Source organism: Candidatus Nitrospira neuquenensis, assembly GCF_979578155.1.
Genome location: NZ_CEFZDU010000004.1, coordinates 56,857 through 114,527, shown reverse-complemented (window position 1 = coordinate 114,527; position 57,671 = coordinate 56,857). Strand labels below are relative to the sequence as shown.

The window sequence follows — 57,671 nt, the reverse complement described above, 5'->3', positions numbered from 1 at the left end:
CCGTCCGTCGATCACGCAGACGCGCATCCTCAGGTCAACGCTCGCCCGGTGGTCGTCATCGTCAGCTTGCCGTGCTTGACGCCCTTGACGCTGACCAGGGCGTCCGACACCCTGCGAATCTCGCTCCCCCGTCCCCTGAGCACCAGGACCTCCAGGCAATGGTCGTGATCCAGGTGGACGTGCATGCCGGAGAGGATGAGCTTCTGGTGCCGGTGTTGGAGGTCGGTCAGCTTGCGGGTCAGGTCCCGGACATGGTGGTCGTAGACGAAGGTGATCGTGCCGACCGTCTCCCGATTCTCGTCCCACTCCTGGCCGACGAGGTTGTCCCGGATCAGATCCCGCAACGCCTCGGACCGGGTGGCGTACCGTTTGCGGGCAATATGGCGATCGAACGCCTCCAGCAAGTGGTGATCCAGCGACACGCCGAACCGCACCAGTTTCTTCACGCCATCCCCCGATCGTGTTACAAAAATATAAAACGTGGCACGCACTATACCAACGCGGGCGGCGACTGTAAAGCGCAAAGACGCGCGAGGTGCGGCGGGGGGCCGGGCAGGATGCCGCGGGGGCGCGCCCTCAGGCGGGACGGCTCATCGGCCTTCGACCGGAAGGTACACGACGGCGCCCTGGCGGTTCAGCAGCAGGAGGACGTCGTCCCCCGGCTTGATCGGCGCGACGACCCGCTGATAGGCCTCCAGGGTCGGCACGGGCTGGCGGTTCACCTCCAAGACGAGGTCGCCGGGCGCCAGCCCCGCCTCCTCGGCCGGGCTGCCTTCCTCCACCTCGGTCACGACGACGCCCTCGCCCTCGCCCACGCCGTACTGACGGGCCAGGAGGGGCGTCACCTCGTCGACCAGGAGCCCGGTGAGGGGATGGCGGGCCAGGACCCCGGGACCGGCCGGCGCCGGCCGGCGCGCCCGCTCCCGCGGCGCCTCCTGGACGACCAGCTCGAGCGACAACGGCTTGCCGTCGCGGAGCAGCTCCAGCCGATGCCGGCTGCCGATCGGCGCCCCGCCGATCAGGTTACGGAGGCGGCCGCCGCCCACGATCTCCTGCCCGTCGTACCGCACGACGACGTCCCCGCGGCGGAGCCCCGCCTGCTCGGCCGACCCGCCGGGCAGGAGGTCGGTGACGATGGCGCCCCTGGCGTGGGGCATCTTGAAGAACTTCCGCAGGGCCGGCGTCATGTCCTGGGTCGAGGCGCCGAGGAACCCCCGGACCACCCGGCCGGTCTTGAGGAGGCTCTGCATGACGGCCCTGGCCATGTTGCTCGGGATGGCGAAGCCGACGCCGACGTTGCCACCGGTCGGACTCGCGATGGCCGTGTTGATCCCCACCAGCTCGCCCCGGACGTTGACCAGCGCCCCGCCGGAATTCCCCGGGTTGATCGGCGCGTCGGTCTGGATGAAGTCCTCCACGTCGGCCACCCCCACGTCCGCGCGGCCGACCGCGCTCACGATGCCGAAGGTGACCGTCTGGTTGAGGCCGAGCGGATTGCCGACGGCCAGGACGAAGTCGCCGACCGCGAGGCGGCTGGAGTCGCCCCAGGGAACGGTCGGCAACCCGCGCGCATCCAGCTTGACGACCGCCACGTCGGTCTTGGGGTCCGTGGCGACCACACGCCCCTTGAACTGGCGACGATCGGCGAGGAGCACCTCGACGTCGGCCGCGTCGGACACCACGTGGTTGTTGGTGATGATGTAGCCGTCCGAGGAGACGATGACCCCGGACCCCTGGCCGTACTGCCGGCGCGGAGGCTCGGGGAACAGCCCGAAGGGCAGCCCTTCGTCGGTCAGGGCCAGGTCCCGGAGGACGACGGTGGAGGAGATATTCACGACCGCGGGACTCACCCGGGCGGCGGTGCTCCGGACGAGGGCTTGCAGGTCGGCCGCCGCCGGCACCGCGTCGGCCGGGAGGCCGACGGCCCCCAACAGAGTCGCGACTAGGGACAGGAGCCCGGAACGGAACACCACCGCACCAGCCATCGGCTCCTCCTTCAGGTCCATCCTCGCAGGTCTACCCTCGCCCAGGCGCCGGAACAGGGACCGCGGCGTCTCGAGGCACACTCCTCGCTTTTCCCCTGCGAGGAAACCGCCAACATGTGGGGGGCTATTTTACCCAACACTTGGCTCGGATTGTCACACCCCCTGACCTGGGCTAGGGTGGCCCCATTACTGCAGGGGTCCGGCCCGGTTGTCCCCATCATGGCCGGCAGGAGGTTGTCCCCTTCCCGTTGCTTAAGTTCCCGAAATCCCTGGAGGCCAGCCGATCAATGGGAACCGGCCACCGGGTGTCGGGACGAACCTCGGCCACGACAGCCGGCTCCGGTCCATCTGGTTAGCATGAATCGCTCTCTCCATGTGGCAGCGGTGTGGATCCTAGCCGGCCTGGTGTTCGCCGGGCTGGGCGGCTGCGGTTCCGCCGAGATGCGGCGGGGCGACCGGTTCGCCGCAGAGGGGAACTGGGACGCCGCGGTGGCGGCCTACCGCCAGGCCCTTCGCAAATCGCCCTTCGACGAGGGGCTGCAGAAGCGGCTGACCGAGGCCAAGGCGCACGCCGCCGAGCAGCATTATAGCCGTGGCCGACAGCTCCTGAAGGACAACCTCGTCCACGAGGCGCTCAAGGAGTTCCAGCAGGCGGCGGGGCTCGATCCCGCCATGGGCGAACACCACGAAGCGGTCGGAGACGCCATGCGGCTGAAGGAGGCCCGGGACCACCTGCAGGCGGCGGACAAGCTGCGCAGCCTGGGCCACTACGACGAGGCCCTCGAAACCTACGAGCGGGCCGTCCACCTGGATCCCACCCTCACCCCGGCCTTGGAGGCCATCAGCGCCCTCACCGAGCAGCAGCGCGACGAGAAGCTCCTGGGCGGGAGCGGCCAACCGATCACGCTCCGCTTCCAGAACTCCCGCCTGAAAGAGGTGTTCGAGATCCTCTCGCGCGCCGGCGGCGTCAACCTCGTGCTCGACAAGGACGTCCGGGACGATCCCGTCACGATCTTCCTCAAGGACACGCCCTTCGAGGAGGCGCTGCAGCTCCTGCTGACGACCAACAACCTCTTCTCCAAGCAGATCGCCCCGGACACGCTGCTCATCGCGCCCAACAATCGGCAAAAGCAGGACCAGTACCAGGACCTGATGATCCGCACGTTCTACCTGTCGAACGTGAAGGCCAAGGACATGCTGACCCTCCTGCGGACCATGCTGGAAACCAAACGCATCTCGATCAACGAGCCGGTGAACGCGATCGTGATGCGCGACCGCCCGGAGAAGCTCCAGATGGCCGAGCGGATCATCCTGGCCAACGACCGTCGGGACCCCGAGGTCCTGCTGGACGTGGAGGTCCTCGAGGTGAACCGGAGCAAGCTCCTGCAGTGGGGCATCACTTACGGCAAGCAGGCGACGGGAACCCTGCTCTCCGGCAATGAGGCGTCGGGCTCCTTCACGTTGACCCAGCTCAAGCACCTGGCCGCCCTGGGCACCAACAGCTGGATCTTCACGATCCCCAACTCCGTGACCCTCGACCTCCTGAAGACCGAGGCCGAGGCGAAGACCTTGGCCTCCCCGAAGCTTCGCGTGCTGAACAACAAGAAGGCGGAGATCAACATCGGCGACAAGCAGCCGATCCTGCTGTCCACCTCGAACGTGCTGCCCGGCACCGCGGTCACGGGCGCCACCCCCACGACCTCCACCGTCACGTCGATCGAGTTCAAGGACGTGGGCGTGAAGCTCAAGGTGGAGCCCACGATTCACCTGACCAACGAAGTGACGCTCAACGTCAAGATCGAGGTGACGCGGGTGGGCGAACAGGTGGAACTCCAGGCCAGCCCCAGGATCGCCCAGTTCAAGTTCGGCACGCGCACGGCGGAAACCATCCTCAACGTCAAGGACGACGAGTCCGTCGTCCTGGCCGGGCTGATCCAGGACGAGGACCGCAAGCAGCGTTCGACGGTCCCCATCCTGGGAGACATCCCGTTCCTGGGCGACCTGCTCTCCTCGTGGAAGAACGAGACCACCACGACGGAGGTGATCCTGACGATCACCCCCCACATCATCCGCAGCCTGACCATGCCGGACATCACGACCCAGGCCTTCTGGTCGGGCACGGAGGGCAATTACACGACCGAACCCCTGTTCTCGCCCCTGGCCCGGAAGACGAGCACCAAGTCGCGGGCCCGCCCGGCCGACCTGCCCGCCGGCCCCGCGCCGCCGGGACCTCAGGGCGGGGGAAGCCTCGGGGCCGCCCCGCCTCTCTCCGGCTCGACCGACGCGGCGGGGACGGCCCCGGCGCTCGAGGCGGGCCCGCTGGAGTCCGGCGAGGGGGGGAGCGATCAGGTCGCCGGCGGCGCGACCCGTCTGGCGCTGCGTCCCGGCGAGATCTCCGCGCCGGCCGGACAGGAGGTCCAGATCGAACTGTCGGTGGACAACCTCGCCGCCTTGACCGATTCGGCCCTGACGCTGTTGTACAACCCCAATCTGCTCCTGTTCCGAGGCGCCAAGGAGGGCGAGCTGCTGACGCGGGGAGGGGCCCGGGGATCGGTCAGCGCCGCCGGCAATCCGGCAGGAGGAATCGTCACGCTCCGCCTGCAACGCCAGGGTGAGCCGGTAAGCGGCCAGGGCATCCTGGCCACTCTGCAATTCCAGGCCAAGGCGGCCGGGATCGGTGTGCTCGAAATCCAGGACGCGTCCATCACCGGACCCGACGCGAAGCCGATGCCGATCCGGGCCGGACGGGCCGTGGTCCGGGTGCGCTGATGCCGACGAGGGGGACGACGCCTGTCGCGTCCATCCCGACCGCCCAGGCCGGGGTGACGATCTTGGAGATGCTGATCACGCTCTCCCTGCTCTTCATCCTGGCCGCGGTGTCCATGCCCGTGGCCAAGATGGCGACCAAACGGAGCCAGGAGCTGGAGCTGCGGCAGAAGCTGCGGGAGATGCGGCTCGCCATCGACCAGTTCCGCCAGGACTGGGCCCGGGACGGCGACACCCTGCTCGGCGCGATGTGCAAGGACAACAAGCTGAGCTGCAAACAGAACACTGGGCTCACCGGCTATCCCAAGAAGCTCACGACGTTGCTGGGGATCGAGCTGACGAGCGAGGAGGCGGCCGTCAAGGAGAAGAAGGCGAGCGCCATTCCGATCAAGCGGTACCTCCGCCGCCTCCCCATCGATCCGATGACGGGCAGGGCCGAATGGGGGCTCCGGTGCTACGCGGACCCTCCGGACACGGACAAGTGGTGCGAGGAGGACGTCTACGACGTGTACTCGATGAGCCCGGACCTGGCGATCGACAACACCCGGTATCGCGACTGGTGAACGACCATGCGCACGATCGCCGCGGAGCGCGGCTTCTCGATGATCGAGATGCTGGTGGTGCTCTCCGTCGCCGGCATCCTGCTGACCCTCGCCCAGCCCTCGTGGAGCGGGGCGATCCTCAAGGCCAAGGAGGCGGCCCTCAAGCAGAATCTGTTCACGCTCCGCGACGCGATCGATCAGTACAAGGCCGACCGGGGCTCCTATCCCTCGACGCTGGCGGACCTGGTGTCCGCGGGATACCTGCGGCGGATCCCGCTGGACCCCCTCACCAAATCCGACACAACCTGGCAGGAGATGCGCGATGATCAATCCGGCGGCATTGTGGACGTGCGCAGCGGGTCCGACCTGGTGGCGCGCAACGGCACCCCCTACAACCAATGGTGACGCCCCATCCGGCGGCGCCCGACGCCTGACCGGCCTGGCGCTCGGGCTGGGCGTGGCGCTCCTCGCGACCGGTTGCGCCGGCGGCGGGTTGACGAGCACACCCTCGGAGATCGAGATCGCCCGACAGCGCCTGAATACCATGCTGCGCGAAGTCCGTGCCCAGGAAGCCGCCATACGCGAGGAGATGGCGAAAACGCGGATCGCCGCCGCCAAACAGGAAGCGGACCTCAAGACACTGAGGGCCCAGATCGCGGAGCTTCGGCAGGCGCTGGAATCGAGGCAGGCCGAACTCAAGGCCGTGCGGACGGAACGGGATCGCCTGCAGCAGGTCAAGGTCGAGCACGACGCGCAACTCGCCGAGCTCGGCCGGCTCCGGCTGACCGCGACGGAGGCCGCGGCGGCCCAGGCCAGGGTCCGCGACCTCGAGGCCGCCTTGGCGACCCGCACCGCCGAGATGGAGCAGCTCCGCAAGGAGCTGGGGGTGCGCCAGGCCCGCACCCCGGGGAAGTCAACCCAGGCCGCCAAGGCCAAGAAGCCGACGCCGGAGCCGGCGCCGCCCGCCGCCGTTCCTAAAGCCCCGCCCAAGACGGCCACCCTGCCGCCGTCCCCACCGGCCGAGGTCGCGAGCGCCCCCGTCGAGCCTCCCCTCCAGATCGCCAATGTCCAGTCCGTCCGAACGGGGGTCGCCCGCGTGACGGTGCAGGCGGGCGACACCCTCTGGGGCCTCGCGCACCAGCACGGCCTGTCGGTCGACGCCCTGAAGCAGGCGAACGGCCTCGCCGGCGACGTGATCGTCCCGGGGCAGGAGCTGCTCATTCCGGCCGCCCCTGCGGATCGGTAACCGCCGCGGCGACGGGGCACCGTCCGAATCACTCGATGGCGCGCTTCCATTACAGGGCCGCGAGAGCAGACGGGAGGGTGGTCGAAGCCTGGGCGGAGGCGGACGACGAGCGGACGGTTCGCGCCAGGCTCGAAGGAGAAGGGTGGCTGCTGCTCAGCCTCGGCGGCCATCGGGGCGGGGGCGGCGGCCTGACCCTCGGTCGGTCTCCCGGCCTGCCGTGGAAACGGCGCCGCCTCTCCCTGCGGGAGTTCCTGGTCTTCAACCAAGAGTTCCTCGCTCTCGTCAAGGCCGGCCTGCCCATCCTGAAGACCTGCGAGCTGCTCGCCGAGCGAGCCGGCTCGCCCGACTTCCGCGCCGCGCTCCAGGGTCTCCGGACCGCGATCCGGGGCGGCGCCTCCATCTCCGAGGCGATGGCCCAGCATCCCAGTTACTTTCCGGAGGTCTACCGGGCCTCTCTCCACGCCGGCGAGCAGACCGGCAACCTCGTCGACGTGCTCCAGCGCTACATCGGCTACCTGAAGCTCCTCATCAGCGTCCGTGAGAAAGTCACGAAGGCCCTGTCGTACCCGGCCTTCCTGGTGGTCGTGGGGGTCGGCGTCGTGGGATTCCTCATGGCCTACGTCATGCCCACGTTCGCGGAGATCTACCAGCAGGGCCAGAGTGCGCTGCCGCTGCCGACCCAGTTGCTGCTGAGCACCGTGTCCGCGGTCCAGGAGGCCTTGCCGGCCCTGATGCTCGGCACCGGCGCCTTGGTGGTCCTGGTCAACCGATGGATCAAGACGGCGGTCGGCCGGGCTTGGGCGGACCGCTTCACGCTCCGCCTGCCGATCCTCGGGGACATCCTGCTCAAGAATCAGATCATCCGGCTGGCCCGGACGCTGGGCACCATGCTGGCGGGCGGCATCCCGCTGCTCTCGGCCCTCCAAATCACGCGCGGCGCCCTGACCAACACCGTCCTGGCGGACGCGCTCGGCCGGGCCATCGACCGGCTCCGCGACGGGGCGAGCCTCGCGGATGCGCTGCGGAGCGAGCGGTTCCTTCCGCCCCTGTCCCTGGAGATGCTGGAGGTGGGCGAGACGACCGGATCGCTCGAAACCATGCTGCAGGACATCGCCGAATTCCACGAGGGCGAAATGGACCTGCGCTTGAGCCAGATCACCACCTGGATCGAGCCCGTGCTGCTGCTGGTCATGGGCATCCTGGTGGGCGGGGTCGTGATCATCATGTATCTGCCCGTCTTCGAGCTGGCGGGCACCGTGTAGGAGGATTCCGTGCCCGCACCCGTGCAACTGACCCCGCTCGATGAGATCCTCGTCCAGCGCGGCCTGTTGACACCCGCGGAGGCCCAGGCCTGCGCGCGGCGGGCGCGCGAGCGCGGCCGGCCGCTCCGGAGCCTCCTGTGGGAGGAAGGTCTCGTCCCCGACCTCCCGCTCGCGGAGGCCCTGGCCGAGCAATACGGCCTGCCGTTCACCACGCTGAGCGACTACGCCTTCGAACCGGAACGCGTCCCCGGCGTCACCGTGGACGCGATGCGCCGCTACCTCTTCCTGCCCCTCAGCGAGCAGGACGGTCTCCTCACGATCGCGGTCGCCGACCCCCAGGACCTCCGCACCCTCGACGAGATCGAGCGCCTCCTGCACCGTCCCGTGCGCCTTGCCGTCGCGCCGCGGGCCGCCCTCCAGGCGGCCCTGGCCCAGGACGAGGGCGCGCGGCACGTCCTCACGCAGATTCAGGCCGAGTTCCGGCCCATCCTCGTCCGCGAGGACGAGCACGGTGACGAGGTCCTGTCCGTCGACAAGATCGCCAAGGACCAGAGCCCCGTCGTCAAGCTGGTGGACACGATCATCCTGCGGGCTCTGCAGCAGCGCGCGAGCGACATCCATCTGGAGGCGACCGAGCGGGCGGTCATCGTCAAGTACCGCATCGACGGCGTCCTCTATGCCGCGATGGACCCCCTGGACGCGAAGTTCCACGCACCGTTGATCTCCCGCCTCAAGGTCATGTCCGAGCTCGACATCGCGGAGCGGCGCATCCCCCAGGACGGGCGTTTCAAGCTGCGCCTCGAGGCGCGCACGGTGGACTTCCGCGTGTCCATTCTCCCCAGCGCCGCCGGGGAGTCGGTCGTGATCCGGATCCTGGACAAGGAGTACATCGCCGCCGGCGTGCAGGGCCTGCGCCTCGACCGGCTCGGCTACAACGCCGAGGACCTCCGCCGGTTCCGCCGGGCCATCACCGAGCCCTACGGCATGGTTCTGGTCACCGGCCCGACCGGCAGCGGCAAGACGACCACGCTCTACGCGGCCATCAACGAGCTCAACTCCCAGGAGGAGAAGATCATCACCATCGAAGACCCCGTCGAGTACCAGTTGCCGGGCATCGTGCAGATTCCGGTGAACGAGAAGAAGGGGCTCACGTTCGCCCGGGGGCTGCGCTCCATCCTCCGGCACGACCCGGACAAGATCATGGTCGGCGAGATCCGGGACGCGGAAACGGCCCAGATCGCCATCCAGTCCGCCCTCACCGGCCACCTGGTGTTCACGACGGTCCACGCCAACAACACCTTCGACGTGATCGGACGGTTCGTGAACATGGGGATCGAGCCCTACAATTTCGTCGCGGCCCTCAACTGCATCCTGGCCCAACGGCTGGTCCGCGGCATCTGCCAGGGCTGCAAGACCGTCGCACCGCAGGATCGCGCGCAGGTCGAGGAGGCCGGGTTGGACTGGGAGCTGATCAAGGAGGTCCCGCTCTACTACGGGAGGGGATGCCCCGCCTGCAACGGGCTCGGCTACCGCGGCCGCCGCGCCATCACGGAGTTCCTCGACCTGAGCGACCGGATCAAGGAAATGATCCTGGAGCGCCGCCCCTCCTCGGAGATCAGGAAGGCGGCCCTCGCCGAGGGCATGACGACGCTGCGCCAGGCGGCCGTGGAGAAGGTGCTCAACGGCGAAACCACCCTCCGCGAGATCAACCGGGTCACCTTCGTGGAGGCCGCTTGATGTTCTTCCCCGTCCACCGTCCCCGCGTCGGGCTGTCGTTCGGGCTCCGGCAAGCGACGCTCGTGCGGGTTCCTCCGTTCCGGCCACGGCTGCTGTGGCGGCGGACGCCCTTCGCCGCCGGCCGCCGGGACCGGACCGCGTCCCTGCGCGAAGGACTGCTCCGTCTGTCGGACAGCAGGCCGAACGTGGCCGCTCCCCGCGAGATGGCGGACCTGCTCAAGGGCCTGCGGGGCGGCACGACGGGGATGCTGCCGATCGCCCTGAGCCTGCCCGATCCCTGCGCGCGGGTCGCGTTGCTGGAGTTTGAAACCCTGCCGGCCAAGCGCCCCGACCTCGACACCCTCCTCCGCTGGAGGCTCCAGCAGGAATACCACCTGTCCCCCGGTCCCCTGAGGCTCCTCCACCGGGTCTTCCGCCGGCCGGATGGGATCGGCCCCGCCGGCAAACCCTTCCTGGTGCTGGTGGCGGCCGTCCGGGAGGACATCGTCGCGCAATACATCGAGGTCTGTGTCGAGGCCGGCCTCTACCCCGTCCGGGTCGGCCTGGCGAGCCTGCAGGTCTTCGACCTGCACCACCAGCGGTTGCAGCGGGCTCTGCGATCCCGGGCCCCGAGTGATGGGGCCCGGCGGGAGTGGTTCTATGTCTATCGGGCGGATTGGGGTTTCGCCCTCATCGCCTTCACCGGCCCCGTGCCGCAGCTCGTCCGGCTCAAGGCTTGGCTGACCGCCGCGGAGGAGCCCACGGCCGGCGCGCCCCTGCTCCCGGTCGACGAGGAGACGCTGTTCGCCGAGGAGGTCCTGGCCACCCTGCAGGCCTACCTGGACACGTCGCTGCGCGAGCCGGAGGCCGGCCCCCGCCACCTCTTCCTGGCGGGCGACGCGGCGGCAGGCTTCCCGGCCGGTCGCGAGACCGGGTGGCGGCCCCGGGTGGAAGGCCAGGGGGTGGTCGTGACCCGGCTGGACGACCTGGAGCAGGTCCCGGCCACGCTGCCCGACGGCTCGTCGCAGGAGCCGCCCACGGCGACCCGGCTGGCCGCCCTGGCCGGGGTCTGGGAGGCCTGATGCTGCCACACCTTTCGCTGTCCTTCACGACGCCGGGCTGGAGCCTCCTGCGCACGATCCAGCTCGGCCTGTGGCTGCTCGTCCTCGGGGCCGCAGCCTTCTCGTTCTGGGCCTGGACGGACAGCCTGGCCCTGCAGGACGAGGCGCTCCGGCACGAGCAGGCCGCCGAGCGGCTCAGGGCGGACACGAAGACCTTCCTGGCCCGGGCGAGGGAGGCGGGGTTCGCGCTCACGGAGGAACGGGCGAAGACCCTGCCGCGGGAGGTGGCCTTCGCGAACCAGTTGCTGGAGAAGCGCGCGTTCTCGTGGACGCGCTTCCTCAGCGATCTGGAGAGCACGGTGCCGTCCCGGACCTCCATCGCCTCGGTGTCGCTCAGTTTCAGCGGGACGACGATCACCGTGGCGGGGACCGCCCTCACGCTCAAGGACGTGACCGCCTTCGTGGAGGAGCTCGAACGGCATCCGGTCTTCGAGAAGGTGGTGCTGTCGGAGCATCACACGGCCGAGCTGCGGCCGAAGGACTCCAAGGGCCGCCCGGAGTCCTCCGCACCGGGCACGCCCGTCGTGACGTTCACCCTGACGGTGACGTACAACCCGACGTCGTAGTCGCAGAGGTCGTATGCTCACCCTGTCCTCTCCCGCATCGCCCGCCATGCGCCTCGGGGCCCGCAGCCTGACCCCGCTCGCCTTGCTCGCCCTGATGGCCGTGACCGCCGCGGCGGGGGTCGCCGTCTTGCTCTGGCAGCCGGCGCAGGAACGGCTCGCCGCCGCGGACGCCGCCTACGTGACGGCCCGGCAGGAGCAGGGCCGCCAGAAAGCCATCCGGAAAACCCTGGAAGACTTGGCCGCGGTCTGGAAGGAGCTGCCGGCGCGGACGGAGTTCCCCGCCCTGATCCTGGCCGTCTCCGAACTGGCGCAGCACGATCAGGTGGTCATCCCCGGAATGTCCTACACCGTGGAGCCGGTCGAGCATCAGCGGGTCCTGAAGGCCTCCATGACCTTCCGGGTCGCCGGCGCCTATCCGGCCATCAGACGGTTTCTGCATCGGATCGAAACGATGAACTCCTACGTCGTGATCGAGAGCCTGAACGCCTCGCGCGACCGCGAGGGCCACGGGGTCGAGTTCAGCATTCGGGCGGTGACGTTCCTGCGTCCCGAACCGGCGGCGGGGGACAAGGCGGTATGAGCGACCGTCGCCTGCGGGTGCTCCTCGTCTGCTTGTGGGCCGCCTGGGCGACCGTGATCCTGTCGCGCGTCTGGACGGAGCCGGAGGTTCAGCGGATGCCGCTGGCCTACAAGACCGGTACGGCGCCGCCGCCCCAGGCCGCCGGCGCCCCCGCCGTGAAGCGTCCGGCCCGCGTGGAATCGGCCGACAACTCCTTCAAGCCGCCCAAGAACATCTTCACCCCCATCGAGGTCGTCAAGGAGCGCATCCTGGCCGAGCAGGCGAGCAAGCAGGCCCGCCGGAGCGCGCCGCCGCCTCCCCCCGCGCCCCCGCCGGTGGTCGTGGCCTCCGTGCCGCCCCCCTCTCCTGAGGCCATCGCGGCTCAGAAGGCGCGCGAGCAACTCAAGGGCTTCCGGTTCCTCGGTTACTTGGAGCGAGAGGGCGAGCCGATGGCGTTCATCAGCAAGGATCGCGCGATCTTCCTCCTGAAGGCCGGCGAGATGGTGGAAGGCCGGATCCAGGTCAAGGCCGTGGAAGCCTCGTTCGTCAAGCTGCTGCATCTGCCGACGCGCGTCGAAACGACGATTCCCCTCACGCCCGAGGGGGGCACTCGCTCCTGAGCCTTCACCGATCAGATCGAATCCCCCCATTCTTGTAGGCAGTTTCCTTCCACCTGTATGTAGTGGGCCTTTAGGGGCGTTTGTGAACCGTCTCCCGCGGGCCGTGTAGGTGACCGGCCTCGCCTGTGATAAGCTAGCCCCCGACGGCGTGAGGGCCTTCCACGACGGTCCCGTCCTCTCAACCTCCGTCCCCAAGGCCGGGGAGGCAGCAGCGGCTCCTGTCCGGTCGGACAGGAGGCCGCGATCGTGCAGGGTTGAATCGCATGCCGAATGCACCGGGCCTGTCGTTCGACCAACGGTACCTGCCCATCAAGCGGCTCCGTGACGAGCACGGCATCGAGACCGTTCTGGCGAGAGACCTGACGCAGGGGGACGAGGTGATCGTCAAGGCCGCGGCCATCGGGACGCTCACCGCCGCCGCCATCCGTCGGATGGAGCGCGAGGCGCAGCAGCTCCGAGGTCTCGGCCCGGGCGTGTTGGCGCCGATCAGGGAGATCGAGCGGCATAACGGGCGGCTGCATGTGGTCAGCCCCTTCGTGCCCGGCGCCTCTCTGCGCGCGCGCCTGGCGGGCGGTCCCCTCTCGGTGTCCGAGACCCTCGTGGTCGGCCGCTGCATCCTGGACGCCTTGCGCACCGCCCACGCGCTCGGCGTGCTCCACCTCCACGTGAAGCCGGCGGACATCATCGTGGACGACGCGTCGCCCGTCTCAGGGGCGACGCTGATCGACTTCGGCTTGGCCCGGGGTCGGCAGCCGGAGCCCTATCTCCCCTCGGAGTCGATCGAGACGGCGCTGTACCTGTCTCCGGAGCAGGCGGGCGCGCTGGACCACGAAGTGGATCATCGTTCGGACCTCTACTCCGCCGGCGTCGTCCTGTTCGAATGCCTGGCCGGACGGCCTCCGTTCGTCGGACAGACGGTCGGGGAGCTGCTCCGCCAGCACGTGACCGCGCCCGCGCCGTCGCTGCGGGGCCTCGGCCGGGCCCTTCCCCGGGCCCTGGACCAGATCGTGCTGCGCCTGCTTCGGAAGGACCCGCAGGACCGCTACCAGTCCGCCTCGGCGGCGCTCGCGGACCTCGCCGAGCTTGTCCGAGCGTTGGAGCAAGGCGCCCGGGACCCCGACATCGCCGTCGGCGCGCACGATCGGCGACGGACGCTCACCGCCCCCGCCTTCATCGGCAGGACCGACGAGCTCGAGGCGCTGCAGACCGAGTTCGCCCTGGCGCAGGGGGGGCACAGCCGACTGGTCTTCGTCGAGTCGGAATCGGGCGGCGGTAAGACCTGCCTCCTGGAGGAGCTGGCCCTCACGATGGTCCGCCAGGGCGCCAGACTCTTCCGGGGGCAGGGAGTCGCCCTGGCGGCCCAACGACCGTTCCAGGTCCTCGACGACGTCGTGTCCGGCCTGCTGGCCTCCACCCACGTCGAGCCGCAGCTGGGTCCCCGGCTGCACCAGCGGCTCGCGGACAGCGGCGTCAGAGCCGCTGTCTGCACGGCCATGCCGCAGCTGTGCGACCTGCTCCAGCCCGACGGCCGGGCAACGCCGGGACCGGAGGCGTACGGCGAAACCAGAAACCTGGCGGCGCTGATCCGTCTGCTCGAAGCCTTGGGCGAGCCCGGACGTCCGTTGGTGGTCATCCTCGACGACTGCCAATGGGCCGACGAGCAGACCGTCAAGCTCCTGGCCTCCTGGCGTCAGCAGGCCCGCGCGGCGAACGGCGGCCACGTGCTGATCGTCGCCGCCTTCCGCTCCGAGGAAGTGGCCGCAGGACATCCCCTGCGCGCCCTTGAACCCCACCTGCACCTCCGGCTCAGCCCCTTCGACCCGCCGGAGCTTCGACGCCTGATCCAGTCCATGGCCGGACCGGTGCCGGACGAGGCGTATGACCTCGTGGCGCGCCTCTCGGGCGGCAGTCCGTTCATGGCCGTGGCCCTCGTCCGCGGCCTGGTCGAGAGCGGCGCGATGGTGGCCGAGCCGGACTCGACGGAGCTCCGGCCCGGCCGGCCGATCTGGCGGCTCACGCCCCGCGCCCTGTCGGATGCGCAGCCGTCGCGGTTGGCGGCGACGTTCCTGGCTCACCGGCTCGACATGCTGCCGGCCGAGACGCTGGACCTGCTCTCCGTGGGCGCGGTGCTCGGCAAGACCTTCGATCTGCCCCTGGCCACCGCGCTCGCGGGCCAGACCACGGAGGAGGGGGCGCGCGCCGTCGGCATCGCCCGCCAGCGACATCTCGTCTGGATGGACGCGGCGGGCCGGTCTTGCACCTTCCTGCACGACAAGCTGCGCGAGGCGCTCCTGGCCCGCTTGCACGACGCGGAACGCCGCCACCTCCACCACCGTGCCGCGCTCTGCATCGAAGGCGTTTCGCCCGAGCGGGTGTTCGACCTGGCCTTTCACTTCGACGCGGCGGGCGAGTACGGCCGGGCCCTTCCCCACGCCCTGACCGCCGCCGCCGCCGCCCGCGCGCGCCATGCCCTGGAAAACGCGGAGCACTACTATCGGATCGCCGAGCGGGGCGCCCGGTCCGCCGCCCCGCAGACCCGTCGGGAGGTCGCGCAGGGCCTGGGCGATGTGCTCATGCTGCGCGGCCGGTACGAGGAGGCCGCCCGATGGTATCTCGCGGCCCGCCTGCTGGCCGAGACCGACGACGTCCGTGCGCAGCTCGACGGCCGGCTCGGCGAGCTCGCGTTCAAACGCGGGGACATGACGCAGGCCATCGCCGCCATCGAGCAGGCGCTCCGGCTCCTGGGCGCGCGCGTGCCCCGCCGGGCGCTCGCGTTCGGCGCCGGCCTGCTCTGGGAAGTCGGCGTCCAGACCCTGCATAGCCTGTGGCCGACGCTGTTCGTCGGCCGGCGGGCGCTGGAGGGAGCGGACAGGGACCTGCTCGCGATGCGGCTCTATAGTCGGCTGGGCTACGCCTATTGGTTTCAGCGGGGTCGGTTCGCCTGCCTGTGGGCGCACCTGCGGGAGATGAACCTGGCCGAACGGTACCCCCCGACGCCGGAGCTCGCCCAGGCCTACTCCGAGCACGGACCGGCCATGAGCATGGTCCCCTGGTTCCGGCGGGGGATCGTCTACCTGGAGCGATCGCTCTCGCTCCGGCGCGCGTTCGGCGACCCGTGGGGCCAGGGACAGACCCTGCACTTCTACGGCGTGCTGCTCTATGCGGCCTCCCGGTACGCCGAGGCGATCGAGAAATGCCGCGAGTCGGTGCGCCTGCTCGAGCAGACCGGCGACCCCTGGGAAGGGGACGCCGCGCAGTGGCACCTGGCGTTCTGCCTCTACCGCCTGGGCGACCTCCGGGGGGCCGCGGAGCTCAGCCAGCGGCTCTACCAACGGTGCCTCGACCTGGGGAACACCCAGGGCCTCGCCACAAGCCTCGAAATCTGGGCGCTCGCCACCGAGGGGCGCGTGCCCAAGGACATTCTGCAACGGGAACTCCAACGACCGAGGGACGACGTGCAGGCGATCGCCTCGGTGCTGCAGGCCGAGGCGCTCCGGCTCCTGGCGGAGGGCCGGCCGGCCGAGGCGGCGGGGGTCCTCGCCCGCGCCCGGGACCTGGTGCGCCGGGCCGGCCTTCAGAACGAGTACGTCGTGCCGCTCTATGCCTGGCTGGCCACGGCCTATCGCCGGGAGGCGGAACGCGCGCCCCTCTCGAACCCGCGCCGGCGGAAGGCCTGCCTGCATCACGCACGGGCGGCCGTTCGACGGGCGCTGCGCCTCGGCTCGCGCTTCCGCAACAGCCTGCCGCACGCGCTGCGCGAGGCCGGTCTGTTGGCGGCCGCCGGCCAACGCCCGCGACGGGCCCGCCGGCTCCTCGACCGCAGCCTGACGATCGCCAGGGCTCAGGCCGCCCGTTACGAGGAAGCCCAGACCCTCCTGGCGCGGGGCCTGGTCGGCCTGGAGCTGGGCTGGCCGGACACGACCCAGGACCTGGCGCACGCCCACCAGCTTTTCCACGGCCTCGGGGTGGACGCGATGCCCCGCCGGCGGCAGGAAGATGTCGCGCGGAGCGGCCACAGCCGGACGGCCACCCTCTCCCTGGTCGATCGATTCGACGCGGTGCTGGACACCGGCCGCCGACTGGCCTCGGCGCTCACGCGGGAGACCATCTTCGCCGCCGTGCGGGACGCGGCCGTGACCCTGCTGCGAACGGAGCGGAGCGCCGTGATCGAGATCGTGCCCGCGGAGGGCCGCACCGAGATCCGGACGGTGGCCGGCCCGTCGGACGCCGCCCTCAACGAGCGGGTGGCCGGCGAGTTGCTGGCGGGCCAACGGCCGGTGATCCTCGCCCATCAGGACGGCCGCGCCCGCGACGCGGGCCTGGCGCTCCAGGACGATCTGGCGGTGCTGTGCGCGCCCATCGCCGTCCGCGGGCGGGTGATCGGCGGATTCTACGTGACGGCCCGGCGCGTGGAGGGGCTGTTCGGCGAACACGAGGTCCGGCTGGCCGAATACATCAGCACCCTGGCCGGGACCGCCCTGGAAAACGCGGCGGGCTTCGCCGAGCTCCAGCGCACCCACGAGGAGCTCCGCCGGCGCGCCGACGACGCCGCCCTGAACGTCGAGATCAGCGCGGCCGTCCTCCGATCCGGCGACCTGTCCGCGATCCTGCAGCACTGCGCGGACATCCTGCTCCGCCACCTGGACGCCGCCCTGGTCCGGGTGTGGACCTACCGCGAGGGCGACGACGAGCTCGAGCTGCAGGCCAGCACCGGCCCCGTGCCCTGTCCCGACTCAACGCCGGGCCTCTCCCCGATCCACACGCGGGAGATCGACCGCCTCGCCCGCACCCGCCGACCCTACGTGACCAACCATGTCGCGACCGACCCGGTGCTTCGCTCGCGGAGCTGGGCCGAGGCGGAAGGGCTGGTGTCCTTCGCCGCCTACCCCTTGACCGTCGAGGACCGCCCCGTCGGGGTGATGGGCCTGTTCGCGCGCCGCGCCCTGGACGAGGCCACGGTCTGGAAGCTGTCCTTGGTGGCCGAGCCGTTGGCCCAGTGCCTCACCCGGAAACGGGCGGAGCAGGAGATCCGCACCCTCAACGAGCAACTGGAACGCCGCGTCGTGAGCCGGACGCAGGAGCTCGAGGCCGCCAAACACGCGCTGGAGCGAGACCTGCACCAGCGCAAACGGGACGAGCGCCGCCTGGCGGCTCAGTACGCCGTCACGCGGGTGCTCGCGGAATCGCCGACCCTGACCGACGCCGCCCCCAAGATCCTCACGGCCATCTGCCAGAGCCTGGACTGGCTGGTGGGGGTCTTCTGGCAGGTGGACCGGTACGCGGGCGTGATCCGCTGCACGGACCTGTGGTGCCCGCCCGACCGCCGGGCGGCCGAGTTCGAGTCTCTGACCCGCGCCCTGACCTTCCCTCCCGGCGAGGGCCTGCCCGGCCGCATCTGGGCTCAACGGAAGCCGGTCTGGCTGCCGGACGTGCTCTGCGACCCGAACTATCCGCGCGCCCCCGCCGCGGCGAAGGCCGGCCTGCACGCCGCGTTCGGCTTCCCCATCCTCAGCCGCGGCGAGGTCCTCGGCGTGATCGAGTTCTACAGCGACGCCCTGCAAGCGCCCGACGAGGCCCTGTTGCAGATGCTGACGGCGATCGGCAGCCAGGTGGGCCAGTTCATCGAGCGCAAGCTCGCCGAGGAGGCCCTGCGCGAGAGCGAGCAGCGCTACCGGACCGTGGCCGAGACGGCGGCCGAGGCCATCATCACGATCGACGAGTCCAGCACGATCGTATTCGTGAATCGGGCGGCCGAGCAGATCTTCGGCTACGCGACCAAGGAGTTGATCGGCCAGCGGCTCACGCTCCTCATGCCCGAGGGCCTCCGGAGCGTGCATCAGCAGGCGATGGGCCGGTACCTGGCGACGAACCGCCGCCACCTCGCCTGGGAGCGGGTGAACCTGCCCGGCCGGCACAAGAGCGGCCGGGAGATCCCGTTGGAGTTGGCCTTCTGGGAGTTCACGCAGCACGGCAAGCGGTTTTTCAGCAGCATCATCCGTGACATCACCGAGCGGGTGCAGGCCGCCGAGCTGCGCACCCGGCTCCTGGAGCAGGTCATCTCGGCCCAGGAGGAGGAGCGGCGCCGGATCGCCCGCGAGCTGCACGACGAGACCGGACAGGCGCTCATGTCCCTGCTGGTGGGGCTGCATACGATCGAGACGTCGCCGACCTTGTCCGCCGCCCGCGCTCACGCCGGCAAATTCCGACGGGTCGCGGCCCAGGCGCTCGACGAGGTCCGCCGCCTGGCCATCGGCCTGCGCCCCAGCGCGCTGGACGACCTGGGCCTGGCGGCCGCGCTGGAGCGGTACGTCGTCGAGTACACCCAGGCCTACGGCATCACGGTGGACCTGCACGCCCCCGGCCTGGAGCAGGGACGGCTGCCCGCGCCGGTCGAGATCACGCTGTACCGTATCCTCCAGGAAGCCCTGACCAACATCGCCAAGCACGCGAGGGCCAACCTCGTCAGCGTGGTCGTGGAGCGGCAGGACGGCGCGGTGCGGGCGATCATCGAGGACGACGGCTGCGGCTTCGACGTGGACGCGACCCTGCAGATGTCCCGCGCGACGAAGCACCTGGGGCTGCACAGCATGCGGGAGCGCGCCCACCTCGTCAACGGCGCCATCGCCATCGAATCCACGCCCGGCCGCGGCACGACCATTTACGTCACCATCCCGCTGGAGGAAACACGCCATGGGCAAGATCAGGGTCCTGATCGCTGACGATCACGCGGTGCTGCGGGCCGGGCTCCGCATGCTGGTCAACGCGCAGCCAGACATGGAGGTGGTCGACGAGGCCGCGGACGGCGCCATGGCCCACCAGAAGGCGCTCGAAACCTCGCCCGACGTCGTGTTGATGGACATCACCATGCCCGGGCGCAGCGGCATCCAGGCCATCGAGGACATCCGCCGCGACAGTCCCCAGACCAAGGTGCTGATCCTGACGATGCACGACGACCCGGCCTACGTCCGGTCGGTGCTCGCGGCCGGGGGGGCCGGGTACGTCATCAAGAAAGCGCCCGACCTGGACCTCCTCGCCGCCATCCGAGCCGTCCATCGCGGCCGCACCTTCGTGGACCTCACCCTCGCGGACGGCGTCGCGCAGGACGTGCTCGGCAAGAAGTCGGCGAGCGGGAAGGTCCGCGAGGGGCGACCGATGAGCCTGCTGAGCCACCGCGAGCGCGAGGTGCTCTGCCTGGTCGCGCAGGGCTACATGAATCGGCACATCGCCGAACGCCTCCGGCTCAGCGTCAAGAGCGTCGAAACCTACCGCTGGCGCATCGCGGAGAAGCTCGGACTGCGGAGCCGCGCCGACCTCGTCCGCTACGCCCTGGAGGTCGGCCTGCTCGCGCCCGGCACCGCCCCACCCGGCGAAGATCGCTGAGCCCCCGTCCCCCGACAGATTTGCCGGCCGCTTCCCCGGCACGACGGCTCCCCAACTCCCCGTCCGTTCGACGCCTCCAGGCGCGGGGAACGAAACCGCCCAGCCCGACCCTGGCCGAACGGTCAGTGGTTCTCCTGACAGCCACTATAAATAGTAGTCATTCTCCTGACATACGCCCTGCCCGACCATCTGGTACAAGGTTGGGTGTGCTCTACGTAAAGGATCGAAGACTTCAACGAGCCGGCTCCCCTCGGAGAAGCGGCAGGTCGCAGCCCCTCGGGACCGGACAGTTCCCGGCTTCCCTCTCCCGCCCCCGAGAGGGGACCGCTCACCGGCGCCGGGGGCTTGGGCGAGGCCTTCACCTTCCGGAGTAACCCTATCCACGCGAGGTCATCTATGGCACGACATGGTTGGCTCAAACAGTCGGGCATCCTCATCTTCGACCTCAAGTGCCAGTTGCTGTACTCCAACCACGAGGGGAGATTGCTTCATGGGCACAACGGGAACGGCGAGACGCTCCCGCCGGACCAGGACCTCGGCTTCGACATCAAGCGGCTGTCCTTGCGGCTCAAGAAGATGATCGGGGCCTCTCCCGCCGACTTTCGCCCCGAGAAGATCAGGCCCGAAACCTTGACGGTGACGGCCGGCGACGTCAACTATCGGCTCGAGGGCTCCGTCCTGGTCTCGGAATCGCTGAAGGAGCCGTGCATCCTCATCGTCGTCGAGGAAGAGGACCAACGGCCGGCTCCCAAGCTGAACCTGGCCCATTTCCAGACGACGTACAAGCTGACCCGACGGGAAATCCAGATTCTCGAGCTCCTGAGCAAGGGGGCCAGCTACAAGGAGATCGCCTATACCCTGTCCATCTCCGCCCACACCGTCCGCGACCACATCAAGAACATTCGTCTCAAGCTCCACGCGGAGAGCAAGTGCGGAATCATGGCCCGGTTGATCGAGGACGCCGGCATGTACGAAGAGGCTCGGCTGTCTTCGCCCTCGGAGACGGAGAGCGAGGGTGCAATGGCCATCGAGCCGAGGTCCGCCGGCCCGCACGTGAGCCCTTCGCTTCGCGCCCCGGCTGCGGGAGTCGCCCAGGGCGCCACGGTCGGCAAGCCCAAGGAGACCGTGGCGGCGTCGGCAGGCCGCCCCGCGGACAGCCGTGCGCCCCGCGGCGCGTACGCGAGGCCCGGGAGGGTGTAGCCTGCCCGCCGCCTCGGTGAAACACCGTCAAGCCGGGGAGCCGCCCGGCATGAAGGAGAGTTCAGATGAGCGTGGCGGAGATGCATCGGGAGGCCGCCAGAGGTTCAGGCCCCGTTTCCCCCGGCACGATCCTCGTCGTCGACGACAACGAGCTGGTGCGCGGCATGATCGAGTCGATGCTGGGCCACTGGGGATATTCCTGCGTCACGGCGACCGACGGCCTGGCCGCCATCGCAACGGCGGCCCGCCAACCGATCGTCCTCGTGTTGACCGATTACCAGATGCCGAACATGAACGGCCTGGAGCTCCTCGCCAGGTTGAAGGAGTACGCCCCTGCCCTTCCGGTCATCATCCTGTCGAGCGACGATGCTCCGGAGCAGGTCGAGGAGGCGCGCCGACGCGGCGCCTTCGCGTGGGTCGTCAAGCCGGTGGACCCCGCACGCCTGCGGCAGCTCGTTTCGAGCGCGTTACCCGCCTAGCGTGGGGTGTTCGGCATGGGCCTCCCGCCCGGGTGACCCATCAGCCCTAAGGAGTACGTCCATGACGGCGGTCGTCCATCGTGTTCGGCACCGCTTCGGGACGGCGGCGGGAGTCCTCCTGCTCGCCGTGTCCTGCACGAACTCCGAGCAGCCGGCTCCGAGCCGGGTGTCGGAGGCGCTCCCGAAGATCGTGGCCAGCGTCAACGGCACCAACATCGAACGGGATGCCGTCCTCGCCCGTCTCGAGCAGGCGAAGGCCATGCTCGCCCACCAGCGGCATCAAGTCCAGGCCGCGGTCGCGGACGGTGCGGACCGGGCCGGGGCGACGACGACGGCGTCCGCCCCGGTCACGGAAGCGCAGCAGGCCCAGCACGAGGCCGCCCAGGAGAAGGAGCTGCTGCATTCGATCATCAATCAAATGGTCCTTGAGGAGCTCAAGAAGCAGGAAGCCGCCCGCCTGGGGCTCAGCGTTTCTCCTGATCTGCTCGAAGCCAACGCCAAGCGCATCGAAGAGCAGTCCGGGTCACGGGAATCGCTGGAAGAACAACTGCGCCAGGGGCATACGACCCTGGAGCAGTGGCGCACCCAGCTCCATCAGTCCCTGCTGTTCCAGGAGTTGGAAACCCGCCGGCGGGCCAGCGTGCCGGTCAGCGACGAGGAAGTCCGCCAGTATTGGGAGCAGAACCGCGCCACCCTCGCCCAGCTCTGGAATACGGACCGGTTGGAGCAGGTCCGGGACCGCGTCCGCAGCCTGATTCAACAGACACGGTGGCCCACCGAGGAGGCCCGGTGGTACGAGGACCTCGTCCGTTCGGCCAAGATCTGGGTCGATCCCACGGTCCGGCAACAGCTCGCCGGGCCGTCGGACCATGCGCACCCCGGCCAGCCGGCCCCTCCGGCTCAGAAGGGCTGATCCGTGAGTCAGGGCCCGGTCGCCGGTCATCCGCCGGTCCCACACGCCCTTCGACCTGACGGGTCCCCGCCGCGGCGGGCGTCGGGTCCGGCGGAGGTCGCCGCGGAGGACGCACCGACTCCGACGCGGCGGGACGAGTGAGAACGCAGGAGCGAAGATGATCGAAGTCCGAGACCTCACCAAGCGGTATGGGCACGTCACCGCCATCGACGCCATCAGCTTCGCGGTCCGGCCCGGCGAGATCGTGGGCCTCCTCGGCCCCAACGGCGCCGGCAAGACCACGACGATGCGGATTCTGACGGGATGCATGCCGGCGACGAGCGGGTCCGCCGTCGTCGGGGGCTACGACATGGTGTCTCAGGCGACGGAGGCCAAGCGGCAGATCGGCTACCTGCCGGAGTTCGTCCCCCTGTACCCGGACATGACCGTGCCGGAGTACCTGGGCTACCTCGGCGCGCTCCGCGGGTTGCGCGGGAACGCCCTCACGGCCGCGCGCGAGCAAGTCATCGAACGGTGCGGCCTCGGCGAGATGCGCCGGCGGCTGGTCAAGAACCTCTCGAAGGGCTACCAACAGCGGCTCGGCCTGGCCCAATCGCTGATCCATTCGCCGTCCATCCTCATCCTGGACGAGCCGACCGGGGGCCTCGACCCCAGACAGACGGCCGAGATGCGGCGCCTGATCACGCAACTGGCCGGCCGGCACACCATCCTCCTGAGCACCCATATCCTCCCCGAGGCCACGGCGCTCTGCCAGCGGGTCGTGATCCTGCACAGAGGACGCGTCGCCGCCGTCGACGAGCAGGAGAAGCTGGCCGCCCGCCTGCGCAGGTCGGAGAAGCTCGCCGTGCGGCTCCGGCACCCGCCGGCGGACGTTGCCGGCCTCTTCAAGACCATCCCCGGGGTCATCGGCGTCTATTCGGCGGCCGGTTGGGGGCAGGGCAAAGCCGGCGCAGCCGGCGAGTCGCGCTGGATCATCGAATGCGAACTGGGAAAGGACCTCACGGAGGAGATCGCCCGCCTGGCGGTGCAGCGCGCCTGGGGGCTGGCCGAGTTGGCCCCCCTGTCCATGAGCCTTGAGGAGGTCTTCCTGAACTTGACGAACCCTCAGGAGTCGGAGGCGACACGATGAGAACCCTCTGGGTGATCGCGCGGCGCGAAGTGTGGAGCTACCTGACCTCTCCGGTCGCCTACGTCGTGTCGGCCATCTTCCTCTCGATCGTCGGCTTCCTCTTCTACGGCGTCGCCAAGCTGGCCAGCGAGCGCAGCATGCAGTGGCTGCAGTTTCAGGGATCGCTGCCGGCCTTCAACGTCATCCAACTGGTCTTCCGGCCGGTGTTCCAGGACATGGCCCTCGTGCTGGTCTTCGTGGTCCCGCTGCTGACCATGCGCCTGTTCGCCGAGGAACGGCGGCAGCGGACCTACGACCTGCTCTTCAGCGCCCCGATCTCGATCGTCGCGATCGTGGGCGGCAAGTTCGTCGCCGCGGTGCTGATTTACACGGTCCTGCTCATGTTGACACTGATCCTGCCGCTGATCCTGGGACAATTCGCCGTCTTCCCCTGGACGGCGCTGGCCTCGGCCTACCTGGGTCTGTGGCTGCTGGGGCTGGTCTTCATCGGGGTCGGACTCTTCGCCTCGACCCTGACGGAATACCAGATCGTCGCGGCCTTCACGGGAGTCGGCATCCTGCTGGTGCTCTGGGTGATCGGGCTGATCGGCCAGGATGCCGAGATCACCGTCCTGGCCGCCGTCCTGAAGAAACTGTCGGTGTCCATCCATTTCGACGGGTTCGTGCAGGGCCTGATCAGCACCTCCTCGCTCCTCTTCTTCCTCAGTCTGTCGTTCCTGTGGCTCACGATGGCCTATCGAGTCGTGGAGGCAAACCGGTGGAAATGACCAAGGCCCGACGGCACCGCACCCACCCCCCGGGGTGGTTGAGGTTTGGCAAGGCCCTGCGGGGGGCGAACAGCCTCATCATCGTACTCCTGGTGGGCGGCGTCCTCGTCGTCGTCAACGCGCTCGCCGGCTACCGCGAGGTCCGGTGGGATCTCTCGGAAAACCGTCGTTTCACGCTCGCCCCCCAGACCGTCGGCCTGCTGCAGCAGTTGACGCAGGACGTGACGGTTTACGCCTTCGTCCAGAAGGGCAGCGAGGATGAGCGCAAGGCGGCCGAGCTGCTCGACACCTATCGGACCCACTCCCCGCATTTCTCTCCGCGCGTCATCGACCCGGACCAGCATCCGGCTCAGGCCAAGGAGTTCGGCATCAGCCAGTACGGGACCGTCGTGGTGACGACTGCGTCGGGACGCCAGGCGCGCGGCACGGCCGTCACGGAATCGGAGGTCACGCGCGCACTGCTCCGGGCCCTGCGGGAACAGGGGCAGGCCATCTACTTCCTGGAGGGACACGGGGAGCATGAGCTGACCGACAGCCTCAAGCCCGGCTATTCCCAGCTCCGCGCCACGATCGAGCAGGAAGGCTTCCTGCCCAAGTCCCTCCGCATCCTGAGCGGCGAGGCGATCCCGGCCGACGCCGCCGTCGTGGTGATCGCCGGGCCCAAGGTCCCGCTCCAGCCCGCCGAGGTCGCCGCCATCACGCGATACCTGGACCGTGGCGGCCGCGTCGCCCTGCTCGCGGACCCGGGCTCCACGACCGGTCTGGAGCCCCTGTTGGCGGACTGGGGCCTGTCCCTGGGCCCCGGTGTCGTCGTGGACCGGGGGGCCAGAACCTTCGGCGGTTCCTTCACGCTTCCGCTCGTTTCCATCTACACGACGCACGAGATCGTGCGTGAATTGCGTCTGCCCACCCTCTTCGCCGAAGCCAGGCCCGTCCTCGTGGACAATACGAACCAAACCTATGCGGGCATGGCCTTGGCCCAAACCACCAGTCAGAGCTGGGGCGAGCTGAATGTCGGAGCGGCCCCCCCGGAATACGAGGAAGGGCGCGAGGCCCACGGTCCCTTCCCCCTGGCCGTCGCCGCCTACCCGCGCAAAATGCTCGAGGACATCAAGGGCAGCCCGCGGTTGGTGGTGGTGGGGGACTCGGATTTCCTGAGCAACGTCTACTTCAATTTCTCCGGCAATCGCGACCTGTTCCTGAACATGCTCAACTGGCTGGTCCAGGGGCTCGATGCGTTCAGCATCCGGCCGCAGGAGGCGAACGTCAGCCCCATCATCCTCTCGGAACAGCAGGCCAACCTCCTGCTGGCGGTCCCCGTCATCGCGCTGCCCCTCCTCATCACCATCACGGGATGGGGAATCTGGAGGTACCGGCGGACGCGGGTGTGACGAAGGCGGTCCGACGCGATGCGGAACATCCTCTCGCTGGTCGTCCTCACGGTCCTCCTCGTCCTGCTCTGGGGATACTGGGCGCAGATCCGGCCGGTCGCCGAGCGGATGCCGGCCCAGGCCGGACAGGCGGCACCCGCGCGCCCGCTCCTGGCCTTCGAGCCGGACAAGGTCGTCCGGGTGGAATTCCGACGGAGCGCGACGTCGTCGTTCTCGCTCAGGCGGGGAGAGGGGCAGGCCTGGTTCCTCGACCGGCCGTTCGAGGCCAAGTCGGACACCTACCTCGCCGAGCGTGCGCTGACGATCCTCCGGAAGTCCATGGTGACCCAGACGGTCTCCGACCAGCCCGAGTCGCTCCAGCAATACGGCCTGGGCCCCGACACCGCGGCGACCACGGTCGTCCTCGAAGGGGACGGTCCGGCGCGCTGGCTGGAGCTCGGCGACCCTTCGATCCACGGCGCCCTGTCCTACGCGCGCAGCTCGGACTGGCCCGGCGTCGTCCTCGTCTCGAACGAGCACCTCCGCTCGCTGCCCGCCGACGCCGCCGACCTCCTCGACCGCCGCATCTTTCCGCTGGCGCAGGAGCCCCTGCACACCCTCCGAGTGACCCACGGCGGAATCGCCCTGACGCTCGAGGCGGGCGGCACGGGCTGGATGATCGAGTCTCCCCTCCGCGCCCCGGCGGATGGCCGGGTCATGTCCGAATGGCTCAAGCGGTTGGCCGGCTTGACCGCCAGCGGGGTCCAGACCCTCGCCAAGGCCGGAAAACGGTTGAGCACGGCCAAGCCGCTCGGGGCCATCCACATGGCCGCCGGACAGACCGGCGTAGAGACGACGTTCCTCCGCGACGGCCCCGCGATCCTCGTCCGGCGTTCAGACCAGCCGGCGCTCTTGTTCGAGCTGCCCGCAGAGGCCCTGGCGATCCTGTTCCCCGAGCCGTTCTCGATCCGCGACAAGCACGTGGTCCCGGACGACGGGGGGCCGGTCGTCCAGGTGGAGGTCCGGCACGACGGCCGGACCATCCCCTGGTCCAGGACGGCCACTGGTTGGGCCAGGGCAGGGCAGGCCCCCTCCGGCGGCGAATCCGATCGGATGGCGCGATGGCTAACGGAGCTTCATCTCACCGAAGGCCGCGCGGCGGTCCCGGCGCTGGGCCCCTGCCGCGTGGATGCGCGCGCACGCTGGACGGTGGTGCTTCGCGCTCAGGACAGCCGAACCGCCAAGCGGGTGGAACTCGCCCGCACCAACGCCTGTGGGGACGTGGCGACGCTCCCGACCGGCGAATGGGTGCGGCTGCCGCGGGCGGAGTTGCTGGACGAGCTGGCGGCCGTGCATGGACAGGAAGGCGGGAGGAGCTGACCACGGCGGCCGTGCCCGCTGAGAGGAGTCGGCCATGGGCGGTGAGGTCTGCCGGGAGAGACCCTTCGAGGCCGCGGCGACCGTGCCGCGGCCTCGATCCGAGGCGCGAGGGTGGACCGAGGAGTGTGCGGTCTTCTGCCTGTACCTCACGGGACGACCGCCCGATCCCCCGCTGACTGGCCGATACCTCCAGGCCCAGGCCCTTCTCTTCTCCGATGACCAGGACGCCGCCCAGACCGGCCCCGTGACGTTCGCCCGGCGGCATCCCTGGTCGCTGCCCTACTTGGACGCGCTCCTGGCCGTGCTGGATCCGCAGTCGCTCCTCCGCAAGAAGCTGCACGTGATGGTGGCGATCCTGGAAACCACGCCGGACTTCACCGGTCTCTTCTTCCCGGAACGGCAGCCGGGCCTCTTGGCCGGCCTCAAGCTGCTCGGCTACGGATGCGCCAGCATGGGCAAACTGCTGGTCGGCCTGCTGGTCTATCCCCTCGCCGTCCGCGCCCGATGATCAGCGACGCCCTCATCGTCGGCTCGGGCCCCAGCGGCGTCCATGCCGCCTACCCCCTCGTCCTCGGCGGACGGCAGGTCACCCTGCTCGATGTCGGCCACGAAGACCGCACCTATGCGCCCCTGATCCCGAAGGGGCCGTTCGTCGAGATCCGCCAGACCGATCCGCAGCAGTGCCGCTACATGCTCGGCGAGCGCTTCGAGGGCGTGTCCTTCGGCGCCGTCCGGCCCGGGGCGCAATTGACTCCTCCGCGGCAGTACGTGGTGCGAGACACGCAGGAGCTGACGCCGGTCGAGTCCTCGTCGTTTTTTCCGCTCGAAAGCCTGGCCCTCGGCGGGCTCGCCGGCGCCTGGGGGGCCGGCGTGTTCCCCTATACCGAGCGGGACCTCGAGGGATTTCCCTTCACCGCACAGGAGCTGGAGCGTCACTACCACGTCGTGGCCGAGCGCATCGGCGTGAGCGGCGCGCGGGACGACCTCCTCCCCTATTACGGCGAGTGCCCGTCCCTGCTGCCCCCGCTGAACGAGGACTGGAACGCCTCCCTCATCCTGGCCGCCTACCGGCGCCGGCGCGCGACGCTCAACGCCGCGGGGCTGTTCCTGGGGTATCCCCGGTTGGCCGCCCTGAGCCGCGCCCATCGGGGGCGGGGCCCGGATCGGTATCTGGACATGTCCTTCTGGGCCGACTCGGACCGGAGCGTCTACCGCCCCCGCTACAGCCTCGAGGAACTGCAACGCCACCCCAACTTCGCCTACCATCGGCCGGTCCTGGTGTCGGCCTTTCGGGAACAGCGCGGCGTCGTCACGGTGAGCGGCCGCAACCTGGCGACCGGCCGCACGGAGCGGCACCGGGCGCGGAGTCTGGTGCTCACGGCCGGCGTCTTCGGCACGACCAGGATCGTGCTTCGTTCCCTCGGGCGGTACGGCCAGAAGGTGCCGCTCCTCGCCAACCCCTATACGCTGGTCCCGATGATCAACCTGGCCATGCTCGGGAGGGTGCCCGGCCCGGACCGGCACAGCCTGGCCCAACTCTGCCTCGTGCTGGATTCGCCAGACCGGCGCGAGCCGCTGGTCCACGCCCACGTCCACACCTACAGGTCCCTCCTGAACTTCCGGCTGATCCAGGAGATGCCCCTGGCCTACCGCGAGGGGATGCGGGTCGCGAAGCTGCTGGTGCCGGCCCTGGCCATCCTGGCGATCGACCACGAAGACCGCCCCGATCCCGGCAAGTACTGCCGGCTGCACCGCGGAGAGGCCGGGGCGCCGGACCGCCTGGAGCTGGTCTACTCGCCGCCGGAAACCGCGGTGCACCGCCAGCGCCGCCAGGAGCGCCGGTTGCTGCGCCTGTTCCTGAGGATGGGGTGCCTGCCGCTCAAGCCCACGAGGCCGGGCCATGCCGCCAGCGCCCACTACGGCGGCACGTTCCCGATGACGCGGGAGGAGAAAGACCTGACGGTGACGCCCGAGGGGCGATTGCGCGGGACCGAGGCCGTCTATCTGGCCGACGGCTCCGTGTTTCCCTATCTGCCGGCCAAGGCCTTGACTTTCACCATGATGGCGAACGCCAACCGGATCGGCGAGCACCTCGCCGCGGTGCTGCGATGAGCGGGCGGTCCCCCGGACGGGCCGTTCTGATCACGGGAGCGACGGGATTCCTCGGCCGCGCCCTCTGCCGCCACTTCGGCGGGCGCGGCTGGACCGTCCGCGGGCTGGTGAGGGACCCCGACGCCGCGCCCCCGCTCCTCCCCGGCCTCCTTCTCTTCAAGGGCCTACTCCCGGAGGGCGTGGATCCCCGGGCCTTCGAGGGAGTGGACGTCGTGGTCCACGCGGCCTACGCGACGCGCCAGCTTCCACGGGACCAGGCCGAACGGATCAACTACGACGGCACGATAACCGTCTACGAGCTGAGCCGGCGGTACGGGGTGGGACGGTTCGTTTTCATCTCCAGCACGGGGGCGCACGCGGGCGCCGAATCCTTCTACGGGCGGAGCAAGTTCGAGCTGGAGCAGCGCCTGGACCCGTCGCGCGACGCCATCATCCGTCCCGGCCTGATCATCGGACCGGAGCCGGGCGGCACTTTTCACCGCATGGCGGAGCAGGTCCGCCGCCTCGGGGTCGTCCCGATCTTCGACGGCGGACGTCAGATCGTCCAGACCGTCTACATCAACGACGTCTGCCGGGCGATCGAGCTGGTCGTGGAGAAGGGCTTGCCGGGCACCCACGTCGTGGCGGAACCGGAGGGCGTCGCCATGCGCGACCTCTTCGCGAAGATCGCCGCCCGTTTGAACCGGCGCTGCCGGTTCATCCCCCTGCCGATGGAGGGCACCCTCGCGATGCTCCGGGCCCTGGAGCGGTGGCGCATCCCCTTACCCCTCACGTCGGAGAATCTCCTGGGCCTCAAGGCCATGGTCCACATGCCGGCGTCCCGCGACCTCACGACGCTCGGCCTCTCCTTCAGGACGGTGGACGAGAGCCTGACCCTGTGCTTTCCCCCCTGAGCCCGGTGCCGTCCCCTTCGGCGGTATCGGCGGTCGCGTCGAGTTCCGCCAGACGCTCTTGCGCGTACGTCGCCCAGGCCGATTCCGCGAACCGGTCCCGGACCAGCTCCAGCGCGCTCCGCGCCTCCGGTCTGCGGTTGAGCCGCTGCCAGGCGACCCCGATGTGATAGTAGCCCTCCGGCACGAAGGGGCTCGTGGGGTACGCGTGCACCATCGCCTCGAAGGCCCGGATCGTTCCCTCCATGTCCCCCTGCAGGTAGGGCAGGGTGCCCAGGTAGTAGGCGGCCTGCTCGGCCGCGCCCGACGCCGGCGCGCTCGCCATCGCGCGCCGCAGACGATCCGCCGCGGCGGCGAAGTCTCCTCGATCCCTCGCCTGGATGCCCTCGTTCAGCAGCGCGTGCGGCGACGGCTCGATCCGTCCCAGCGCCAGGCCGACGACCAGAAACAGGATCGGGAGGCCGGCCGCGACCGGACCCGCCGCCGTCCCCAACCGGCGCAGGACCGGTCCGGCGAGGCGGGGCGGCATCGTGGGCCGGCGACGCGCACGCCACAGGAGGCCCCCGGCCGCCGCGAACGCCGCCAGGCTGAGCCCGGCGCCCGCCCGCTCCGGCCAGGACGGCCCGTAGGTCAGGCGCACGTGCCTGTGCTGCGGATAGACCAGCATGAAGGCGGGGGCGGTCAGGAAGATCCCGTCCGCGCCCTCGACCCGCCAGTTCCGGTGGTAGGACACCCGGATCAGATGGGGATGTCCGGGGTAGGGCGTGTCGAACTCGATGCCGTCCGCCGTGAGCCTCGTCCGGACCTGGCCGGCGGGCGGCAGGACGATCGGCCGGCGCGGGAGGCTGCCGATCCGATCCGGCGCCACCGACGCAAAGCGGTCGAGTTCGGCCGGCGAGCGGTCGGCCTGGAAGACGATGGGCACGTCAAGCTGGTCGGTCAGGCGGAACCACCGGTAGGCGACGTCCTTCCATCGGGTCGTCTTGACGAAGACCGGCTCGTACCGGACCGGGGTCACGTAGCCCGGCACGTCGGCCTCCCGAATCCGATAGACCTCGTACGGCGGCGCCTCCATGACCTTCTCGACGTTGTCCCGCTTCCGCAGCGCCTCCTTGAGCTGATCGCTGACGGCCACGATGTCCCGCACGTTGAAGAGCCGCAGATGCCGGAAGGCGTCGTCCAGGTTGAACCTGGTGCAGGCCAGGTGCGAGAAGGGACAGGAGGCCTCGCGGGACAGCTCGGCCTGGATGTAGAACACGGCGGGCGCGTTGGGTGACGCCTGGAGATAGAGCCCCTCGAGGGTCGAGCGTCCTGAGTAGAGCGGAAGCGTTTCGAACATCCGAGGCGAGCCGGCGCCGTTGTGGACCATCGCATGCTCGTAGACCACGCGCGGGTCGTCGGCCGTGCCGCGCAGCGCCCTGTTCACCGCCAGGAAAGCCGGCCACAGGGCCTTTTGCTCCGCCCCGGCATAGTTCCAGGCGATCCAGGCCGGAAGCTGCTTCGCTTGGTCCACGCTCCACCAGGCCAGGGCCGCCACGGCCAGCACCGCGGCCGCGCCGCCACCCCGCACGCGCCGAGCCGCCTCCCCCACCCCGATCGCGCCGAGGATCGTCAGGAGCAACTGGCCGAAGGGGAGAAACCGCACGTCCACGACGCCCAGCCGCGGGCCGAGGAAGTAGCCGGCGGCGCTCATCAGGATGCCGTACCAGAGGTACAGCACCGATCGGTCGATGGGGGCGCCGCCGTAGGACCTCCGCAGCAGAAGCCAGAGGCTCCAGGCCAAGGCCGCGGCCGCCGGCGCCCAGAAGTCTCTGGGCAACACTTCCGTCCACTCCTTGATGAACCAGGCCGGTGCGAAGGCGGTGGTGTAGGGCAGGTTGGCAAGCAGGGGCAGGATCCACGCGCCGAGCAGGCAGAAGGCCAGCCCATAGACCGCCAGCAGGTATCGCAAGGCCGCCACCCGGTCTCGGCCGAGTGCCGCCAGCGCCAGGGCGGTCAGCCCGGCGAACAGGAGCGTATAGCCATGGCCCAGCCCGACCAGCGCGAGGAGAGCGGCGTTCCCGACGAGGCCGCGACCGCTCATGACGCCGGCCCAGGCCGCTCCCAGGAAGAAGACGGCCAAGGCCATCCCGAGGCTGAACGCGAATTCCCCGGCCAGCGTGCTCATGATGTTCCCCCCCCACATGGAGTTGCCCTCCTGGAAGCAGAACAGCAGCGTGGCCAGCGCGGCCAGCGCCGGCGAGGGGAACCGCCATCCCATCAACCGCACGAGGGCGTAGGAGGCGGTGGGCAGCAACATCGTGCCCAGCATCGTGACGAGCTTGAACGCCACGGGCAGGGCGACGACCGCGCTCAGGGCGGCCATGAGGAGGAACGAGAGGGGAAAGTAGAACTGGAGGGCGGGAAACCCCGCGTAGTTGCCCGGGGCCCAGCCGGAGATGCGTCCCTGGGGCAGGAGCTGCTCCTTCAGGTACACCAGGGTGGCGTAGTGCGAGGGGATGTCGCCGCCCGAGGGCGTGGTCGGCAACAGGAGCAGGTCGGGCCGAAGTTGCGCGCCCAGAAAGGCCGAGGTGACGCCGAGGATGCAGGCGTCGGCCCAGGATTCCCACGTAGGCCGAGGTGCCGGCCCTGTCCGATCGGCGGGCTCCATCCTCACGACGCGGCGGACCGTCCCAGCGCCGGCCTTCGGCGTCGGCCCGCCGCCGCCCCCTGACGCAGACGACGACCGAGGCGCAGCAGCGCCAGCACGACGAGCGGCAGGACGGCCAGGCCCCCGAGGCCCAGCAGGGCCCCGCGGCGCGACCAGGTCGGAGCCAGGACGCGGATCGTCGCGGAGGCGGCCTGCGAGGCGTGCCGGCCGCCAGCGTCGGTGTCCAGGATCGCGTGGACGACGTACGCGCTGCCCGGCAGAGCGGACTCGCTCTCGACCTTGAACCGGACGGTGTCACGCGCCCCCGGCCCGAGCGACACCCGCGCGACCGCCGGCCGGACCGACACCTCGCGCGGGGCAACCAGCCTGACCCTCACCTCGTGCGCACGACGGTCCACGTTGGCGACCCGGACCTGCACGTCGCCGGACGGCGAGAGGTCGCTCGCCCGGACGCTGGCCACGAGCGGGGACACCGCCCCTTCCCATTTCACAAAGGAGGCGACGGTCGTCGTCGAGAAGGGGTAGCTGTTGGCGTCGGTATAGCCGACCCGTACGACCGCCTGGTAGGTGCCCGGCGGCACGTCGCCCACCGGCAGGTGCACCGTCGTCTCGACCTCCTCCTTGACGGCCATCCGGTGCACCAGGGGAACGGTGACCGCACGCCCCTCGGCCTCCACCGTCGCCTGGAGGGAGAAGGCGTCCTCGTCCCCCTCATTGGTCAGGTTGATGGTCACGACGAGAAACCGCTCCACCATCCGCGTCTGGGGCGTGACGCGCAGACGGATGTAGCTCGCCTCAGCCGCCTGGACGAGCCCGAGCAGGGTCCCCAACAGGCAAAGACCGACCAGGCCGCTACCCCCTCGCACGCCGCACCTCCACGCTCCGAGCGGACCGCCCCCCCTCCGATCCGGCCTTATGGGTAGAGGACAGCCTCGACGCCAACCGGGTCAGGATCGCCTCCGTGATGGGCCCCGCACATTCCCCCACCACCGTCCCCGCATCGTTCACGGCGAAGACCCAGGGCAAGGTGGGGAGATTCCAGTCCCGCGCGATCAGTTCCGCCCGGGGGCCGGTGACGACCTCAAGCGGGACTCCGTCGCTCCACCGACGCACGACGGCCTCACAGAGGCCGGCCTCGCAGGTACTCGCCCGAGCCACCAGAACCAGCGCCGACTTGCCGCGGGCTCCCGCGACCACGGGGATCTGCGCGCCCAGCTTCAAGGTCAGATCGAAGCGGTTCCAGACGGTGCTGCGCTCCATGAGCGACAGGACCCATCTCAACCGCTCCTCCTGGAGCCAGCGGCTTCGCCGCAGGATGCCCGTAATGGCTTCGCGGTGATCTTCCGCCGTCTGGGCGTCGGCCTCCTGCCGGGCCGTGATCCGCATCACCACATACCCGCCCGGCGTGCGGACCGGGCCGATCGCCGCCCCGGGCCGAGCGGCCCAGGCTTCACTCCACACCTCCCGGGGAAGCTGGTCCATCGTGAACCAGCGGGAGGGGGGCTCCCCGACGGCGGGAGCGCCGCCGTCGAGCCTGGCTCGGGCGGCCCGGGCGGCCGGCTCCGCCTCGAAGTCGAACCGGACGCCCTTGATCCGGTCTCGGGCGAAGGCAGCGCGGTTCTCTCTCCAGTAGATTTCGACCTCCGCGTCGTCCACGGGGAGACGCTGCCACTCGGTCATCTCGGTCTTGAGCAGCAGCAGGCCGTTGCGCATGCTCCGCCGCCACTCCTCCAGACTCGTGGCATTGTCCCTGAGCATCGCCTCCAACTCCGCGTCGGACGAGAAGCCGCTTCGCAGCGCGCGGTAGCGCTCATCCAACTCACGTTCGTCGAGCGTCACCCCCCGCCGCTCCCCCTCCTGCAGCACCACGACCGATTCGATCTTCTTAAGGAGGGCCGTGCGGAACTCCGCCTCGGACGGCTCATGGCCGTGATGGTGTCGCGCGCCATCCTTCCCCATGGCGCGCGCCTGTCGGATGCGTCCCAGCAGATCGTCGCGGGTGATGTCGCGGCCGTTGACGACCGCGACCGTTTCCGGATGGACGAGGAAATGGGCCTGGGCCTCGGCCGGCGACGGCGGGAGGAACCGGGGATCGCCGGCGACCTCCGCGCAGGCTTCCCGGAGCCGGAGCCAGCGAGTACGCTCCCGATGCCACCGCTCGGCTCGAATCGCCTCCCTCAAGCGGGCCTGCCAGTCCGAGAATCCCACCTCGACGGCCGGCTTCCGCCGGATCAGTTGCACCACGTGATACCGGCCATCGGCCTGGATCGGCCGGCTGGTTTCGCCCGGCTGGAGCGACGAGAGGACCTGCTCGAGCTCGGGGGCCAGCGCCCCGGGCCCGACCTGTTCCACCGTCGGAAAGGCGGCCGGAGGGCCCTGTTGCCCGTCCGGGGCGAGCAGCGACGCCCTCAACAGGCCGGCCTCCCCTTCGGTCGCGGCGCTGACATGACGAACGGATTGGATGTCTCCCCAGAAGATCCGCCGATTCCGATCCCAGAGGGTCTCGACCTCGCCCGGCTCCACCAGGACCTGCTCGGCCAAGACAGCCTCGGGCGCCAGCTTCGCCTTCCCGGAGGGGTCCATGGCTTCGGCGGCTTGCGAAAGGAGCCTGGCCTCGACCAGGGAGCCGACGGCTTCGCGGATGGCGTCGAGCGTGGGCGCCGGATCGCGAGCCAGGCCGGCGAGGACCTCCTCGCGGGTGAGGGGGAACCCGTCAACCGTGGCAAGAACCGACGGGAGGGGTGGAGCCGGCGCCTTGAGGGTGGCCTCGCCGCGGCCCGCGTTGCCGACCAGGAAGAGCTTCGCAGCCAGGCCGAGAAGCACGGCCAGGCCCAGGACCGGCAGCGCCATTCGCTTCGCTCGACCGACCACGCCCCCCCCTTGGAGTGCCCCGGCCACGATGAGGGCATTCTAGATGGTGCTCCCGGAGCCAACAATCGGCACTTCCATCCCCCTCATTTCTGGTGGGTTCCCAGGCCTCCTGGGATTATGGGAATTGCCGTCCGGGGAGGGCCCTGATAGTCCTTGGCAAGCTGGACAACAGGGAGAGGGGACCGTGACGGCAATTTCCATCATCATCCCCGTCTACAACGAAGAGGTCATCCTCGCGGAGGCGGTCGAGGGGCTGATCCGCGGCCTGGACTCCCTGCGGTTCTCCTTCGAGGTGCTCCTCTGCGAGAACGGGAGCACCGACGGCACGGCCGCCATCGCCAGGGACCTGAGCCGCGCCGATGCCCGGGTCAGAATCCTGCACCTCAGCTACCCCAGCTACGGCCACGCCTTGAGAGCGGGGATCGAGCATGCCCGGTATGACCGCCTCGTCCTGCTCAACCTCGACCTGTGCGACATGGAGTTCCTGGCCCGCGCGAGCGCCCTGCTCGATCAGTTCGAGTGCGTCGTCGGATCGAAAGTGGCGCCCGGGTCGAAGGACGAGCGGCCGCTGGTTCGTCGGCTGATCACCAGGCTGTTCAACGGATTCCTTCGGGTCGCGCTCGGCTTCAAGGGCTCGGACACGCACGGCATCAAGGCGTTTCGCCGCCACCGAGTCCTTCCGCTGGTACGAGCCTGCGCCACGAACGCCGAGCTGTTCGACACCGAACTGGTTCTTCGGGCCCATCGCGCCGGGGTGACGTGGCAGGAAATTCCGGTCACGGTCCGCGAGTGCCGCCCCGCTCGCACCACCGTGCTCGGCCGGGCCGTCAGGACGCTCCCGGAGCTGCTGACGCTCCTGCGGGCCTGCTGGAAGCGACCGGAACCCGCCAAGCCCGACGAGTTGTTCAACGCCTATGACCGGGAGCGCGTGTGCCGGCTCGCTCAGCATTTCTCGGTCGAGGAAATCGTCGAGCTGACGCTCATACCCCGCTCGCACGTCCTCTACTACCTGACGCCGAAGCCGCAGCCCGAGGAACGCTGGACGGTCTTGGGCCTCGCGAAGTAATGCGGAGCATCCCCTCCGTGCATCTGTTCTCTCGAAGGATCCCGTGGGCCGCGTTCGCCGGCGGCGTCCCGCCGGTTGCGGTGTTCGCCGCCGTGCTCGGGGTGGGGTTCCCCCTGGACCGGGTGAGCGCCGCCACGTACGAATGCGTCGATGCCTCGGGCCGAAGGGTCTTCACCGACAGTCCCGCCCAGATGGAGAAGTGCACGCCCCTTTCCCTGGAAGGCAAGGCCGGCCCTTCCGTTTCCTCCCCGCCGAGTCCGCCGCCGATGTCCCCAGGGAATTTGGCCTCCCCCGATCCCTTCGCCGTCCCCTCCGCACCGCCTCCGCCCCAGCCGAGTTCGCCCCAGGACTATGCCGTCCCGATGCCGCCGGAGTTGCAACCGGCTCAGGGTCCCGCGAGCGACCCGAACACTGCGCCGCCCGCCAACAGGCCGGTGGTCCCCCCCGCACCGGACTACGAAACCGCCATGAAGAATCTCGCTCCTGCGGAGCCGGGAGCCGCGCCACCGCCTCCGCCGCCGCAGGATGGAACAGGCCCCGCCGTCCTCCCGCTGAACCCCTTCAACCCGCTGTTTCCGCTCTATCCCCCGGGAAGCGGCGGCCCGGCCGTCAAGTAAGACCATGCGGGTGGACGGGCAGGAGCGGCCGGGAGCGACGATCCACGGGACCGGCGAGCCGCGTGCGCAGGAGCGCGGGGTCACCTACCTCGCCCTGATGCTGGTCGTGGTGCTCATGGGCATCTCGTTCACGGCCCTGGCGCGAGAATGGAAGGTCCTCGTAAAGCGAGACCGCGAAGCCGAGCTGCTCTTCCGGGGCAACCGCATCAAGACGGCATTGGAGCAGTTCGGCGCAAACTATGAAGTCATGAAATCCACACGGGACCACCGGTTTCCCCTGACGCTGGAGGAAATGACCAAACCGCCGAAGCCGACGTTGCAGCGGGTGTACAAGGACCCCATGACGGGTGAGGACTTCGCCCTGCTCCGGGTGAACGGCGAGATCGTGGGCGTACACAGTCGCAGCAAGGAACGCCCCTTCGACCGAGTGAACTTCCGTGATGCGCCGGCTTACAGCGAAGTGCTGTTCAAGGCAGAACTGGCGACCGGTCAACCCTGTGCGGCCGGGCTGAACCAACTCAACCCCTTGGCCGCCGGCACACCGCTGCCAGGCTCTTCTCCGGCCCCGGCCGCAGAGCCCCCTGGGTCGAGGGGCCAACCGCCGGCCGGTCCGCCACCTCCCACTGGAACCTGCTCGCCGACGCTCGGCGGCCCGGGCCAACCACCTGCATCGCCCGGCCAATCCCCCGCATCACCGGGTCAGCCCTCTGCTTCGTCGGGACAATCCCTCGCGTCACCGGGTCAAGCCCCGACGACACTGCCGCCGACCGGCGATCCCCTGGCGCCCCCCACCACCCCTCCCGTGTTCTAGCCCGCATGATTCATGACGGTTCGTCGCGAAACCGTGGAGTCGCGTCGCGAGACGGGCGCGTGGAGCCGAGAAGATCCGAGGCGTGCTTGAAACCGTACGTCGAGGGTCCGAGCGGCGAGCCCGCTCGCCAGCATGCACGGCAGTCGCCTGCTGGCTTGTCGCAGCCGCGAATCCGCGGTTGCAGCAGAAGCGCTCATGAATCATGCGGGCTAGCCACGCCGGTGCTCGCCGTTCGGCTCACCGGAGCACCACCGGCTGCACCCACGGAGGGGCGAGGGGGAAGGTCGTGACGCTCATGGCCCCGCCCCGTCCCGGCGCCGCGGCGGGACAGGTGGGGCATCCCAAGGGGGTCAGACCTTGAAGAGTCAGGACGCTGCGCACCGCCAACGGCACATCGCCGACACGGGAGAGCGAATCCATGTCCAACACCGTGAGTCGGTCTTGATGGCTGGCCGCTCCCCACCAGTAGAAGCCCCCACCCTTCTTGGGCCCGTAGGCCGAGCCATGACATCCGGCTCCGCAGTCCACCAGCGCCACCACTGTGTCGCCCGCTGTGTCGATGACGGCGGCTCGGCCCGCCTTGGCGAGGCTGACGACGATAAACCGCCCGTCGGGGCTCGGGGGCAGATGGTTGGGGACGGCCATGGTAGGCAGCGGGACGCCCATCAACGTGCAGGACTCACAGGAGGGCAACTCCACGTGGTGGACCGGCAGGCCGCTGATCGGGTTGTGCACGATCACGTTGTTCGACAGGGCGTTGGCCGTGTAGGACTTCGTGCAGTCGGACAACGCGCCGACCGCCACCGGATAGAGCCCGACGGACGAGGACACCATCCGAACCTGCCCGGTTCCCAACGCGGTGGGCGGCAGGTCGATGAACGCGACCTCGTTGGAGAGGGGCAGGGCCGCGGTCAGGCTCCCTTCCCCGCAAATCCACAGCCCGTGGGGATGGCGTTCCGGCGTCAAGGGAATGTACCCGGTCATGGGATGGTCGGGATGGTTCGGGTCGAAGAGGCCGATTAACCCCGCCACGCCGCCCTCGATGCTCAAGACCCCCACGGTGCCGGAGGGGGTCGTCAGGACGTGCGTCACGTCAGCCCCGGCAAAGACCGGGGTCGTGTCCACGATCCGGTTGGTCATCCGGTCGATCGTCACAAAGGCATCCCCGTGCGACTGGGTGACGAACATCCGCCTGCCCGTCCGGTCGAACCAGAGATCATGGGGGTTGTTGAGCCCTTCCCATCGCCCGCCGATGCGCCGGCCGACCAGGCCGACCTCTCCATCGGCCTGACCCATGACACGCAGGCTCCCCTCCGGGTTGCAGCCGGTCGCTCCGGGCAGGCACCCGGCGTCGAAGACGGAGAGCGGCAGGTCCTGAAAGGCTGCCGCATCTCCGCAGTGCACAACCCCGGCCACCCCCGTCCCCGGCGCCAGCTCGAATTGCGCAGCGACGCAGAACTCCCCCACCCCCGGCGGCGCGCCGGCCTGGCTCGGTGGCCCGGCGTCAGGCGTCCCGACGCCGATGACCACGTCGGGCAGCGGGCCGGCCGGAAGCACCGCTCCCGGCAACCCCACCGAGATAGACCCGGACATGTAGGGGTGGATCAGGCAGAGGTAGGGGTAGAGGCCGGGCGCGGAGAAGGTCACGCGATAGGTCATGCCCGGCCCGAGCGCCCGTCGGTCGAAATCGCCGCCCAGCAGCGGCCCGTCCCCGGGCAGGGCCGCCACGGCCCCGCCCTGCCCGGCGGCGGCCATGACCAAGCTCGTGACCGTATGCGTCCCGCCGGAGAGGTTCGCCCATTCGACCACATCGCCCGTCGTAATACTCAGCCGCGGCGGCAGGAACCACGGACTGTTGTCCGTGACCCTGACCGGAAAGAGCCGGCTCACGGGCCCGCTCGTGGTGGAGTAGGTCCGCGTGTCCTGGTTGTTGGCGGGGGAGGCGTCGGCCAGCCCGGCGGCCAGTTGACCGGCGGCGGTCAGCGTCACCTGCAGCCGCGCCGGCACCGGATAGTCGAAGACCACGTTCCGAGAGCTTCCCGCAGGGATCGTCGCCTGTTGGGCCGCGGAGTAATTGATGTCCCCGCTCATCGTCACATAGGCCGCCTCGTCCACCGTGCCGGCGTTGGTCACGACCACCGTCACCCGGACGATCTTCCCGATGACGAAGGGAGGCTGGCTCGGCGCGAAGGCCACGACGAGGTCGTGTCGGGCCGGCGGGGCGGGCGTCGGACCGGTCGTCGTGGTCGTCGCCGGCACCGTCGTGGTGGTCGGGCTGGTCGTCGTGGTGGATGCCGCCGTGGTCGTGGTGGTGAGGGTGGTCGTGCCGCTCGCCGGGGGCGGACCGACGGTCAAGGTCCCCCGCATCTGTTCGGGACCATGGACGAGGCAGTAGTAGTCCAGCGAGCCGTCTACGGCGAAGGGGCCGATGCGGAGACGCTGTCCCGACTCCAGTTTGCCCGTGGAGAAGTTGTTGCTCGACGCGGTGGGCTGGACGACCTCCGGCAGCCGGGGTGAGAAGCTCAGATCGCCGGTCGCGGTGTGCTTGAACTTGCCGAGATTCTCGAATTCAACCGTATCCCCACGGATGAGAGAGGGAGAGGCACCGTTGTACGCACAGGTCGGCGCGTCCGAGCAGGAAGGGTTGACCGTGCCGAAGGGTTCCCCTTGCGCGTGGCCGCGGCTGTCGTCTCCCTGAATGCCGTACACCTGAACCGCGACCGTCGCGGCCTCGCCCAAACCGCTTCCCGCGGCAACCACAGCCACACCCGCCATCACGGCCGTCAAGGCCTGAACGGAGGGCCACCGACTCCACGCACGTGCCGACATAAGAACACCCGGCCCGGGGGAGGTGAAGGCTGCGCTCGCTACGGAGTCGTTTTGAACAGGACTGCCTGGATCCCCTCCGGCGAGGGCGCGGGGATCCGCAGAGGAACCCAGTCGGAGCCGCCGTTTCGCGAGAGGATCAGCCCCCCGTCGTCCAGGGCCGCGACTACGAGGCCGGAGGCCGCCTCACGGCCGAGCAGTCGCGCCACTCCGGCGAGGGCGACCAGCGGGGCCCAGGTCGCGCCGCGGTCGTCGCTCCGGTACACGACACCCTGTGCCGCGGCATAGACCTGCCCCCCCGGTCCGAAGACCGGCGGACCCGGCAGGCTCGGCGGCAGGCCGGTTGCGGGCTCCCAGCCACGCTCGGGATGGTCCGCTCGGTACACCCGCTCCCCGGTCCCCATGAACCAGGTACCGGCCGGAGAGACGGCCACCCACCGGGCCGGGGCGGGGGTGTCCACCGGAGCCCATCCCTCCCCCTCGTCCCCCTCAATGAGGAAGAGCCCGGATTCCGCCAGGTGGGCGACCCTTCCCCTTGAGCCTGGGAGGGGAATCAACGTCGCGGAGCCGCCGCGCCGCCCCTCCGCGGCATCGGCCAGGCTCACGGGCCGCGCACTGGAGGCCTGACCCGCGCGCGGACCCGGCTGGCCCAAGGGTCGCCACTGACCGCCCTGATCCAGGCTCCAGTAGAGTCCCGAGGGGGTGTGGGCATAGAGCACGTCGGGATAGACCGGATCAACGGCGAGGCTCAGGATCCGCAGGTCGCCGAGCCCCTGGTTGATCGGCAGCCAAAGGCCGCCGCTGTTCTCCGTCCGGAAGAGCCCGGCCTCGGCGGTACCCGCAAAGAGGAGGCCTGCCCGGTTCGGATGCTCGACCAGGCAGGTCACCGCCTCGCTGTCGAGCCCGAAGGCCATCAGCCTCCACTGGCGTCCGGCGTCATAACTCTTCAGCACGCCGGCCCGCCGACTCGCCAGGTACAGGACGTCCTCCTCGTGCCGGCTGATGATCACGGCCGACAGCTCGTCGGCCGCGACGAAGGCCGGAGGCCGGTCCGCGACGGGCTCTGCGGGCGGAAGGTTGACCAAGGCGATCTGCAAGAGCCGTTTGGGATTCACCATCCCCCGCAGCTCGGCGCCGATGGAGAGGGCCGCCACGCGGCCCGCCTGGTCCGCGACCGGCACCTCGACCGCGGCCTCCAGGCCGCTGTCGGTCAGACGCACGATCGCCTTCGTGTCCACGCGCATCGCGAAGAGATTGCTGTGCCGCCCGGGGTTCACGTCCCCGAATCGGCAATTCGAGACGAACAGGAGCCGCATCCCGTCCGGGGCCAGCCACGGGTGAGCGCTGGAGCAACCCAGGGTGTGGGTCAACTGGCGCGCGATGGCCGTGTCCAGGTCGAGAATGAAGAGTTCCGTGTTGCGATCGGGATTCTCCCCCAGGAGGTCGAAGCGTGCGGCGAAGGCCACCCGTCGCCCCTGGTCGGCCATGACCAACTGGGTGTAGGCGCCGCTGTCGGCGGCCGGCATTTCCGACACGCGCCGCACCTCCCGGGTCTTGCGCGTCCAGACATAGAGGCCCGTGTACGGCCGCTTGAACGGAGGGTGGACCCCCAAGAAGGCGAGGGTGTCGCCGTCGCGGCTGAGGACGGGCCACTGGTGCCTGGCGGGCGGCGCCGTGTGCGTCACCTGCGAAAGCACGCCCGGTTCCACTTCGTACAAAAAGAGCTCCAGGTTGCCGTCCGTGTTCTCTCCCGTGACCAGGTCCGCGTTCGACACGAAGACGACCGTCTCCCCGTCCCCCGAGAGCCGCGGGTGATCCACCGTGCGGTGGATCGCGGAGGCCTGGATGCGGGTGATCTGGATGTACCGCCCCGACGAGGCGTCGAAGAGGAACACCTGATCCAGGCCGGCGGCGTTGTGGGGCGGCGTGAGGTCCGCGTTGCTGATGAACACCAGGCGGCGACCGTCGGCACTGAGGCCGGGGAAGAGGGATTGCCCCCCCGGCGGAGTCAGCACCTGTACCTGGCGCGACGAACGCTCGATCCGCACGATCTGGTGATGCTGGCCCATGCCGTCCGCCGTGGGACAGACCGATACCGCGGCCACCCACTCGCCGTTCCCCGAGAGCTGCGGGCTCAGGAAGGAGCAGTCGCCGTCCACGGAGGTCAGTTGCGTCACCGGAGCCGGGGCGACCTCGGCCGCCCCCTCCGTCCTCCCGATCGAGGCCGTCAGGACGATCAGCGCCAACACGAGGAAGCCGCCGACTCCCGCTCTCACGGTGTCCGTCTCCAATGGCCGGTCGCTCCCCACAACTCCATCCGGACCAGGGGATCGATCCAGACCGTGGCGTGCCCGGCCAGGTCGTCCTCCCAGGCTTCCTGGGCCTCCGGCCACCGGGCATCCTTGAGCATCTCCCGCAGCTCGCCCTCGATGGCCGCGAGCCGATCGGCGTGGAAGTACGCCGAGAGGGCGGCTCGGTTCTTCTCCCAGTACCGTCGAACGTCCTCGTCGGTGACCGGGATGGCGTTCCTGCGCCGGGCCTCCACTGCCTGGAGCAGGAGGGTCTGCTGGAGGTGCATCCGCCATCGCTCGGGCGTCGTGTGCCCTTGCCTGAGCTGCTCTTCGAACGCCTCCCGAGAGCCGGCCTGTCGCTCGATCCCCGCCGCGTTGGCCTCCAGCAACTCGCGCGACACCACGATCCCCAGGCGCGCTGCCTCCTGGGTCTTCAACTGTTCCAGGATGAGCTGTCTGAGGATATAGCCGAGGAGTTCGCGCTCCCGGTCGGCCGAGAGCTGCCCCTCCGCCGCCGCACCGACGTCGGGCCGCGGCGCCTCCCCGCCTGCGGGGCCGGGGCCGAGCATCACCAGGTAATGGTCCAGCCGCTCCAAGAGGAGGTCGCGCGTGATCGGCGCTCCGTTGACGCGCGCGACCAGCGTGGGGACGCGGCCGGAGAGCGACGAGGGAGGCAGAGACGAGACGGCGGAGAGGGGGTGCTCCGCGGAGGCATGGGCCGCGGGGACCAGCAACAGTCCCGCCACCACGACGGCCTGGCGCCACGGAAAGGCCATGGAGATCCTTTTCACTTCGCCTTGGGTTGGTTCATGGCGGCCGTCGGCGCATCCAATTCGATCCGGTCCGCCACCCAGAGCTTGACCCGTTTCTTCAGGTCCTCCACGCGCCGCTGCAGTTCGGCGTAGGCCCTCTGCTTTCTGATGACGCCGGTCATCAGATCTCTCTTGTCCTCCAGCTTGCCCCATCCGACCGGACGATACCCCTCGACCTTCACGATGTGCCAACCGTGAACGGTCTCGAAGGGCTGGCTGACCTCCCCCGGCTTCATTTTAAAGACGATGTCGTCCCAGGGGGGGTAGTGGCCGGTGCCCCTGAGCACCCACCCCAGGTCGCCGCCGTTGTCCTTGCTGCTCCGCTCGGTGGATGTGCTCCGGGCCAGCTCGGCAAAGTCCGCCCCTTCCTTGATCTGCTTGTGGAGTTGCCGGGCAAGGTCTTCGGTGAGCACGATGATCTGGCGCGCCTTGACCTGCTCGGGAAACATGGTGCGCTTGTCCTGCTCGAACCGGGCCTTGAGATCGCTCTCCGTCACCACGATTGCGTCACTGAGCTTTTTCATCAGCTTCTCGTTGACGAGGGCGCGGCGGAGGTCCCCGCGAAGATTCTCCGGGTCATTGCCCTGGAATTTCAGCATGGTCGCAAAGGTGCGCTCGTCCTGCTTGCCCTTCATGGAGGCATACTTGGCCTCGACCTCCGCCTCCGTCACCGTCAATCCCATCTCCTTCGCCAGCAATTCCTCGAGGACGCCCTGGACGAGCACTTGGACGGCGACCCCGGCCCGCCTGGTCCTGGCCTCGCCCGGCGCCAGACCCGGGTGGGCGATCTCATAGATCTGCACCCTCTGGCGCACCTGGCCCTTGGTGATGGGGATGTCGTTGACTCGCGCCACGATCTGCGCGTCGTCGGATTCAGCCGGGGATTCGGCCTGGGGGGGGGCGGCGGCCACCTGGGCGACGGCCAACGCGAAGAAGAGCGGAGTTGCAGGAAAGCACGACCGGAGACGCTTCATCGCCCATCCCTTTCCAGACCTCGATCGGAGACTCAACGAGGCAACCAACGACAACGTCACAGTAACGCAAAACCCTGTATCCGAGTATCCCCTCTGTGAGGGAGGACTGCAGCGGCGGAGGCCTGTGCCGCCCCACGCGCGACTCGGTGAAGGAAACCGCGGCTCGGAAGGGACCGGGGAAGGCTCGAACGAGCCCTCCCCGGCTTGTCCGTCACCCGGTCCGTTTAGAGGACCTGGGTCGGGTAGGTCTTGGTGTCGGAGTTGTTGGCCGGCGTCACGTCCCCGGCCAGCGGGCCGTTGGCCGTCAGGGTGACTTCAAGCCTCACCGGCACCGGGTACTGGAAGACCACGGTCTTGGTCTGTCCGACCGACACCGAGGTGTTCTGCACGTCACTGTAGTTGATCGTGCCACTCAAGGAGATTCGAGCATTTTCGCTGCAATTCCCGGCGTTGGTCACGATCACGGACACGTTGGCGATGCGCCCGATGATCAACGCGCCCTGGCTGGCAGGCAACTGCACCACAATGTCGTGGGTCGTGCAGCCGCCGGCCGTCGTCGTCGTCGTGGTGGCCGCCGTGGTGGTGGTCGTCGGGGCGGTCGTCGTGGTCGTCGCCGCCGTCGTCGTCGTGGTCGCCGCCGTGGTAGTCGTCGTCGGGGCGGTCGTCGTGGTCGTCGTGGTCGTCGCCGCCGTCGTCGTCGTGGTCGCCGCCGTGGTAGTCGTCGTCGGGGCGGTCGTCGTGGTCGTGGCGCCGGTCGTGGTCGTCGTCGTGCCGCCGGTCGTGGTCGTCGTCGTGGTGGTCGTGGTCGTCGTCGTGCCGCCACCGGCCACAGTCAGGGTACCGCGCATCAGGTCAGGACCATGGACCTCGCAGTAGTAGTCCTGGGTGTTGGCGGCGTTGAAGGGGCCGATCGTCCTGGTCTGCCCCGGAGTCAAGCTGCCGGTGGAAAAACAGTTCGGGGCCGACGAGCAGCTTTGGCTCCCACCGCCCGGCTGCTGGACCACGTTGAGGGGCTGGAAGTTGTCCAGGCTGCCGGTCGCCGTATGGTTCAGCGCCCCGACGTTGTCGAACAGGATCGAGTCGCCCACGGCGATGCTGGCTGGATTGGGGGCGAAGGCGCACGAGGCCGACCCCGTACAGGAGGGATTCGGGTTGCCCCCGCCGTCGTCTCCCTGCACCCCGTAGATGTTGACCGTCAGGGTCGCCGCTTGGACGATCCCCGGACTCATAAGCACCATCCCCCCCACCAGCCCGGTGGCCGCCATGAGGGCTAGGGCTTTCAAACGTATCACGGTACACCTCCTCCTTCACAGAACCTTCAAAGGGACCAGGGGGGGCCGTAGGGGCCCCCCCCTGGCTTTGAGATCGACGTCAGGCCAAGCCCCCGGAAGCGTTCATCCGTCGGCTTAGTTGATGACGTTGATGCCCAGGTGCCACGGCGGAGGCAGCGGGAAGGGGCCCACGCCCATGCCGCCCCAGTGACCCTCGGCCACGCCCATCGCCGTCGGCAGCCCGAGCGGCGTCAGACCCTGCAGCGACAGGATGCTGCGCACGTTGACCGGCACGTCGCCGGCCTTCACGAGGCTGTCCATGTCCACGATCGTCACCTTGTCCTGGTACTGCATGGACACCCAGCCGTAGAACCCGCCGCCCTTCTTGGCGCCCATGTTGGCCCCGTGGCAGCCGCTGCCGCAGTCCACCACGTTGATCACCGAGTCGGTCACGGCGTCGATGATCGCGACCTGGGCGGCCTTGCCCATGGCCACGATGATGTACTTGTTATCCGGGCTGTTCGGGATCTGGATCGGCACGCTCGTGTGCGGAGCCGGCAGGCCCATCAGGGTGCACTGGGCGCAGGCCGGCAGGTCGATCACGTGCACCACCTCGCCGCTGATCACGTTGTTGACCGTGATCGTGCCGGACACCGCGTTCGAGGTATAGGACTTCGTGCAGTCGGAGAGCGCCCCCGTGGCCACCGGATAGACGCCGGGCGACGCCGTGATCACGTCCGTCATCGCCATCACGCCCGACGCGGTCGGAGCGCCCGGCAGGGTCGTGAAGCCGATGAAGTTCGACATGGGGAAGGGCTCGATCATGATCCCGCCGCCGAGCCCGCCGCCCGTGCAGGAGATCCACGGGCCGTGCGGATGGTGGATCGGCCCGAAGCTGTGCAGGCCGACCATCGCGCTGGTCGCCGGGTCGAAGATGCCCAGGTTGCCGGCCATGCCACCCTCGAGGGTGAGGACGCCGACCGACTCGGCCGGCAGCGTGGTCATCACGTGCGTCACGTCCGCGCCGGAGAAGACCGGCGTCACGGACAGGAACGAGTTGGTCATCCGATCGAACGTCCAGAAGTTGCTGCCGTGCCACTCGGTCACGAACATCTTCCGGCCGTCGCGGCTGTACCAGATGTTATGGGCGTTGTCGATGCCCTCGAACCGGCCGCCGATCTGCCGGCCGACCAGGCCGGGCGTCGTCGTGTCGGCCACGCCGAGGGTCCGGACGGACGCGCTGGGGTTCACGTCGAACGCCGCGAGCGACAGGTCGGTAAAGCTCCGGGCGTCGATGCAGTGCACGACGCCGCCCGGCAGGGACGCCGACGGCTTCTCGAAGTCGCCCGTGATGCAGACCTCACCCACGCCCGGCGGGAAGCCGTTCGTGCTGGGGAGGCCGACGTTCGGCGTGTTCGGCCCCTGGATGATGTCGGGCACCGGACCCGCCGCCACCGTCACGCCGGGCAACGTCACGGTGATGTTGCCCGCCATGTACGGGTGGATGAAACAAATGTAGGGGAAGGTCCCCGGGTTGTTGAAGGTCACGCTGAAGGTACAGCCAGGCGTGCAGGCCCGGCGGTCGAAGGCCCCGCCGATGGTCACGCCGGCGTTACGAGAGGCAGTATCGATGCTCGTCGCCTGGGGTACGGCCTGCATCAGGCTCGTGATCGTGTGCGTCCCCTGCGACCGGTTGGTCCACTTGACCGTGTCGCCGATCACCACCGAAATCCGCGTGGGCGTAAACCACGGGCTGTCGTTGGTGATGTTGACCGGGAAGGTCCGGTTGCTGAGCAACTGCGCGTCGGAAACCGCGGCCGTCCCGGCCACCAGGGCCACGCCCAGGAGCCCGGACAGCGCACGCTTCCACAGATTGGTCCCTGCACTCATGTTCGCCTCCTCGTTCAGATAGGCTTGGTGATGCCGCTGATACGAACTTGCCAACGAACTCGGTCGCCTCTTCGGTCACCGGCGGGTGACCTCTCACCTCCTTTCTCAGACTCGATTGGCCCCCTCTGAGTGTTTCCTCACCGTTCTCGGAGCGACGGCGGTCTTCATCAGTACCGTCGCCCCGCATGGCGGACCGACCGCGAAGGGCCCTCACAGCCCGGGGAGCGGCGGCACCACTCCCTGGATCGCGAGCGGCCTCACGGTGCAGGTCGGGCTTCCCGGCAGGGCCACGGCGTCACAGACCCGGAAATACCCCCACTGCCCCGCCTCCATGTAGGGCTGCCGGTGGTTGAGCCAGAGGTAGTTTCCGGCGAGCCCCGCCGACCCGCCCGCCCCATCCTTCAGATGGGCATCGATGACCTCCTCTCCTCCGAATTGATGGGACGACAGGAGGTCCGCGCCCGGCATGAACCGCTCCAGCGGCCATTCGTGGTTTTCGATGCTGAACACCTGGTTCTGCTCGTTCGAGGCCCCGAAGACGTGGAAGACGACCGGATCCCCGACGAAGGCCTGCAGGACCGGGGTCGGCGGATCGCCGAAGAGGTCCGCACGGAAGGCGTCCTCCGGCCCGAACGCCTGGCGCTGAGACAGCGCGGCGGCCTTGTAATTGACCCCCGTCAACCCCGCCACGTTCCGCACGTAGGGGATGGCGAAGTTCCCGATGTTTTCCGCCTCGTCCTGGAAGAACAGCGCGTAGTCCCTGTACCGATTGAAAATCGGCACCGTGACCGTCATCGCGTTCCGGTCCGGCGTCGTGCAGAACAACTGCGCGAGCGACGCCAGCGGCGTGGTATTGAGGAGGGCTTGCACCTGACAGAAGGTGTTGCCGATCTGGACCGGGCTGCCGATCGTCAGCGCGGGCCGCACGACGTCCACGGCCACACGGCTCTTCTTGGACACATCCTGCCCCGTGACCGGGTCGAAATACTGGGCCCCGGCCGGACCGATGATGATCGCCCCGAACAGCCCGTTCCTCGGGTTGTCCAAGGGATGGCCGAGATCACGGAGGAAGGAGCCTCCCTCCCCGAATTGCGGGTGGGCATAGAAGGTGTAGGTCCGCGACTCGCCCGGGCCCGCCGTCTGATCGAGGGGATTGTTCCCCACGTTCCCGCCGTAGGAATCGGCGGGATTGAAGGCCATCTTGTCCATGTGGAAGGACACCCGGCCCGACGCCATCTCGTTCTTCAGCGTGACGTTCACGCAGTCTCCGACATTGACGTGCAGGACCAAGGGTTGCGGTTGCAGGGTCCCGGCCAGGACGGCCGCCTTGTCCTCCGCCAGCACATAGACCCGTCCGGAAATGGTCGTCCCGTTGCCAAAGTCCAGGCTCTTGTCGATGGCGACCACGCTGAAAGACTTGAACGGCGCGGTCGGGGCGCAGGTGCCCGGCGGGATGGTCGGGATTGTCCGCCCCGGCAGCGGTTGGAGTTCACCGCTGGACTGACCGAAGACCCTCAGGATGCCCCAACTTCCCTCCCGAAGCTTGGACTTCCGGCCGTTGTAGAAGAGATAGTCGCCCGGCTTTTGTTGTGGGCCTCCTGCCGCCGGCACGACGAGGTCGTACCGCTCGGCGATGCCGATGTGCTGCGTATTCCTCGGCGTGGAGAGAGGACTGAAGCGCTCGCCCCGGAACCAATGGCCGTCCAGGTGGAAGGTATGGGTTTCGTGCGCCCCCGTCTGGTGCGCCCGGATCACCAACGGATCGCCCACGTAAGCCTTGAGCAGGTGGGTCTCCGGGTCGCCGTGGATCAGGCTGCTGAAGGCCCGGGAGGGATCGGCGAGGGCGAACCGGGGATTCAAGGGTTCCACCCGAAGGTTGAAGGAGCTGCCGGCCGCCGCCCCGAACCGGTTGACCTTGGTGGTCGGGTTGTCGTCCTGCATCAACATCACCAGCTCGCGGAACGAGCCGGTGACGTCCGTCGTCAGCCGTTCGTCGGTGTGGATGTCCGCCACGATCCCGCTCCGGATCGGCGCGCCGGTGGCCGGGTCGTGGTAGGTGGAGTCGTGCGGCTCCACGACCAGGACGCCGAACTGGCCGTGCTTCCATCCGACGATGCCGTTCGTGTGGTCGTGGAAATAGGTCGCCCCGAATTGGGCGTCGGCGTACCAGCGGGACCGCACGAACTCCACGCTGACGAATTCTCCGGCACCGTGGGAATTGCTCAGCGGCTTGGTGAGATTGATCGTGTTGCCGACGATGGAGGCGATCCGCTTCACCTCAAAGGTGCCGGGCTGCTCCATCCCGATCCCGATCTCCGTGTTGGGATGGAACCGGCTGGCATCCGCGACGGAGAGGCTCATGGTCCCCGAGGACGCGGAGGCCGCCAGCGTCGTGTTCATCGGCTGCTGCAACCCGGACTGGCCGAGGATCGTGAAGGGCCGGATGGCCCCTTCGTAGTTCATCCCCGAGGTCACCCCGTCCGTGCCCTGGTTGTCGAACTGGACGAAGTGGATGTGCAGGTTCGTCTTGCTCAAGAAGAAATTCTCGGCGCTGTCCTCGAGCTCGCTCTTGTACACGACGTCCACGCAGTCCCGCGCGTTCGCGCGAATGGCCAAGGGGACTTTTCGCGAATCATCCGCGAGCATCGCCGCCCGCTCCTCATGGAGCACGAACAGCTTGCCGTCCGGGTCAACCAGCCCGTTGCCGGCATTGAGCGGGATCGTCGTCGGCACCATGTGGATGCTGTAGAACTTGACCGGAGTGCCGGCCGGGTTTTCGGGACTCGACCCCGGACAGAGGCTCCAGAGGCCGTTTTCCCCCGGTCTCGCCGGCTCGGTGCTGCGCGTCCCGTCCGGGTTCAGGTGGATCGGCTCCAGGAACGGGGCGGGGCCGTGGTTGGGCGCAAAGGGGGGGCGCTTGCCCAGGTGCGGGCGCAGCCAGGGGTACGCCACCTTGCCCGTCGTCGGGTCGAACAGGATCGGGAACCGGGCTCCCGGGCTCTGCGGGGCATAGTTGACCCAGGTCTGGCTGGTTTCAGGCTCGTTCAGATACACATTCCCCACCCTCATCCAGTCCAAGACCGTCGCGTCGTAGGCCTGGATCTGTCCCGCCTCGGTCGCCGCATTCCCCGGCTTCCCCTGCGGCGGGAGCTGCATCTCGACCCAGTCGGCGATGTTGAACTCCGGCGGAGAGGCGGACAGGTTGGTCGGGCCACTGACGATCTTGTACTGGGTTCCGCTGATGCCGCCCTCCGTCTTGGTCGAGAACCAGTCGACGGTCTTGCCGATCAGCGCGCTGGAGTTGACGCCAGGCTTCATGTTCCCCGCGCGGCCCGGCAGCTCCTGCAGCGGCGGCATCGTGTCCGTGGAGGACGGCCCGTTCTGCAGCGTGTTGTACACGCGCCAGAACGACCACATCCCGCCGAGGTAGTGGTGAGCGACGTGGCAGTGCCACAGGAGGTCCCCGGCGACCTGCTGGCAGCCGCCGCTCCCGCATTCGTTTTCCTCGTCGTAGGTCTCGGAGGGGCCGATCGCCTGGGCGTCGACGAAGTCCGAGAAGCTCGGCGCGGGACGCCCCGGCTCCGGCGCGTCGGGGGTCATGGGCGGGAACTTGCTCAGACCGACATCGAAACGGGTATCGCCGGTCGCGGATTGCCGCTTCCAGCGGATCGACCCGCCGTGGAGGTGGTGGACGTGCCAGACCTCGGAGCCGCCGTGCACCAGTCGCCACTTCACGGGATCGCCCAGGTACGACCGTGGGATCGGCGTCGGCGGATCGCCGTTGGTGTAGGAGCCGTAAGACTCGGACTCATCGAAGAACCCGTGCTGCTGATTGATCAGCAACAGGCGATTGCGGAAGGGCTCGGCCCGGTAGTTCAAGGCGCGGCCGCCCGGCCGGTAGGCCGTCGTGATGAAGTCCTGCATGACCACGGGCTGGTTGGTCTTGGTGCGATGGACGAAATCGTCGGTTCCGACCTCGTGGTAGAAGATCACGAACTCGCGGAAGGCCTGCCCGCCGGGCGGCTGGATCGTGGCCAGCCAGCCGCTCTTGATCGGCTGGCCGGTCAGGGGATCGAGGTGGACGGAGCCGGCCTTCTCCACGATCACGGCGCCGAACAGGCCGTGCGACACCTGCTCGCGCATGTTGCCGTGGCTGTGGAAGTAGTAGGTGCCCTCCTGCGTGTCCGGCTTGACGTACCACTGGTAGGTGACCGACCCGCCCGGCGGCGCGATGCTGGCCGGGTTCGAGGCGATGGCCGGGACGTTCGGCCCGACGACGATCATGCTGGAGTTGTGGAGGTGAATGCTCGCCGACTCGCCGTTGCTCATGTTGTTGGTGAAGTTGAGGGTAAGGCACTCCCCCTGGTTCACGCGAATCGCGAGCGGGGTGATGATGTCGCCCTGCTGTCCGATGGAGACGGCGGGCTGGGCGAGGTTGGCGCGGGCGTCCCGGTTCTGCTGTTCCTCCTGCCGGGCCTTGACGATGTTCTCCGTGAGCACGTACATCCGGCCCAGCGGGTCGAAGTCCAGGAAGCGGTTCAGCGTGATCTCGATGTTGATGGCTGAGATGTTATAGGTGCGCGACTGGGCGCCGGGCGGGCAGGCGCCTCCGAGGAGCGACACCGTCTCGACGGAGGGATCGCGGGGGTAGAGGGACACCATCCCATGGCCGCCCATCCCTCCCTGCATGGGCACGCCCTCCGACATCTGATGCCCCATGGCGCTGGAGGCGAAGGGCGCGGCCGGATAGTCCTGGCGCAGCTTCTCTTGCAGTCGCTCGTGGAGGATCGGCCCCGCATCGGCCGTCTGAGGCGATTGGCCGGCGCCGACCTGCGCGTCGTGGATCCCGTGCCGATGAGCGTCCTCTGCGGCGGCCGCGCCGCCCCACCCGCCGACCGACAGCAACACCAGAGCCGACAAGCCCGCCGCGGCCGCAGCCACCCCTCGCCCCCGCCCGTTCTCCGGTCCCCTGAACCCGTCCTTCTGCACGCTGCGCTTCATCGCCACCCCCCTCTGGTCTTTCGGACTCTTCCCCGCCCCATCAACGGTTATCGCGAATAAATACCTACTTCCCTTCCCGGTCGCCGGGACAGTCATGGGGCCCAGCCTAGACGCGGAGGAACCGAGAGACAATTCACCAAATACGTTGCAACGGAACGGCTCCCCACCTGCTGGGGAAAGGAAGGTCCCGCATGACCGTCGGGGATTCCCGATGTCTTGTAATGGCATCGCCGGACAACGCCGGAGATGGCTTCGGCGGGTCAGTGCTGGACGAGAACGCCGATTCGGTGGACCTGGAGCGGCGACGGGCGTCGGGCCGGAGCGTCCGCACGGAAGACAATCCGTGCGGCGGGTGCAGGGGAATGACGGGCGGAGCGCACGACAGCACGCCCCGCTTATGGGGAGGGGGCGGCCGCCCGCTCAGTTGCGCTTGGCGTCCGAGGCGAGGATGCTTCTGATGATGGTCTTGAGGTTTTCCATGTCGAGCGGCTCGACCTTGATGTGGCCGTCGAGGACGATGGTCGGGGTGGATTCGACTTTCATCCGCTCGCCCAGCTTCTTGCCCTCCTGCACCGCCTTGGCCGGCTTGCCGCTGGCCAGACCGGCTTCGAAGGCCGCCGGGTCCAAGCCCACCTCCCTCGCCAGCGCGGCCCGCAGCACGCCGTCGAGCATCTCGAGCCGATCCTTGTGGATCGTGCGGAACAGAGCCTGCTTCATCTCGGGGCCCTTTCCCATCGCCCGCGCCTGCTCGTACATCTCGAAGGCGGTGGGAAGCTTCCCGCGGATCACGGGGAATCCGACCATGGTGATCTCCAGACGGTCGCCGAATTCCTTCTTGAGCTCCGGCACCGCGACCTGCTCGAAGAGGTGGCAATGCGGGCAATAGAAGTCGGCGAACTCGGTCATCTTGACCTTGCCGGGCACGTGGGTCGAGGGTTCCTTGAGCTCGACGTACTTCCCCTTTAGCTCGGCCGCGCCGGCCGCGCCGGCCCACGCCAGCGCCAGCACCGCCGCCGCGATCGCCGCCCACCGGCCTTCAATGCGATGTCGCTCCATGATCGCTCCGTGATGTCGTTCAACGGAGGCGGGGCGGCTCCTTGCCGCCCTGCCGGACGATCCGTTCAACCCGCTCGTCCTTCCCCCCCAACTCCAGGTAGCGGCGGTAGGAGACGAGCGCCTTCCCCGGCTCCTTCAAATGCAGCTCGTACAGCACGCCCAGGTTGTAGTGGGCCTCGGCGAAATCGGGCTTGAGGGCGATCGCCCGCCGGTAGGCCTCCTCCGCCTGGTCCAGCTTGTTGAGGCTCACGTAGGCGGCCCCGAGGTTCAGGTGCGCTTCCGCATATTCCGGCCTCAGCCGTACGACCTCGCGGAATTGTTCCACCGCCTCCGAGGATTTGCCCTGGCTCCTATAGATGAAGCCGAGGTTGTAATGGGCGTCCACCAAGTCCGGCTTGGCCGCGACCGCCTGCCGATAGGCCTCGGCGGCCCGCTCCAGATCGTTCCCGTGCTCCGCAATCCTCCCCAGGAGGTACCAGGCCTCCGCATCGCCCGCATGGACCCGCAGCAGCTTGGTCAGCAGGTCGGCCGCCTGTTGGTGGTCGCCGCGGCTGTCGAGGAGGTAGCCCAGGCTGTAGAGGGCGGCCTGGTGGTCCGGTCTGACTGTGAGCAGGTCCCGGTAAGCCTGGACGGCCTTGTCCACGGCCCGATCCTGTTCGTAGAGCCGGGCCAGGGCCAGCCGCGCCTCCTCGTCGCGCGGTTCGAGCTGGATCGCCCGGAGCAACGCCTGCTCCGCCTCGGCCGTCCTGCCCTGGGTCTGGTAGACCAGCGCCAGGTCGTAGGAGGCTCGCGGCAGTCGGGGATTGACCTGTAGCGCCTTCTGGATCTCCTCCACCGCCGCCCGGGGCTGCTTCTTTCCGTTGAAGTACACGAGACCCAGCAGGTGGTGGGCCTCCGCGAACTGGGGCTGGAGGGCGATGGCCTTCTTGAGGGCCTCGGCGGCGCCCTCATAGTCCCGTTGCTGGTACAGCGTAACCGCCTGCTGGTAGTGACGAGCGGCGGGGCCGGCCTGGCCTTCGGGCGCGGCGGCCCAGGCCGCGACGCAGGCCAGGAGGATCGACAGTCCGGCGCTCAGCCGGCACAGGCTCCTGGCTCCGACGCTGTCCACCAACCGCCTCTCCTCCGACCGCCGCCCGGCGCTGAGTGGCGACTATAAACGCAGCCTGGTGGGAAATCAACGCCGAGCCGCGGCGGCCTGTAGCATCCGTGGCTGCCATATCCGCTCCGCCCCATTGCGGGACATGACGGGCAGCCGCATTCCTGGCAGAGTCCGGCGCCGATGCGCCACGGACTCACCCGATACCTGGCTGCCGGTCTGGCCGCCGGTGGCTTGCTGGCGAGCGGGCCGATGGCGGCCCAGACGGCCGCCCACGCCGCCCGGCATGCGCACCACCAGGCGGCGGCCCACACCATCGCCGCTTGCGCCTGGCTCTGCGCAGCGGGGCAGGCGGAGACAACCGCCCCAGCCTCGCCGGACGGCCGGTCGGGCTTCAGCGCGGCTCCGGACCGCCCGGTGCTGTCTTGGCATGGAACCCCACCGCCTCCACCCCACCTCTCCCGCGGCCCGCCTCCTGCGCTCCCGTTCCGCGCGTGACCGCTCGGGGTCATGTCCTATGGCCCATTCACTATAACCCTAGGAGTTCGCCATGATACCCTCGAACCGTGCCACAGGCATCATCGTCGGAGGAGCGCTAGCTGTCGGACTGTTGGGAAGCGCCGGGACCGCGTTCGCGTTCCCGCATGAAACTAGGCTGGTCGGCCCGAACCAGGAATACCGCCTGATCGTGGGGTTCAAGGTCGAACCGGCGTTCGAGGACGCGGTCAACGGCCCGGACGTGATCGTGTCCCGGACCTCGGACGGCAAGCCGATTAACACGGATGCCGGCGACGTGTTCGACGTCCAGGTCGAGGTCCAGCTCCGGGACGAGGACGCGTTCCACTCCAACATCGTGCAGGCGGCCCCCCTGCTCGGAGGGCTCAAGAAGGCCTTCGGCACCCTCAATCGCTACCAGGGCCACTTCCGACCCACCGTGGACGGCCCCTACGCCTTCCGCCTGACCGGTACGATCGCCGACGCCAGCCAGCCCCTCGCCGGCCCCATCACCGTTGATGAAACGTTCGTCTGCGGCCACGGCTCGCTGACGCCCGGGCACGGGTTTGGCTGCGTGGGCGACCCCCAGCCGTTCCCACTCGGACACAAGGACAAAGGCGGGCGCGATAAGACCGGCTACGAGGACAATGACGGCGTGAACGAGTTCAAATAAGGAGGGGGACCGGCCCGGCGGAGGAGGGACGGCGTTCCACCGCAGGCCCGCCCGGCGGACGTCCGCCGGGCGGGCCTGGCGCGGAACCGGGCGCAGGGAGGCGCCACGCCGGTCCACGAGGAGATCACCGTCCCCCCAGGGCGAGCAGTTCCTCGCAAACCGAGTCCTCCTCGCGCTCAACGGCGGCGTCGCGCCGGCTGACCATCACGACGGAGACCGTCTCGCCGTTCTTCGTGATCGAAAACAGCTTGCCGTCCCTCGTCAAGACCCGCACGTGATCCTCGTCGAAGATCCGCACCAGGCCGACGCCGTTCGGTCCGCCGCCCTCGTACAGGTGCAGAAGCTGTTTGCCCAGACTCACCAGCATGCGCGTCCTCCTTCGTACCGGCCGGACGGAGGTCCAGGCCCGGCTTGGGGGGATGGGCTCCTGAAGACACGCCGGCCTCAGCGGATAATGACGAGCTTGCCCCCGGCTTGCGCCGACTGAAGCTGATCACGGTAGACGAAGGTGCTGCCCGACGTCGCGTAGAGCAGGTCGCTGATCGGAACCCCGATGTACTTGCTCTCACCCGGTTTCAGAACGAGCTGCGCCCGCAGCACGGTCGGCGCTTCAAAGGCGCCGTCCGCGGTCATGAAAAACCCCCGCTCCACAGCAGACTTGTTCGTCACCTTGAGCACGACCGGGCGACCGGGTCGCGTTTTCAGGTCCAGGATGGTGACGGGCGGATACCAGACCTTGACGCCGCCGATCTCCGTCGCGAAGAGCTCGGCATCCACCGGCAACTCGGAAAACGGTTGGCCGACCACCGACCCTGTCTCCAAGTCCCCCACCTCGACCCCGCCGGCCTGGTGGGCCCGGCCGGACGAAGAGACCACGACCACGAGACCCAGTATGAGCAGGACCGACACGACGTGCTGACGCATAGCGACCCTCCTTTGTGATAACCGACATGACGGGATGTCCTCACGACCCGAGGGTGTGAGGCTGCGGCGACGGACTGCACGGGGGGAGGCCGTCCTTTTCCAGAACCTGGCCTCCCCAAACCTGTTCGCCGACGATCAGAATCAACGCTTTCACCCGCTGGTGGTGATCGCCGAACATTCCGCTGGCGACGGCGATCACCTCGCGCGAGCCGTCCGGTTGCAGGCGGTCGGCCTCGATCGCCACGTGATACCGCGCAAACCCCTCGAACTCCTTGTTGAACACCTGCGCCCGCAGAAGTCGTTCGAGCCCTTGGTCCTCGGCCGCTGTCGGACGGACGGGGACG

The 57,671-nt window shown here is 69.1% G+C and carries 43 protein-coding genes and 1 pseudogene (2 of these 44 only partly in view); 26 read left to right on the top strand and 18 right to left on the bottom strand.

Annotated features, from left to right (window positions below):
* From AC1U7O_RS02435 to AC1U7O_RS02425, 3 genes are all read right to left on the bottom strand, one after another.
* On the bottom strand, positions 1-15 hold the start of the coding sequence (locus AC1U7O_RS02435; RefSeq protein ID WP_479892975.1) for a DUF3842 family protein. 399 nt of this gene lie to the left of the window's left edge; only the first 15 of its 414 coding nucleotides appear in the window; it begins with the start codon at positions 13-15; the stop codon falls past the left edge of the window.
* 14 nt (positions 16-29) lie between these two features.
* Positions 30-446 (bottom strand): nickel-responsive transcriptional regulator NikR, encoded by a 417-nt coding sequence (gene nikR, locus AC1U7O_RS02430; protein WP_479892974.1) that lies wholly within the window; start codon positions 444-446, stop codon positions 30-32.
* Positions 447-590: 144 nt separating this feature from the next.
* On the bottom strand, positions 591-1,985 hold the full coding sequence (locus tag AC1U7O_RS02425) for a trypsin-like peptidase domain-containing protein (RefSeq protein ID WP_479892973.1): 1,395 nt from the start codon (positions 1,983-1,985) through the stop codon (positions 591-593).
* Positions 1,986-2,369: 384 nt separating this feature from the next.
* Here AC1U7O_RS02425 and AC1U7O_RS02420 point away from each other — a divergent pair, with 384 nt between their 5' ends.
* The 23 genes and pseudogenes from AC1U7O_RS02420 (at position 2,370) to AC1U7O_RS02310 (ending at position 30,006) form a co-directional block, all read left to right on the top strand.
* The gene (locus AC1U7O_RS02420; RefSeq protein WP_479892972.1) at positions 2,370-4,754 is read left to right on the top strand and encodes a secretin N-terminal domain-containing protein; all 2,385 of its coding nucleotides are present in this window, start codon (positions 2,370-2,372) and stop codon (positions 4,752-4,754) included.
* Positions 4,754-5,314 (top strand): type II secretion system protein, encoded by a 561-nt coding sequence (locus tag AC1U7O_RS02415; RefSeq protein ID WP_479892971.1) that lies wholly within the window; start codon positions 4,754-4,756, stop codon positions 5,312-5,314. The genes AC1U7O_RS02420 and AC1U7O_RS02415 overlap by 1 nt, the downstream gene beginning before the upstream one ends.
* Before the next feature lie 6 nt (positions 5,315-5,320).
* Positions 5,321-5,698 carry a competence type IV pilus major pilin ComGC gene (locus AC1U7O_RS02410; protein ID WP_479892970.1) on the top strand — a complete coding sequence of 126 codons (378 nt, stop codon included), beginning with the start codon at positions 5,321-5,323 and terminating at the stop codon, positions 5,696-5,698.
* Positions 5,699-5,750: 52 nt separating this feature from the next.
* Entirely contained in the window at positions 5,751-6,539 is a 789-nt protein-coding gene (locus tag AC1U7O_RS02405) for a LysM peptidoglycan-binding domain-containing protein (protein ID WP_479892969.1), read from the top strand.
* Between the two features lie 77 nt (positions 6,540-6,616).
* Positions 6,617-7,801: a type II secretion system F family protein gene (locus AC1U7O_RS02400; protein ID WP_479892968.1), complete on the top strand. Its 1,185-nt coding sequence runs from the start codon at positions 6,617-6,619 to the stop codon at positions 7,799-7,801.
* A gap of 9 nt (positions 7,802-7,810) precedes the next feature.
* A pseudogene (locus tag AC1U7O_RS02395) lies at positions 7,811-8,242 on the top strand (GspE/PulE/PilB domain-containing protein); the annotation flags it as partial.
* Positions 8,228-9,538, top strand: a complete 1,311-nt coding sequence (locus AC1U7O_RS02390) for a GspE/PulE family protein (protein WP_479893001.1) — start codon at positions 8,228-8,230, stop codon at positions 9,536-9,538. The pseudogene AC1U7O_RS02395 and the gene AC1U7O_RS02390, both read left to right, overlap by 15 nt.
* Complete coding sequence (locus tag AC1U7O_RS02385; protein ID WP_479892967.1) at positions 9,538-10,599, top strand: type IV pilus biogenesis protein PilM; 1,062 nt, start codon at positions 9,538-9,540, stop codon at positions 10,597-10,599. The genes AC1U7O_RS02390 and AC1U7O_RS02385 overlap by 1 nt, the downstream gene beginning before the upstream one ends.
* Entirely contained in the window at positions 10,599-11,204 is a 606-nt protein-coding gene (locus AC1U7O_RS02380) for a PilN domain-containing protein (protein WP_479892966.1), read from the top strand. The genes AC1U7O_RS02385 and AC1U7O_RS02380 overlap by 1 nt, the downstream gene beginning before the upstream one ends.
* A 46-nt stretch (positions 11,205-11,250) precedes the next feature.
* Positions 11,251-11,784 (top strand): type 4a pilus biogenesis protein PilO, encoded by a 534-nt coding sequence (pilO, locus tag AC1U7O_RS02375; RefSeq protein WP_479892965.1) that lies wholly within the window; start codon positions 11,251-11,253, stop codon positions 11,782-11,784.
* Complete coding sequence (locus AC1U7O_RS02370; RefSeq protein ID WP_479892964.1) at positions 11,781-12,383, top strand: hypothetical protein; 603 nt, start codon at positions 11,781-11,783, stop codon at positions 12,381-12,383. The genes pilO and AC1U7O_RS02370 overlap by 4 nt, the downstream gene beginning before the upstream one ends.
* A gap of 263 nt (positions 12,384-12,646) precedes the next feature.
* Positions 12,647-19,102, top strand: coding sequence for a GAF domain-containing protein (locus tag AC1U7O_RS02365; protein ID WP_479892963.1), 6,456 nt, complete (start codon positions 12,647-12,649; stop codon positions 19,100-19,102).
* Entirely contained in the window at positions 19,074-19,763 is a 690-nt protein-coding gene (locus tag AC1U7O_RS02360; protein WP_479892962.1) for a response regulator, read from the top strand. The genes AC1U7O_RS02365 and AC1U7O_RS02360 overlap by 29 nt, the downstream gene beginning before the upstream one ends.
* A 396-nt stretch (positions 19,764-20,159) precedes the next feature.
* Positions 20,160-20,963: a response regulator transcription factor gene (locus AC1U7O_RS02355; protein WP_479892961.1), complete on the top strand. Its 804-nt coding sequence runs from the start codon at positions 20,160-20,162 to the stop codon at positions 20,961-20,963.
* Positions 20,964-21,028: 65 nt separating this feature from the next.
* Positions 21,029-21,442, top strand: coding sequence for a response regulator (locus AC1U7O_RS02350; protein ID WP_479892960.1), 414 nt, complete (start codon positions 21,029-21,031; stop codon positions 21,440-21,442).
* Positions 21,443-21,503: 61 nt separating this feature from the next.
* Complete coding sequence (locus AC1U7O_RS02345; RefSeq protein ID WP_479892959.1) at positions 21,504-22,355, top strand: SurA N-terminal domain-containing protein; 852 nt, start codon at positions 21,504-21,506, stop codon at positions 22,353-22,355.
* A gap of 157 nt (positions 22,356-22,512) precedes the next feature.
* A complete protein-coding gene (locus AC1U7O_RS02340) occupies positions 22,513-23,484 on the top strand; it encodes an ABC transporter ATP-binding protein (RefSeq protein ID WP_479892958.1) in 972 nt (323 codons plus the stop codon).
* On the top strand, positions 23,481-24,251 hold the full coding sequence (locus AC1U7O_RS02335; protein WP_479892957.1) for an ABC transporter permease: 771 nt from the start codon (positions 23,481-23,483) through the stop codon (positions 24,249-24,251). The genes AC1U7O_RS02340 and AC1U7O_RS02335 overlap by 4 nt, the downstream gene beginning before the upstream one ends.
* On the top strand, positions 24,248-25,642 hold the full coding sequence (locus AC1U7O_RS02330) for a GldG family protein (RefSeq protein ID WP_479893000.1): 1,395 nt from the start codon (positions 24,248-24,250) through the stop codon (positions 25,640-25,642). Before AC1U7O_RS02335 ends, AC1U7O_RS02330 begins: the two co-directional genes overlap by 4 nt.
* A gap of 18 nt (positions 25,643-25,660) precedes the next feature.
* Complete coding sequence (locus AC1U7O_RS02325) at positions 25,661-27,001, top strand: DUF4340 domain-containing protein (protein ID WP_479892956.1); 1,341 nt, start codon at positions 25,661-25,663, stop codon at positions 26,999-27,001.
* A gap of 34 nt (positions 27,002-27,035) precedes the next feature.
* Complete coding sequence (locus AC1U7O_RS02320) at positions 27,036-27,509, top strand: hypothetical protein (RefSeq protein WP_479892955.1); 474 nt, start codon at positions 27,036-27,038, stop codon at positions 27,507-27,509.
* Positions 27,506-29,113 carry a GMC oxidoreductase gene (locus AC1U7O_RS02315; protein WP_479892954.1) on the top strand — a complete coding sequence of 536 codons (1,608 nt, stop codon included), beginning with the start codon at positions 27,506-27,508 and terminating at the stop codon, positions 29,111-29,113. The genes AC1U7O_RS02320 and AC1U7O_RS02315 overlap by 4 nt, the downstream gene beginning before the upstream one ends.
* Positions 29,110-30,006: an NAD-dependent epimerase/dehydratase family protein gene (locus AC1U7O_RS02310; protein ID WP_479892953.1), complete on the top strand. Its 897-nt coding sequence runs from the start codon at positions 29,110-29,112 to the stop codon at positions 30,004-30,006. The genes AC1U7O_RS02315 and AC1U7O_RS02310 overlap by 4 nt, the downstream gene beginning before the upstream one ends.
* On the opposite strand, the gene AC1U7O_RS02305 is transcribed toward AC1U7O_RS02310, so the two are convergent.
* The 3 genes from AC1U7O_RS02305 to AC1U7O_RS02295 are packed head-to-tail and all read right to left on the bottom strand — an operon-like array spanning position 29,963 to position 35,503.
* Entirely contained in the window at positions 29,963-32,653 is a 2,691-nt protein-coding gene (locus AC1U7O_RS02305; RefSeq protein ID WP_479892999.1) for a 6-pyruvoyl-tetrahydropterin synthase-related protein, read from the bottom strand. The two genes, AC1U7O_RS02310 and AC1U7O_RS02305, sit on opposite strands and share 44 nt — an antisense overlap.
* 2 nt (positions 32,654-32,655) lie before the next feature.
* Positions 32,656-33,519 (bottom strand): COG1361 family protein, encoded by an 864-nt coding sequence (locus AC1U7O_RS02300; RefSeq protein WP_479892952.1) that lies wholly within the window; start codon positions 33,517-33,519, stop codon positions 32,656-32,658.
* A complete protein-coding gene (locus tag AC1U7O_RS02295; RefSeq protein ID WP_479892951.1) occupies positions 33,506-35,503 on the bottom strand; it encodes a peptidyl-prolyl cis-trans isomerase in 1,998 nt (665 codons plus the stop codon). The genes AC1U7O_RS02300 and AC1U7O_RS02295 overlap by 14 nt, the downstream gene beginning before the upstream one ends.
* Before the next feature lie 205 nt (positions 35,504-35,708).
* Between AC1U7O_RS02295 and AC1U7O_RS02290 the strand changes: the two genes are divergently transcribed.
* Both AC1U7O_RS02290 and AC1U7O_RS02285 read left to right on the top strand, forming a co-directional pair.
* Complete coding sequence (locus AC1U7O_RS02290) at positions 35,709-36,590, top strand: glycosyltransferase family 2 protein (RefSeq protein WP_479892950.1); 882 nt, start codon at positions 35,709-35,711, stop codon at positions 36,588-36,590.
* 621 nt (positions 36,591-37,211) lie between these two features.
* A complete protein-coding gene (locus AC1U7O_RS02285) occupies positions 37,212-38,018 on the top strand; it encodes a hypothetical protein (RefSeq protein ID WP_479892949.1) in 807 nt (268 codons plus the stop codon).
* Between the two features lie 237 nt (positions 38,019-38,255).
* On the opposite strand, the gene AC1U7O_RS02280 is transcribed toward AC1U7O_RS02285, so the two are convergent.
* The 9 genes from AC1U7O_RS02280 to AC1U7O_RS02240 all read right to left on the bottom strand — a co-directional run bounded on the left by AC1U7O_RS02280 (position 38,256) and on the right by AC1U7O_RS02240 (position 55,247).
* Complete coding sequence (locus tag AC1U7O_RS02280; protein WP_479892948.1) at positions 38,256-40,784, bottom strand: plastocyanin/azurin family copper-binding protein; 2,529 nt, start codon at positions 40,782-40,784, stop codon at positions 38,256-38,258.
* A gap of 101 nt (positions 40,785-40,885) precedes the next feature.
* A complete protein-coding gene (locus AC1U7O_RS02275) occupies positions 40,886-43,120 on the bottom strand; it encodes a hypothetical protein (RefSeq protein ID WP_479892947.1) in 2,235 nt (744 codons plus the stop codon).
* Positions 43,117-43,911: a SurA N-terminal domain-containing protein gene (locus AC1U7O_RS02270; protein ID WP_479892946.1), complete on the bottom strand. Its 795-nt coding sequence runs from the start codon at positions 43,909-43,911 to the stop codon at positions 43,117-43,119. The genes AC1U7O_RS02275 and AC1U7O_RS02270 overlap by 4 nt, the downstream gene beginning before the upstream one ends.
* 11 nt (positions 43,912-43,922) lie before the next feature.
* Positions 43,923-44,921: a peptidylprolyl isomerase gene (locus AC1U7O_RS02265; protein ID WP_479892945.1), complete on the bottom strand. Its 999-nt coding sequence runs from the start codon at positions 44,919-44,921 to the stop codon at positions 43,923-43,925.
* 224 nt (positions 44,922-45,145) lie between these two features.
* Positions 45,146-46,213, bottom strand: coding sequence for a cupredoxin domain-containing protein (locus tag AC1U7O_RS02260; protein ID WP_479892944.1), 1,068 nt, complete (start codon positions 46,211-46,213; stop codon positions 45,146-45,148).
* Positions 46,214-46,327: 114 nt separating this feature from the next.
* Positions 46,328-48,082, bottom strand: coding sequence for a plastocyanin/azurin family copper-binding protein (locus tag AC1U7O_RS02255; RefSeq protein ID WP_479892943.1), 1,755 nt, complete (start codon positions 48,080-48,082; stop codon positions 46,328-46,330).
* Positions 48,083-48,292: 210 nt separating this feature from the next.
* Positions 48,293-53,083, bottom strand: a complete 4,791-nt coding sequence (locus AC1U7O_RS02250; RefSeq protein ID WP_479892942.1) for a multicopper oxidase domain-containing protein — start codon at positions 53,081-53,083, stop codon at positions 48,293-48,295.
* 420 nt (positions 53,084-53,503) lie between these two features.
* Positions 53,504-54,139, bottom strand: a complete 636-nt coding sequence (locus tag AC1U7O_RS02245; protein ID WP_479892941.1) for a DsbA family protein — start codon at positions 54,137-54,139, stop codon at positions 53,504-53,506.
* A 19-nt stretch (positions 54,140-54,158) separates the two neighbouring features.
* The gene (locus AC1U7O_RS02240) at positions 54,159-55,247 is read right to left on the bottom strand and encodes a tetratricopeptide repeat protein (protein ID WP_479892940.1); all 1,089 of its coding nucleotides are present in this window, start codon (positions 55,245-55,247) and stop codon (positions 54,159-54,161) included.
* 538 nt (positions 55,248-55,785) lie between these two features.
* Between AC1U7O_RS02240 and AC1U7O_RS02235 the strand changes: the two genes are divergently transcribed.
* On the top strand, positions 55,786-56,403 hold the full coding sequence (locus AC1U7O_RS02235) for a hypothetical protein (protein ID WP_479892939.1): 618 nt from the start codon (positions 55,786-55,788) through the stop codon (positions 56,401-56,403).
* 124 nt (positions 56,404-56,527) lie between these two features.
* On the opposite strand, the gene AC1U7O_RS02230 is transcribed toward AC1U7O_RS02235, so the two are convergent.
* The 3 genes from AC1U7O_RS02230 to AC1U7O_RS02220 all read right to left on the bottom strand — a co-directional run.
* Positions 56,528-56,770 carry a hypothetical protein gene (locus AC1U7O_RS02230; RefSeq protein ID WP_479892938.1) on the bottom strand — a complete coding sequence of 81 codons (243 nt, stop codon included), beginning with the start codon at positions 56,768-56,770 and terminating at the stop codon, positions 56,528-56,530.
* Positions 56,771-56,847: 77 nt separating this feature from the next.
* On the bottom strand, positions 56,848-57,327 hold the full coding sequence (locus AC1U7O_RS02225) for a hypothetical protein (RefSeq protein WP_479892937.1): 480 nt from the start codon (positions 57,325-57,327) through the stop codon (positions 56,848-56,850).
* A 40-nt stretch (positions 57,328-57,367) separates the two neighbouring features.
* On the bottom strand, positions 57,368-57,671 hold the 3' portion of the coding sequence (locus AC1U7O_RS02220; RefSeq protein ID WP_479892936.1) for a hypothetical protein. Its footprint extends 41 nt past the window's final position; the window shows 304 of its 345 coding nt (coding positions 42-345); the start codon falls outside the window, past its right edge; the stop codon is at positions 57,368-57,370.

What these genes read in the sequence shown, in the direction of transcription:
- AC1U7O_RS02225 (WP_479892937.1), bottom strand. Translation starts at nt 57,327, where the DNA reads ATGCGTCAGCACGTCGTGTCGGTCCTGCTCATACTGGGTCTCGTGGTC.
- AC1U7O_RS02245 (WP_479892941.1), bottom strand. Translation starts at nt 54,139, where the DNA reads ATGGAGCGACATCGCATTGAAGGCCGGTGGGCGGCGATCGCGGCGGCG.
- AC1U7O_RS02380 (WP_479892966.1), top strand. Translation starts at nt 10,599, where the DNA reads ATGCTGCCACACCTTTCGCTGTCCTTCACGACGCCGGGCTGGAGCCTC.
- AC1U7O_RS02270 (WP_479892946.1), bottom strand. Translation starts at nt 43,911, where the DNA reads ATGGCCTTTCCGTGGCGCCAGGCCGTCGTGGTGGCGGGACTGTTGCTG.
- AC1U7O_RS02345 (WP_479892959.1), top strand. Translation starts at nt 21,504, where the DNA reads ATGACGGCGGTCGTCCATCGTGTTCGGCACCGCTTCGGGACGGCGGCG.
- pilO (WP_479892965.1), top strand. Translation starts at nt 11,251, where the DNA reads ATGCGCCTCGGGGCCCGCAGCCTGACCCCGCTCGCCTTGCTCGCCCTG.
- AC1U7O_RS02360 (WP_479892962.1), top strand. Translation starts at nt 19,074, where the DNA reads ATGGGCAAGATCAGGGTCCTGATCGCTGACGATCACGCGGTGCTGCGG.
- AC1U7O_RS02310 (WP_479892953.1), top strand. Translation starts at nt 29,110, where the DNA reads ATGAGCGGGCGGTCCCCCGGACGGGCCGTTCTGATCACGGGAGCGACG.
- AC1U7O_RS02255 (WP_479892943.1), bottom strand. Translation starts at nt 48,082, where the DNA reads ATGAGTGCAGGGACCAATCTGTGGAAGCGTGCGCTGTCCGGGCTCCTG.
- AC1U7O_RS02340 (WP_479892958.1), top strand. Translation starts at nt 22,513, where the DNA reads ATGATCGAAGTCCGAGACCTCACCAAGCGGTATGGGCACGTCACCGCC.
- AC1U7O_RS02235 (WP_479892939.1), top strand. Translation starts at nt 55,786, where the DNA reads ATGATACCCTCGAACCGTGCCACAGGCATCATCGTCGGAGGAGCGCTA.
- AC1U7O_RS02230 (WP_479892938.1), bottom strand. Translation starts at nt 56,770, where the DNA reads ATGCTGGTGAGTCTGGGCAAACAGCTTCTGCACCTGTACGAGGGCGGC.
- AC1U7O_RS02315 (WP_479892954.1), top strand. Translation starts at nt 27,506, where the DNA reads ATGATCAGCGACGCCCTCATCGTCGGCTCGGGCCCCAGCGGCGTCCAT.
- AC1U7O_RS02335 (WP_479892957.1), top strand. Translation starts at nt 23,481, where the DNA reads ATGAGAACCCTCTGGGTGATCGCGCGGCGCGAAGTGTGGAGCTACCTG.
- AC1U7O_RS02370 (WP_479892964.1), top strand. Translation starts at nt 11,781, where the DNA reads ATGAGCGACCGTCGCCTGCGGGTGCTCCTCGTCTGCTTGTGGGCCGCC.
- AC1U7O_RS02410 (WP_479892970.1), top strand. Translation starts at nt 5,321, where the DNA reads ATGCGCACGATCGCCGCGGAGCGCGGCTTCTCGATGATCGAGATGCTG.
- AC1U7O_RS02385 (WP_479892967.1), top strand. Translation starts at nt 9,538, where the DNA reads ATGTTCTTCCCCGTCCACCGTCCCCGCGTCGGGCTGTCGTTCGGGCTC.
- AC1U7O_RS02265 (WP_479892945.1), bottom strand. Translation starts at nt 44,921, where the DNA reads ATGAAGCGTCTCCGGTCGTGCTTTCCTGCAACTCCGCTCTTCTTCGCG.
- AC1U7O_RS02350 (WP_479892960.1), top strand. Translation starts at nt 21,029, where the DNA reads ATGAGCGTGGCGGAGATGCATCGGGAGGCCGCCAGAGGTTCAGGCCCC.
- AC1U7O_RS02365 (WP_479892963.1), top strand. Translation starts at nt 12,647, where the DNA reads ATGCCGAATGCACCGGGCCTGTCGTTCGACCAACGGTACCTGCCCATC.
- AC1U7O_RS02295 (WP_479892951.1), bottom strand. Translation starts at nt 35,503, where the DNA reads ATGGCGCTGCCGGTCCTGGGCCTGGCCGTGCTTCTCGGCCTGGCTGCG.
- AC1U7O_RS02325 (WP_479892956.1), top strand. Translation starts at nt 25,661, where the DNA reads ATGCGGAACATCCTCTCGCTGGTCGTCCTCACGGTCCTCCTCGTCCTG.
- AC1U7O_RS02415 (WP_479892971.1), top strand. Translation starts at nt 4,754, where the DNA reads ATGCCGACGAGGGGGACGACGCCTGTCGCGTCCATCCCGACCGCCCAG.
- AC1U7O_RS02285 (WP_479892949.1), top strand. Translation starts at nt 37,212, where the DNA reads ATGCGGGTGGACGGGCAGGAGCGGCCGGGAGCGACGATCCACGGGACC.
- AC1U7O_RS02330 (WP_479893000.1), top strand. Translation starts at nt 24,248, where the DNA reads ATGACCAAGGCCCGACGGCACCGCACCCACCCCCCGGGGTGGTTGAGG.
- AC1U7O_RS02305 (WP_479892999.1), bottom strand. Translation starts at nt 32,653, where the DNA reads ATGGAGCCCGCCGATCGGACAGGGCCGGCACCTCGGCCTACGTGGGAA.
- AC1U7O_RS02425 (WP_479892973.1), bottom strand. Translation starts at nt 1,985, where the DNA reads ATGGCTGGTGCGGTGGTGTTCCGTTCCGGGCTCCTGTCCCTAGTCGCG.
- AC1U7O_RS02355 (WP_479892961.1), top strand. Translation starts at nt 20,160, where the DNA reads ATGGCACGACATGGTTGGCTCAAACAGTCGGGCATCCTCATCTTCGAC.
- AC1U7O_RS02250 (WP_479892942.1), bottom strand. Translation starts at nt 53,083, where the DNA reads ATGAAGCGCAGCGTGCAGAAGGACGGGTTCAGGGGACCGGAGAACGGG.
- AC1U7O_RS02320 (WP_479892955.1), top strand. Translation starts at nt 27,036, where the DNA reads ATGGGCGGTGAGGTCTGCCGGGAGAGACCCTTCGAGGCCGCGGCGACC.